Here is a 57671-nt window from a genome sequence, read left to right on the forward strand (position 1 = left end):
GACAGTTATATTCCTGAGCCACAACGGGCCATAGATGGTGCTTTTATCATGCCGGTGGAGGATGTATTTTCAATATCTGGACGCGGCACGGTTGTGACAGGGCGTGTGGAGCGAGGTATAATTAAAGTTGGTGACGAGATTGAGATAGTAGGCTTGAGACCAACATTGAAGACGGTGTGTACCGGTGTGGAGATGTTCAGGAAGCTACTTGATCAAGGGCAAGCCGGAGACAATGTTGGAATATTGCTGCGTGGAACTAAGCGTGAAGAGGTTGAGCGTGGTCAAGTGTTGGCAAAACCTGGGAGCATATTGCCGCATACGAAATTTACAGCTGAGATATATGTTTTAAGTAAAGAAGAAGGCGGGCGGCACACGCCGTTTTTTGCTGGATATCGTCCTCAGTTTTATTTCAGGACAACTGACGTTACGGGGTCGATAGAGCTGCCATCCGGTACCGAGATGGTGATGCCGGGAGATAATATTTCGGTGGCAGTAAATCTTATTGCTCCGATTGCAATGGAAGAAGGATTGCGGTTTGCAATTCGTGAAGGTGGCAGAACCGTTGGGGCAGGTGTTGTAGCTAAAATTATTGAGTAAAATTGTTGCCAATTAAGATAGTGATCTAATTCTGGAATTAGAATACGGATCGGCTAATCTCAGGATTAATATGCAAAATCAAAAAATACGTATTCGTTTAAAAGCGTTTGATTATCGACTTATAGATAAGTCAGCGATGGAAATTGTGGAGACAGCAAAACGTACAGGTGCTGTTGTTAGAGGGCCTGTTCCGCTGCCGACACGAATTGAGCGGTTTGATATACTGCGCTCCCCACACGTGAATAAAACATCGCGTGATCAATTTGAAATTCGGACACATTTACGCTTAATGGATATCTTAGATCCAACGGATAAAACGGTAGATGCTTTAATGAAGCTTGATTTGCCCGCTGGTGTTGACGTGGAAATCAAGCTGTAGTCTTAAAAAATAATGTTGAATTTAATGTTAGTGCAAGCTTTCTAATGAAGATGTCTGCAAAGGAATAGATTAATGAGCATAGGTTTAATCGGTAAAAAAGTAGGAATGACCAGGATTTTTACTGATAATGGAGATAGTTTGCCTGTAACAGTGCTGGATGTATCAAATAATCGAATTTCACAAATTAAAAAATTTGAGACTGATGGTTACGATGCTATTCAAGTGACATATGGCAAACAGCATGCTAATCGGTTGAATAAATCGATCCAGGGACACTTTGCAAATGCTGGAGTAGAGGCCGGGCGTGTTATCAAAGAATTTCGTGTAAGTGCGGAAGAGTTAAATGAAGTTAAGGCAGGGATGAAACTTGGATTAAACATGTTTCAAGTCGGGCAAATTGTAGATGTAACCAGTAAAAGTATAGGTAAAGGGTTTGCTGGAACAATTAAAAGGCATAACTTTTCCTCGAATAGAGCAAGTCATGGAAATTCAAGATCGCATAATGTTCCCGGCTCAATTGGTATGGCGCAGGATCCGGGGCGTGTATTTCCTGGAAAAAAAATGTCAGGAAGACTTGGTGGCGAAAAATGTACAATTCAGAATCTTGAGATTTTGCGTATAGATGCTGATAGAGAGTTAATTCATGTAAAAGGGGCTGTTCCAGGTGCCAAGGAAGCAATCGTAGTATTACGATCAGGTATTAAGAGTAAGCCGGAAAATAAATAAAAAATTCTGTATATTAGAATAAAAAACAAATTGCCAAAGAATAGGGGCTAGCAGTGGAAGCTAAATGTATCGGTTTTGATGGAACAACGAGCAATATATCAATTTCGGAGTTAGTGTTCGGAAGAGATTACAATGAAACGCTAGTCCATCAAATTGTAACAGCATATATGTCGAATGCGAGACAAGGCACTCGAGCCCAGAAAGGTCGATCGGATATAGCAAAGTCTACACATAAGGTTTGGAGACAGAAGGGAACAGGTAGAGCTAGGGTTGGTGCAGCTTCCAATCCATTGTGGCGAGGTGGTGGTAAAATTTTTCCCAGTAGCCCACTGGAGAATTTTGCTCATAAAGTCAATAAAAAAATGTATCGAGCAGGTATATGTACTATTCTTTCCCGCTTATTAAGTGAAAATAGATTACATTTAATTGAAGAATTTTCTGTAGATACTCCAAAAACAAAGGAGTTAATAAGCAAACTAGAAGCGCTAAATTTTAAGAATGCGTTGATTATTACAGATCAGGTTGATGACAACCTTTATTTGTCTTCAAGAAATGTACCAATGGTAAGTGTAATTGATACATCGCACATAGATCCAGTAAGCTTATTAAAGCACAATGATATTCTAATTAGTCGCAAGGCATTAGCGAAAATTGAGGAAATATTAAAATGAAATCTTCTAGCATTGATCATGAAAGAGCTCTGAAAATTATTTTAGCTCCTCAAATTTCGGAAAAAGCAACATTAATCGCGGAAAAAAATAATCAAATTGTTTTTCGTGTGCTACCTAGCGCTGATAAGACTGAGATTAAGGCTGCCGTTGAATATCTGTGGAAATCTCAAAAAATAGAAGTGACAAAAGTGCAGATTTCAAATGTTAAGGGAAAAGAAAAAAGATTTGGCCGCAACATGGGACGGAGGCCAAATTGGAAAAAAGCATATGTTAGCGTCAAAAAAGGTCAGGAAATTAATTTTTCTGAAATAACTAAAGGAGAGGATTAAGTAATGGCTTTAGTAAAAGTTAGACCGACTTCTCCCGGGCGGCGTGCTGTTATTAAAATTACAAATAAAGAATTATACAAAGGCAAGCCTCATTCTGCACTCGTAGAAAGTAAAAAGAATGCTGCAGGTCGCAATAACTCCGGGCGCATCACTCAGCGTCACCAAGGAGGTGGCCACAAAAGAAACTATCGGATGATTGATTTTCGTCGTAATAAAGATGGAATCATCGCTAATGTAGAGAGGATAGAATACGATCCTAATCGTAGCGCTAATATTGCCTTGTTGTGTTATCTCGATGGAGAAAGACGCTACATTATTGCACCTAAGGATATCGAGACTGGCGCCAAACTGCTAAGTGGCGTTAAGGCACCGATCAAGACTGGCAATGCAATGGAACTGCGACATATACCAATTGGGAGTACAGTGCATTGTATAGAGTTGCAGCCAGGCAAAGGAGCGCAATTGGCGCGATCTGCAGGTTCATCAGCTCAATTGCTTGCACGAGAAGGAAGTTATACCCAAATTCGATTACGATCAGGGGAAATTCGTAGAATACATGTAAATTGTAGAGCTACGATTGGTGTTGTAGGAAATGATGAACAAAATTTAAAATCGATTGGAAAAGCTGGTGCGCAGCGATGGCGAGGTATTAGACCAACAGTACGGGGTGTGGCAATGAATCCAATTGATCATCCTCATGGTGGTGGTGAGGGAAAAACGGCAGCAGGTCGACATCCCGTAAGTCCTTGGGGACTGCCTACTAAGGGGTTCCGCACCAGAAGAAATAAGCGTACAGAAAACATGATAGTGCGTCACAGACATTCTAAGAAGGGTTAAGTTTTATGGGGCGATCTGTAAAAAAAGGTCCGTTTGTAGATACGAACCTTTATGACAAAATACAACACGCTAAAGCTGGTAATGACAAGAAGCCAATTAAAACATGGTCTCGTAGATCTACCATACTTCCAGATTTTATTGGTTTAACCATAGCGGTACATAACGGTAGACAACATATACCTATTTATATTACTGAAAATATGGTAGGTCACAAGCTAGGAGAGTTCTCACTTACTCGAACTTTTAAAGGCCATGCAGGTGATAAAAAAACTGCAAGTAAAAAATAGGAATATAAATTATGCAAGCAACAGCAATATTGCCAAGCATTAGATTGTCTGCGCAGAAAGGGCGTTTAGTGGCAGATCAAATACGAGGTTTAAAAGTAGCTAAAGCAATTGAGCTATTGACTTTTAGCCCGAAAAAAGGTGCAGCTATTTTTTTAAAACTTCTAGAGTCAGCCATTGCAAATGCTGAGCATAATGAAGGTGCTGATATTGATGAGCTGCGTATATCTGAAATTATGGTGGATCGTGGAACATTTTTAAAGCGATTAAGTACACGAGCAAAAGGACGTGGCAATCGTATAATGAAACCAACATGTCGTATTTTATTAACAGTTAGCGATTAATAATCACTTAAAGAAAAGCTTGCCGATAGATTATGGGACAAAAAATAAATCCTACGGGATTCCGACTTTCTGTACTAAAGAATTGGTCATCAAAATGGTTTGCACATGGCAAAAATTTTTCAAAATTATTAAATGAAGATATTAAAGTTCGAGAATATCTCAGAAAAAAATTGCTTCATGCTTCTGTCGGTCAGATTGTAATTGAACGCCCATCTAAAAATGCACGTATAACGATATATAGCTCGCGTCCAGGAGTTGTCATAGGCAAAAAAGGGGAAGATATTGAGATTTTAAGGAAAGATCTCGAGAAATTGATTCATATTCCTGTGCATATAAATATTGAAGAAATACGAAAACCTGAAATCGATGCTCAACTAATTGCTGATAATATTGCTCAGCAATTAGAGAAAAGAATTATGTTTAGAAGAGCGATGAAGAGAGCCATACAGAATGCGATGAGATTAGGTGCTCAGGGTATTAAAATTATGAGCTCAGGGCGCTTAAATGGAATCGAAATAGCACGCACCGAATGGTATCGAGAAGGTCGTGTGCCGCTACATACATTGCGCGCAGATCTTGATTATGCTACTTCAGAAGCTAAGACAACATATGGAATTATTGGTATAAAAGTGTGGGTATTTAAGGGGGAGCAGTTAGAAACTAGAAACCGTGATCTAACGTCAAGCAATTCATATCCCTTAGCTACGGATGAAAATAAGAAACGTACGGATAAAATTAACCCAGAAAAAATTGCTTGAAGATAAAGCATATAGTTTTGAATATTAATCTAGTTACAAATACAAGATTTTTTCAATAAATTAAGGATTAATAAATAAAATGCTTCAACCAGCAAGAATGAAATATCGCAAGCAGCATAAGGGGCGAAATACCGGAATTGCTACTAGCGGTAATAAAGTGAGTTTCGGTGAGTATGGATTGAAAGCCATTGGGCGAGGCCGAATAACAGCTAGGCAAATCGAAGCAGCACGTAGAGCAATGACAAGGCATATTAAGCGAGGAGGGAGAATCTGGATTAGGATATTCCCGGATAAGCCAATCTCGCAGAAGCCTGCCGAGGTCAGGATGGGAAAAGGCAAAGGCAATCCTGAATATTATGTATCAGAAATAAGGCCAGGTAAGATGCTATATGAAATGGATGGCGTTGATGAGCAATTAGCAAGAGAAGCATTTAAGCTTGCAGCTGCCAAATTACCAATAAAAACGCAATTTATAGTTCGTCATATCGGAAGTTAAAGCAATGAAAGCAAGCGAGCTTAAGAAAAAAAATGATGAAGAACTGAAAAGTGAATTAATGTCTTTGCTCAGAAGTCATTTTAATTTGAGAATTCGACACGCAACTCAACAACTTGAGAATGTATCTCAGTTGCGAAATGTTCGGCGAGATATTGCTAGGGTCAAAACAGAACTAAATCAAAGAGTAAGAATGTCATGAATATAAGTAAAAAACCTAATACCCTAGTAGGCAAAGTAGTGAGTGATAAAATGAATAAAACTATTACGGTACTAGTTGAACGTAAGATTAAACATCCACTTTATGGCAAAACTATTACACGTTCAAAGAAAATTCATGCTCACGATGAAAATAATCAATTTAGTTTAGGTAATGTAGTGATGATACAAGAAACCCGTCCACTATCTAAAACTAAAGCATGGCGTGCAGTCAAATTATTGAGTGCTACCTAATAAACAAACTGAAAATAAGCTAATATAAATCAGTTTTTGAAAACAAAAAGTTAACTTCTTTTGAAATTAAAAAAGATTTAAATCAATCCAAGAAATAAAACGGATTAATTTATTTATATACATGGATTAAGACAAAATGATTCAGCCTCAGACGATACTGAATGTAGCAGATAACACAGGCGCGCGATCTGTAATGTGCATTAAAGTGCTAGGAGGATCTAAGCGACAATATGCTGGTATCGGCGATATTATTAAAGTAGCTGTAAAAGATGCTGCGCCCCGCGGTAGAGTAAAAAAAGGTGAAGTTTATAATGCGATTGTAGTTCGCACAGCAAAAGGGGTTCGTCGAACAGATGGATCATTAATTAAATTTGATGATAATGCCGCGGTAATATTAAATGCAAAGCTAGAGCCTATTGGTACACGGATTTTTGGCCCAGTTACAAGAGAGCTCAGAACGGCACAGTTCATGAAGATAGTGTCACTTGCACCAGAAGTAATATAAAGACATTTAGGTGTTAATATGAAAAAAATTAAAAAAGGTGATGAGATTATAATCCGATGTGGTAAAGACAAAGGAAAAAGAGGCACTGTGCTGCGGTATGAAACCGATAATTACATCGTGATACAAGGATTAAATAAGATTAAAAAGCATGTAAAACCAAACCCGGCAAAAGGCACTGTTGGGGGTATTACAGAGTTAGAAAAACCTATACATATATCAAATGTGTCAATCTATAATCCTGTAACAAAAAAAGCAGATAGAGTTGGTATTAGATTAAGTGATAATAAAAAATTACGAATATTTAAATCTAACAAAGAAGAGATTAGCATCTAACAAGGATATATAGAGTAAATGGCCAGATTACAGGAATTTTATAATCAAACTGTGAAGCAGCAACTAATGCAGCAATTTAATTATAAATCAATCATGGAAGTCCCACGAATTACCAAAATAACACTCAACATAGGTGTGGGGGAAGCGACATCGGATAAGAAAAAAATTGAAAATGCGATTAGCGACCTTGAAAATATTAGTGGGCAAAAGCCTATTACAACAAAGGCAAGAAAATCGATTGCTACATTTAAAGTGCGAGTTGGTTATCCTATTGGATGTAAAGTTACATTACGTGGCAAAAGGATGTTTGAATTCCTTGATAGATTAATTAGTATTGCGATTCCCAGGATTAGAGATTTTCGTGGAATTACTGGAAAAGGATTTGATGGAAGAGGGAACTATAATATTGGAATTAAGGAGCAGATCATTTTTCCTGAAATTGAGTATGAGAAAATTGACGCATTAAGAGGCATGAATATTACCCTTACGACCACAGCTAAGACTGATTTAGAAGCAAAAGCGTTACTATCAGCTTTTAAATTCCCATTTAAAAATTGAGACTGGAATGGCAAAAAAATCTCTTATTAATAGAAATTTGAAAAGACAAGCAACGGTAAAGAAATACGCGGGCGTCCGAAATTCTTTATTAGAAATTATTGCAAGCAGTCAAGCAAGCTTTGAAGAAAAAGATGAGGCAAGGAAGAAATTGCAAAATTTACCAAGAAACTCTAGCCATACTCGACTTCGTAATAGATGCGAACTGACTGGAAGAGCAAGAGGATATTACCGAAAATTTGGATTAGGACGGAGTAAATTAAGAGAACTCGCTATGAGTGGTCAAATTCCAGGGATCACGAAAGCCAGTTGGTAACTGATTGAATCTATAACGGTAATAGATATTGCAAATAATAACGAATAATTTAACATTAATCCAGGAAGGTTTTAATAGGTAAAAATATGAGTCTAACGGATCCAATAGCTGATATGTTAACCCGCATAAGAAATGGGCAATTATCTCAAAAATCCTCAGTGCTCATGAGTTCGTCTCGATTAAAAAAAGCTATCGCTCAAGTACTTAAAGATGAAGGTTATATTGAAGATTTTCAAATATTCCAAGAAAAAGAAAAGATAAACTTGGAAATCAAGCTAAAATATTATGCTGGCTATCCTGTAATAGAGAAAATATCTAGAGTTAGTCGTCCTGGACTAAGAGTATATAAATCTTGTTCTGAATTACCGAGCGTAATGAATGGATTGGGAATTGCAATTGTATCTACTTCAAAAGGTGTTATGACGGAAGGAAAAGCGCGACTGAATGGAATCGGTGGCGAAGTTTTATGCGTTGTAGCTTAAGGGATTAATTTAATGTCGCGAATTAGTAAAAAACCAATTCAAATACCGAGTAATGTTAATTTTACTATTTCAAATAACGAAATAGTAATTAAAGGTCCGTTAGGCTCTCTTCAGCAGCGACTTTCTGCTGAGCAAGTTACCATAACGAGTGAAAATAATGAGTTATTTGTTAAATCAGCTGATTCAACAAAACAATCACATTCAATGTCGGGAACGATACGGTCTTTAGTTAATAATATGGTAACTGGAGTAACGACTGGTTTTGTGAAACGATTAAATATTGTTGGTGTTGGATATCGTGCACAGGCGAGTGGTAACACATTAAATTTGAGTTTAGGTTTCTCACATCCGATTGCTTACAAAATGCCAAACGGAATTACTGTTGAAACACCTACTCAAACGGAAATTGTGATCAAAGGAATTGATAAACAGCAGGTTGGACAAGTTGCAGCAGAAATACGTTCGTTTAGACTTCCTGAGCCTTACAAGGGCAAGGGAGTACGTTATGCTGACGAAATAATAATCCTTAAAGAAACTAAGAAAAAATAGTAAATAGGAAGCTCATGAAAAACCTTAAGCTATCTCGCATGAGGCGTGCTCGCAAAACGCGAGTTAAAATTGCATTATTAAAAACTTACCGACTCTCAGTACATCGGAGTAATAAGCATATATATGCGCAAATTATAGATGATGAAAATAGTAGAGTATTAGTGAGTGCATCAACGCTTGAGAGTGAAGTTAGAAGTGTAATAACAAATGGCGGAACAGTGCAAGCTGCTGAATTTATTGGAAAAAGATTAGCGGAAAAATCAAAAAGCTTAGGAATTGATACTGTTGCCTTTGACCGAGCTGGCTATAAGTATCATGGGCGAGTCAAAGCATTAGCTGAGGGTGCACGAAACGGCGGAATTAAATTTTGAGATAAGGAATATTAATGGCTAAAGCTTCAAAATCACAAAACATTACCTCGGTAAATGATGAGCAGACTGATGAACTTAAAGAAAAAATGGTCTCAATTAATCGTGTTACTAAAGTTGTGAAAGGTGGACGTATCTTGGCCTTTGCTGCGTTAACAGTAGTAGGAGATGGTAAAGGTAGAATTGGTATGGGTAAAGGTAAATCAAGAGAAGTGCCTGTTGCCGTACAAAAAGCAATGGATGAAGCGCGACGCAAAATGGTTAAAGTTGAATTAAAAAATGGCTCACTTCAACATGCTGTTGTTGGAAGACACGGCGCTGCTAAAGTGTTTATGCAGCCTGCTTCAGAAGGTACTGGTATAATAGCAGGTGGACCAATGAGAGCAATATTTGAAGTTATGGGCATTACTAATATACTTGCTAAGTGCATTGGTTCAACTAATCCTTATAATGTTGTGCGTGCCACGATACAGGGACTCGAATCAATACGCACACCTTCAATGATAGCTTCCAAACGAAATAAAAGCCTTGAAGAAATTATAGGAAGATTAAAATGACAAGCAATGATAATAAAAAATTGTGCGTTAAATTAGTTAAAAGCCTAATAGGTAAAAGAAAATCGCATCGTAGAATAATTGAAGGATTGGGACTTAAACGAATTAATAGTATTGCAATATTACAAGATAGCCCCTCATTGAGAGGTATGATAAATAAAGTCTCATATATGGTTAAGGTTGAGCAATAAATGGATTTAAGTAATATAAAATCAAACAAAGATTCGAGGAAAACAAGAAGAAGAGTAGGTAGAGGAATCGGATCAGGATTAGGTAAAACAGCAGGTAGAGGTCATAAAGGTCAAAAGTCTAGAGCGGGAGGCTTTCATAAAGTTGGTTTTGAAGGCGGGCAAATGCCTTTGCATCGACGCTTACCAAAACGTGGATTTACTTCGCTAGACAATAAACAAGTTAAAGAAATCAAATTATCAATTCTTGCTCAAACTTTTAAAGAGATTAATGGAATTGATGATTTGAAAAATGCTGGTTTAGTATCAAAATCTATACACGCAGTAAAAATATTATTTGATAAAGAAATAAATACAGCAGTGGTAATAAAAGGATTATCTGTTTCAAAAAATGCAAAAAAAGCTATAGTTAATGCTGGTGGAAATATTGATTAGTTAAAGGAATAGTTTTGGCTGCAAATAAATTTAATAAAAATGTGAATAAATACTCGGATTTAAAGCGAAGACTTTGGTTTTTGTTATTCGCGCTAATAGTTTACCGAATTGGTGCTCATGTACCTGTACCCGGAATTGATCCAGTTGTTTTAAAGGATCTTTTCGATACACAGGAAGGCGGCATATTGGGTATGTTTAATATGTTTTCTGGCGGAGCTTTGTCACGTTTTTCAATATTTGCATTAGGCATAATGCCCTATATTTCTGCATCTATTATAATGCAATTGGGAGCAGTAGCTATTCCATATTTAGAATCGCTCAAAAAAGAAGGTGAGTCTGGAAGAAGAAAAATAACGCAGTATACTCGCTACGGTACAGTTGCTCTTGCATTAGTCCAAAGCTATGGAATATCCATGGCATTACAGGCGCAGGCTGGATTAGTAATAGAGCCTGGAATTTTTTTCGTGATAACAACTGTAACTACATTGGTTACAGGTACTGTTTTTTTGATGTGGCTTGGCGAGCAGATTACTGAACGTGGAATTGGAAACGGAATATCACTTATTATTTTTGCGGGAATTGCTGCTGGCTTACCAGCCGCTATTGGAGGTACTCTTGAATTAGTACGTACGGGTGCCATGCATTTTTTAGTAGCTTTAGGCATATTTATTGCGGTGATTGCTGTAACAGGGTTTGTGGTATTTGTTGAGCGTGGTCAAAGAAAAGTTTTAGTAAACTATGCCAAGCGCCAAGTAGGAAAGCAGGTCTTTGGGGGACAAAGTTCACATTTACCTTTAAAATTGAATATGGCTGGTGTAATACCTCCAATATTTGCATCTAGTATTATTTTGTTTCCAGCTACGCTGGCGGGTTGGCTGTCAACTGATGAATCATTGATTTGGTTAAAAGATATAAGTGGAGCTTTATCTCCTGGCCAGCCTATGTATGTCATGTTATATGCAGTGATGATAGTATTCTTTTGTTTCTTTTATACAGCACTTGTTTTTAATCCGAAAGAAACAGCTGACAATCTTAAAAAGAGTGGTGCGTTTATTCCAGGCATACGTCCAGGCGAGCAAACAACGCGATATATTGAAAAAATAATGCTAAGACTTACGCTTGTTGGGTCTATGTATGTGACACTAGTCTGCTTATTGCCAGAATTTTTGATATTGAAATGGAATGTACCTTTTTATTTTGGCGGAACCTCATTACTCATAATAGTTGTTGTAACTATGGATTTTATGGCACAGGTTCAATCTCATGTTATGTCAACCCAATATGAAAGCTTGCTTAAGAAAACTAGCTTCAAAACAAGCCCTTATATTTCAAGATAAGACGCAGTAATAATAATGGCAAAAGAAGAAACAATTCAAATGCAAGGCGAGATACTAGAGACACTGCCAAATGCTACATTTAAAGTTAAATTAGAGAATGGTCATATTGTATTGGGTCATATATCAGGGAAAATGCGCATGAATTATATTCGTATATTACCTGGAGACAAAGTGACTGTTGATTTGACTCCCTATGATTTAACTAAAGCTAGAATTACTTTTAGATCTAAATAAATTTTAAGCTTTTAAATTAAATTAACTTTATTCAAATAAAAAGGAAACTTCAATTGAAAGTACATGCTTCTGTAAAGAGAATATGCAGAAATTGTAAGATAATTAGGCGCCAAAGAGTTGTTAGAGTTGTTTGTATAGATCCAAGACACAAGCAACGGCAAGGTTAATATTTAAGCATTGGCTAATAAATGATATTCAAGGTGAATAAATGGCGCGTATAGCCGGAGTAAATATTCCTAATCATCAGCACGTGAGAATTGCTCTAACAGCAATTTATGGTATCGGCAACACAACTTCACAAAAAATATGTGATGAATTAGGAATTGATGGTTCTATTAAATTAAAAGATATATCAGAAGCTCAATTAGAGCAAATACGTGAAAAAATTTCCAAATATACCGTTGAAGGAGATTTGCGACGTGAGATATCGATGAATATTAAAAGATTAATGGATCTTGGCTGTTATCGCGGATTGCGGCATAGAAGAGGCTTACCTGTAAGAGGACAACGTACGAGAACGAATGCTCGGACAAGAAAGGGGCCTAGAAGATCCGCAAGTGTACGTTAATTATCTATAAATATTGATTCTAAGGTAATAAATTAATGGCAAAGATTCAATCTAGATTGCGAAAAAAAGTCAGGAAAAACATTGTTGAAGGAATCGCGCACATACATGCTTCATTTAATAACACGATTGTTACGATTTCTGATAGACAAGGTAATGCATTATCATGGGCAACTTCAGGAGGCGCTGGATTTAAAGGCTCTCGGAAAAGTACACCTTTCGCTGCACAGATTGCTGCAGAGCAAGCTAGCAAAATTGCACATGAATATGGAATTAAAAATTTAGAAGTACGTATTAAAGGACCTGGGCCAGGCAGAGATTCAGCAGTCAGATCATTAAATGCTGCTGGTTTTAAAATTACGAGTATCTCCGATGTCACCCCTGTACCCCATAATGGATGTCGACCACCAAAAAAACGGCGAATTTGAGAGGAATATTTAGTGGCTAGAAATCTTGAACCAAAATGTCGGCAATGTCGTCGAGAAGGTGAAAAATTATTCTTGAAAGGCGACAAATGCATGTCAAGTAAATGTGGAATTGAAAGGAGAAATTACGCTCCTGGGCAACATGGACAGAAAAAGAGTAGAATTTCTGACTATGGATTGCAATTAAGAGAAAAGCAAAAGGTACGTCGTATTTATGGTTTACTTGAACGGCAATTCCGAATTGTTTACAAAAATGCAGACAGAATGCGAGGTGTAACTGGTGAAAATTTGTTACAGCTGCTAGAGAGTAGATTAGATAACGTGGCGTATCACATGGGGTTCGGGGCTTCTAGATCAGAGTCTAGACAAGTGGTACGACATAATTGCATTTTAGTGAATGGACGTCGAGTTAATATACCGTCCTATCAAGTACTTCCAGGGGACGTTATTGAAGTAGCTGACAAAGCTAAGAATTATCTTAGGATTAAATCATCTCTTGATTCTGCTGAACAGCGTGGATTTCCTGCATGGTTGGATGTTGATGTCAAAGCTATGAAAGGGAAATACAAAATGAAACCGGAAAGATCTGAATTATCATCAACTATTAATGAATCTTTGATAGTCGAATTATACTCAAAATAAAGAATTTTATATCTTTCTAGTTAAGGATTTTTACATGTCGAGTAGCCCGTATCTTATACCCAGAATAATCGAGGTCCAAAATATTACTCCTGTCCAGGCAAGGGTAATAATGGAGCCATTTGAGCGGGGGTATGGTTATACATTGGGTAATGCATTACGTAGAGTATTATTATCCTCAATGCCTGGTTCTGCAGCAACAGAAGTTCGAATAGCTGGGGTAGTGCATGAATATTCCTCGCTTGAAGGCGTACAAGAAGACGTAATTGATATACTTTTGAATTTAAAAAATATTGTATTTAAACAGCATGCCGGTACTAAATCTATATTAACATTAAAAAAGAATATAGATGGGCCGGTTACAGCTGCGGATATTGAAAGCACTCATGATGTTGAGATTGTGAATCCTGATCATGTCATTGCGCATATCGTAAAAGGTGGGATGATTGATATGCAAATTACAATTGAAAAAGGACGCGGTTATGTTCCTGCTACTGTAAGAAGATCTGCAGATGCAAGTAGTCAGGTTGGCAGTATTTTATTAGATGCTTCATTTAGTCCAATAAAGAAGATTAGCTATTCTGTTGAAAATGCGCGCGTCGAGCAACGTACCGATTTAGATAAATTAATAATTGATATTGAAACCAATGGATCCGTGGATCCTGAAGAAGCGATTCGATATGCTGCACGAGTACTGGTTGATCAATTGTCAGTTTTTGCTGAGCTTGAAACTACTCCTCTTCCTAAAGAGCAACCTAAAATTCCACAAATTGATCCGATACTCTTACGCCCAGTTGACGATTTGGAATTGACCGTACGATCAGCAAACTGCTTAAAAGTTGAAAATATTTACTATATCGGGGATTTAATACAGCGTACAGAAGCTGAGTTATTACGAACTCCCAATTTGGGAAGAAAATCCCTTAATGAAATTAAAGAAGTCTTAGCAGCTCGAAATTTATCTTTGGGAATGAAATTGGAAAATTGGCCGCCGGCTAATCTGGAAAATCAAGGAAAGGAAACTGGTCATGCGTCATAAAAATGGTCTTAGAAAATTAAATCGCACCAGTAGTCATAGATTGGCCATGTTTCGGAATATGGCTAATTCGTTATTACGCCATGAAATGATTAAGACTACTTTGCCAAAAGCAAAAGAATTGCGAAGAGTTGTTGAACCACTTATAACAATAGGAAAAGAACCTACTGTTATGAACAAACGAATTGCTTTCAACAGGTTGCGGGATCGTGATACGGTTGTAAAGTTGTTTTCAGATCTGGGCTCTCGTTACAAGCTTCGAAATGGTGGATATCTTAGAATTCTAAAATATGGATTTAGAAAGGGAGATAACGCCCCTATGGCCATCGTTGAGCTCGTGGATCGACCTCATGATGTTGATACATCTGTCTCACAAAAAGATGAATGAGATTAATTGAGCTCTATAATGCTAAATTAGATATTAGCATGTAAAAACTGAGATCAACTGATAATTAGATTATGATAAGGCTACTGTCACTAGTAGCCTTTTTCATGTATATATATTAACCATAAATGATTTCTTAAATAAGAAATAGCTTTGAAAGCTTATATACATTTAGCCAGAGCCAGTCTTAGCATGTCATTTGCACCATATCCTTGAGCAATCGCATGAAACTGATAAAGCAAAGAATTGTTCCGTGATCTTATTCCATTTCCAAATCAAAGATGGCACGAAGGCGAGTCGCAGACAGTATAAATAATACGGCAAGGTGAAGCCGACAAAGTTAGGTTTGATTTAGAAACGGAATTACGAATGGATGAAGCCACAAAAATATCTTTGATGCGCTCATAGATATCGATCTTCAAACTCAGCCCCTACTCAACAAAATCGACAGCAATATTAGATAATCTGCATTATCAGAAAACGAAGCTTCGCTGAAGGGTGCACACAACAGGCTGCTTTGGTGGCATGGATATACGAAAGCACAAACAATCAGAATTAGCTGGCCTAGTGTATCACCCACGATAAGTCGGTTTCCCCACTCTTCATTTTCTTTTCCCCGTTGAAATCCATGGAGATCACCGTATGGCACAGTTTTATCACTTTAACAGTTTTCCATGGCAGGAAACGCCTGGGCAACATACGCCTATGGTCACAGGCTAAGTTAATGTAGAGCCGCATTGGCGATAACGCATTTACTGTGAACCAATTTTTCTGCCGAGAATCTTTACGCTCAAAATGGTGAGCTAGCTCACCCATTCCTCGCCCGATGAGTTGTTTTGGTACTTTGGTTTATAAAATGATTGAGAACAAAGTCGCAGCTATATGACAGATCATTGAATTATTTTACGGCAGATCCTAATTTTGTTAGGCATTGCCCTCTATTTTGTGCTTTAGGAGGTAGAGGCATTGATAAGAGACTATTGACTGATTGCAGCTGGTATTAAGATTTTGCTGTTGAAGCATGCGCCAATTAATTGCTACATTAAGTAAACTTAATTAAGCAGAGCATTTCTACTAATAAGCTAATGCTATTTAATTTAATATAGAATTTTTTTCGAAAAATTATCTCTATATTTTACATCATGTTATGATGTTTAAATGGTGCCCAGAAGAGGACTCGAACCTCCACACCCGAAGGCACATGGACCTGAACCATGCGCGTCTACCAATTCCGCCATCTGGGCAATACTCGTAACCTAGTTTTCAGGAGCAATCCGTGATTTTATAGGAAACAATTGTTTTGTCAATCAAGAAGAAAAGTAAGAAAAATCAGTTACGTAAACATGATCCTTTTCTCGCTCGAGAAAGTGAGCGATATGGCACGCCTTTGCCAAGTCGAGAATTCATATTACAAATACTTGAGGAACAAGGCATCCCTGTAAGCGAAACAAAATTACGGAAACTGCTGGATATAGCTCCAGAAGAAACCGAATTTTTTAATCGACGATTGGCAGCCATGATCCGTGCAGGCCAAATCATGCGCAATCGCAAAGGGGATATTTGTGTCATTGAAAAACTTGAACTGATTAGAGGAACGGTACAAGGACATAGTGATGGCTATGGCTTCTTGATTACAGATAGTGGGGGCCCTGATTTATATCTTGGTCCCAAAGAAATGCACAAGGTATTTAATGGCGATCGTGTCATCGCACGAGAAATTGGTGTGGATCGTCGCGGTCGTAGTGAATGTGAAATCGTTGAAGTGCTGGAACGTGTCAACACACAGTTAATAGGGAGATTTTATACCGAGCATGGTATTTTTTTCGTCATTGCTGAAAACAAGCGTATTAGTCAAGAAATACTGATTCCTCGTGAAGCTACTATGGAGGCTAAGACTGGCCAGGTTGTAATGGTCAAAATTATTCAGCAACCTGATATCCATATCCAGCCTATTGGTCATGTTATTGCAATTCTAGGTGAATACACTTCGCCTGGCATGGAGATCGAAATCGCATTGCGTAAACATGACTTACCCTATGAGTTTTCATCTGAGATAGAGAAAATCTCTGCCAAATTTCCTAAAAAGGTATTAAAAAAAGAACTTACCAAGCGGAAAGATATTCGTCATTTACCTTTTGTTACAATCGATGGCGAAACTGCGCGTGATTTCGATGATGCAGTTTACTGTGAACGTGATGGAAAAGATTATCGATTATATGTAGCCATCGCTGATGTCAGTCATTATGTTCAAGACGCTGATGCTCTAGACAAAGAAGCATGCAAACGAGGCAATTCGGTATATTTTCCACGACGAGTGATCCCGATGTTGCCAGAAGTACTTTCCAATGGTTTGTGTTCGCTGAATCCGCAAACGGACCGTCTTAGTATGGTATGCGAAATACAATTAGCTACGAATGGTGAATATTTAGATTATCAATTTTACCCGGCAGTCATGCACTCACATGCCCGCCTTACGTACACCGAAGTCGCAGCGATGCTGGATAGACCCAAAGATACCAATACCAAGCAATATACCGAACTACTTCCGCACATTCAGTTACTCTATAAGGTATATAGGGGTTTACAGAAAGCACGCAAGAAACGTGGGGCCATTGACTTTGAAACGATTGAAACCCAGATGATCTTTAATGTTCAGGGCAAGATTGAGCAGATACTTCCGCTGCAACGCAATGTAGCGCATCGTCTGATAGAAGAATGCATGCTAGCTGCCAATGTCTGTGCCTCAGATTTTTTGCAGAAACATAGGCAACCGGTGCTGTATCGTGTCCACGAAGGGCCAGCGCCGGAGAAATTAACAGCGCTGCGAGATTTTCTTAAGGAATTTGGCGTGCAACTAGGAGGCGGTAGTGAACCACACGCCAAAGATTTTGCTAAAACATTAACTAAAATCATCAGCAGAGCCGATGCCCAATTATTACAAACTGTTATGTTAAGATCGTTACGACAAGCGATGTACAGTCCTGAAAATATCGGCCATTTCGGATTGGCTTATGAAGCGTACACTCATTTCACTTCACCAATTCGGCGCTACCCTGATTTATTAGTACATCGTGCTATTAAAGCTGTTCTAAATAGCAATAGCTATTCGCCATCGGGTGGCGACTGGCACGAACTTGGTAAGCATTGCTCAATGACAGAGCGTCGCGCTGATGAAGCAACACGTGATGTTGAATCGTGGCTTAAATGCTTCTATATACAGGATAAGATTAATGAATGCTTTGATGGCGTCATCAGTGGTGTCACCGGATTTGGTTTATTTGTTGCACTTGATCAAATTTATGTGGAAGGATTAGTCCATATATCAGAGCTACCCAGCGATTACTTCCATTTTGATAGCACTAAACACATGTTATATGGTGAACGTACTGGGAAAAAATATCGCCTGGGTGATCGTTTACATGTCAAACTTGTAAGGGTTGACTTAGAAACTCGTAAAATAGACTTTGTTCTTGCTTAGAAATCGGAAAAATCGTAGAACACAGATTTTCTGGGTGGGAGCGAGGAATACCAAACGGTTAATGGAAACGTGCTTTAGACTCTCCGCAGACACTAAATAGAAACATACGATTCTTTTAGATAATTGTTTTGATGCAGCTTTTACAATAATTCTACTGAGCTAGCGACGACATGTCTCAGACACGACATATTTTTGGGTTTCATGCGATTATGAGCCGTTTACGGCAAAACCCAGATAGTATCAAAGAAATCTATATCGATTCGGCGCGACATGATCAGCGTGCGCGTGATCTATGCAAACTTGCTGAAATTAAAAATATTGGTTTGGTACTTTGTGACAATACGAGGCTCGCCAGAATAGTGGGCACTACGCGCCATCAAGGTGTAGTGGCCAACATTACGGCTACTCAGAGCTATGTTGCTATTGAAGATGTCTTGGAAGCACTGAGCGAACCTGCTTTATTCTTAATACTGGATGGTATTCAGGATCCTCACAATTTAGGAGCATGCCTGCGCGTTGCTGATGCATTGGGTGCTCATGCTGTCATTGCACCTAAGGATCGCTCGGTAGGACTGACGGCTACAGTGCATAAAGTCGCTAGCGGTGCTGCCGATACTGTTCCTTTTGTTACCGTCACCAATTTGGCTCGAACCTTACGTGAACTCAAGCAACATGACATCTGGACTATTGGCACTACAGCTGATGCAAGCCATAGCCTTGAAACGATCACACTTGATGGTCCTGTGGCCTGGGTATTAGGTGCAGAACATGAGGGTATGCGTCGCTTGACAAAGGAAACCTGTGATCAACTGGTGCGTATTCCAATGGTCGGCAGTGTTGAAAGCCTGAATGTATCAGTCACTGCTGGGATTTGCTTATTCGAAACTTTCCGCCAGCGATCAAAGAAAGTTTGATTAATAGGCTAAGGCAAAAATTTTTAATTTTTCTGAAGAATCTAGGTTTAATTTTGACTGGGAGGTTCATATCCCTTGAAGCGTGTTAAAGGCATTTTGATTTATCCTATTTTCCTCAGTTGAAGTCTCTTAATCGTGCAAGAATCCTGTAGATCAAGGTATTTTGGAAGATTTTTAGCGCCACCAATTGCGTTAGATTTTAAAGAAACAATCAAAATCAGTTGAAAGTGCTGCCATACCTTGCTTCCAGTTTGTTTATGGCAATTGAGGAGCAGTTAATATTTTTAGCTAGAAATCGTTTTGCAGTATGAGATTCCTCGTAATAAATTTCAACAGAGGAATTTAGGTTAATAACTTATCCTAATGGAAAATCTGGGTTTAAGAAAGTTTGTTTATCCCTTTGTTCATCTCATATGTTGTACCGAAGTACGGTGTACTACAGTACGATAGGCAGAGGGTATGTGATTTATCAGAATGAGACCATAGCAAGCAATTTATTTTTGCTTATACGAAATATTTTTTAATATGCGAGAAACAAAAACACAACCTAAAGTTCGATATTAGCTTGTGTTTTTATTGGATATTTTGGTAGGCGCGATTGGACTCGAACCAACGACCCCCACCATGTCAAGGTGATGCTCTAACCAGCTGAGCTACGCGCCTAGGGAATACAGCATTCTAACTGAAACATCGTATGGGTTCAAATATAAGTTAAAAAGAATGATTTCTCTAGAATTTTGAAGTTTATATATCATTTTGATTAGAATAACCAACATGATTAGAAGCAAGGTAACCAAATATTGATTACTTTTAGAGATAAAAAATAAATTTTTTACTACACGTATAATTAGTAACATTTTCCCTCGCTTAAAGTTAGGTTAAATGAAAATCTAACAAGAACTGGTTTATTGGCATGGCAAGAAAATAACTATTATTCTTTGTCATTTTTGAGAAACTCATTACTGAATGTCTGAGGCTAAATGAACGTTAAATTTAATTATGTTGCTCCCAAATGGTTACCAGGCGGTAATGTACAGACCATTTATCCTTATTTTCTAAAGCCATCACCGCAGGTAACTTTGCAGCGTGAGCGCTGGGAGATTGATGATGGTGATTTTGTCGATGTTGATTGGCTTGAAGGTCCTTTGGATAAGCCGCTGGTGGTTATGTTTCATGGACTTGAAGGAAACTCACGCAGTCATTATTCGCTCAGTATTTTGAATCATTTGCGAGAGCAAAACTGGCGTGGCGCGGTCATTCATTTCCGTGGTTGCTCTGGGGAGTCTAATAGACTACCCCGTGCTTATCATGCGGGTGATTCAATGGAAATAGATTGGATGCTACGACGGATAGCGCATCAATGTGAGTTGCAGAAATCAGGTTTGCCACTTTACGTAATCGGCATTTCACTTGGAGGAAATGTTTTATTGAAATGGTTGGGTGAACAAGGTGGTCAAGCAAGCAGATTGATTACAGCTGCTGCTGCAGTTTCAGCTCCACTTGATTTGGCTGCTGCTGGAAAGACGCTTGATTTAGGTTTTAACCAAATCTATACCCGGCATTTTCTGAGCTCTTTAAAACGTAAAGCATTAGAAAAACATAAGCGCTTTCCGGGTTTGCTCGATGAGAAGGCGATTGCTGCAACTAGCTCGCTATATGAATTCGATAATCATGTCACAGCACCCCTGCATGGCTTCCTTAACACGGAGGAGTACTGGAGTAAATCCAGCAGCAAGCCTTGGCTTCAACATATCCAGGTTCCCACTTTTGTTATCAATGCGCGAAATGATCCATTCATGCCGGCTGATGCATTGCCGGCAAGAAGCAAGGTTTCATCTATGGTTTTTCTTGAATTTCCTGAGCAAGGTGGACATGTTGGATTTATGCATGGAACCTTCCCTGGTCAGCTTAGTTGGCTGCCTCAACGGATTACCAGCTTCTTTCAATCAGCGTGAACGTTCGGACTGTTCTCTTTAGTAGATTTGTTTGGATCAAGATAGGAACCTTGCTAAAAAAGCTTTTTCAACATTTCCTTTGAGTGGAATTCTCACCCGGTGACCACTACCTGGAGCAACATGAATAGTCATGCCATCTAAGTTTTGCATCTGCTCCAATTCAATCACTTGGTTGCCGGAAGGGTGAATGATCTCCAAGCGATCACCTATCTCAAAGCGATTCTTAACCAGAATTTCAGCCATGCCACTGATTTGATCGATAGCAGTAACATCACCCACATATTGACTACGGTTTGATTCTGAATGACCGCGCAGATAGTTCTGAGTTTCATGACTGTGATGCCGCTGGTAGAAACCGTCGGTATAGCCACGATTGGCAAGTCCTTCCAATTGACTAAGTAGGGCAGGATCGAAGGGGCGATTAGCTATCGCATCATCTATCGCTTTACGGTAAACTTGGGCTGTGCGCGCAACATAATAGGCTGATTTGGTTCGCCCTTCGATTTTGAGAGAATCTATTCCGATTTTGACGAGTCGCCCGATATGTTCTACTGCGCGTAGATCTTTGGAGTTCATAATATACGTGCCATGCTCATCTTCCATGATAGGCATTAGCTGGCCGGGGCGTTCTCCTTCTTCAATGAGATAAACATGATCTGCAGCAGGATGTCGTTTGACAGTACCCTGAGGGGTAGGTTGTTGCATTAATGCTTGGTTAAAATCGAAGTCAATTTTTTGCAAAGGCTCAATGTCACCAGTAGCATTTTCTTCGGCTGATTTGACTTTATAATCCCATCGACATGAATTGGTGCAGGTACCCTGGTTTGGGTCGCGGTGATTAAAGTAGCCTGATAACAAGCACCGTCCTGAATAGGCCATGCATAAGGCACCGTGAACAAACACTTCCAGTTCCATATCTGGGCAAAGTTGTCGGATCTCGCTAATTTCGTCGAGCGATAGTTCTCTGGATAGGATGACGCGTGTTAATCCGATTTTCTGCCAGAATTTTACCGCAGCGTAATTGACAGTATTGGCTTGAACAGAGAGATGGATAGGAATATCCGGCCATTTTTCTCTGACTAACATAATAAGTCCGGGGTCTGCCATAATCAGCGCATCAGGTTTGAGCTCAATGACGGGCGCCATATCAGCCATATAGGTTTTTACCTTGGCGCTATGAGGCATAAGGTTGCTTGTAACAAAGAATTTTTTGCTGATCGCATGCGCTTCTGTGATGCCGGTACGTAATTGCTCCAGAGAAAACTCATTATTGCGGGCTCGTAAAGAATACCGTGGTTGACCGGCGTAAACTGCATCAGCGCCGTAGGCATAAGCAATATGCATTTTCTCCAGTGAGCCAGCTGGCAGTAAAAGTTCAGGGGTGTTTAGCATAGTGTAAAATGAGCAAGTAATGTTAGATCGATGTCCAGTTTTGTACGCATACAAGACTACGCAGATTAATAGTTGAATAATCCCCAGAAGTAATCCTGAAAGCTAAATAGCTAATTTTAAATTATAGCATTATGCTGGCTGACCCCGCTTTTATCCACCTTCGACTGCATAGCGAGTACTCTGTCGTCGACAGTATAGTTCGCATCGATGAAGTTTTATCAAAAGCAGCATCAGATAATATGCCAGCATTGGCGTTGACGGATCTCGCTAATCTCTTTGGATTGATCAAATTCTATCAAAGCGCCTACAAAAAAGGTATTAAACCCATCATTGGGTGTGATATCTGGATTACTAATGAGACAGATCGTGATAAGCCTACCCGCGTTTTATTGTTATGCCAATCTTATGCTGGTTACTTGTTATTGTGTCGTTTGCTATCGCGGGCTTATCGTGAGAATTTGTACCGTGGCCGGGTTGAATTCCGGAAATCATGGTTTCATGCTGATGAAGGTGGAACAGATGGATTGATTCTGCTGTCAGGTGCCTATCATGGCGAGATCGGATGGCATCTATCACAGAATAATTTAAGTACAGCTGAAACACTGGCTCAAGAATGGGCAAACTTGTTTCCAGGACGATTTTATATCGAATTACAGCGAAGCGGCAACGCGAACGAGGAAAGCTGTGTACGCAATTCTCTGCAGCTGGCTTCCAAATTACAATTACCTGTTGTAGCGACGCATGCAGTGCAATTTTTAGAACCTGAAGATTATAAAGCTCATGAAGCTAGGGTATGCATTGCAGAAGGATATGTGTTAGGCGATCGCCGGCGCCCGCATCATTTTACCGAGCAGCAATATTTTAAAACACAAGCAGAAATGCAGGCTCTTTTTGCGGATATACCATCTGCTCTTGCCAACAGTGTAGAAATTGCCAAGCGCTGCTCACTTGTGCTCGAGCTAGGGGTTAACCGCTTACCCATATTTCCAACACCGGGTACAGTCAGTATTGAACAATACTTACGTGAGCAGGCCGAAGCCGGACTAGAGAAACGCCTGTGTGTTCTGTTTCCAGATGCCGGAGTATATGCTTCGAAGCTGCCAAAGTATCAGGACAGACTGGGTTTCGAAGTCAATACTATCATCCAAATGGGATTTGCAGGCTATTTCTTAATCGTCGCGGATTTTATCAACTGGGCCAAGCAGAACGATGTGCCAGTAGGTCCAGGGCGTGGGTCGGGTGCAGGCTCTCTAGTTGCGTATTCACTTGGGATCACTGATCTTGACCCGATGCGCTATGATTTGTTGTTCGAGCGTTTCCTGAATCCCGAACGGGTATCTATGCCAGATTTTGATATCGACTTCTGTCAGGATAGACGTGAGCGCGTCATTGAATATGTGAAACAGCGCTATGGTGCTGAGAGCGTTTCACAGATTGTTACTTTTGGCACGATGGCAGCAAAAGCAGTCGTGCGAGATGTGGGCCGTGTGCTGGATCTACCGTATAACTTTGTCGATCAATTAGCCAAATTAGTGCCATTCGAGATCGGTATGACGCTAAAAAAAGCACGTGCTGTCGAACCTCAGCTGGAACAGCGTGCACAAGAGGAAGAAGATGTGCGTAATTTGCTGGAACTGGCAGAACGTCTGGAAGGGCTGACTCGTAATGTGGGGATGCATGCAGGCGGTGTGCTGATCGCACCTGGCAAGATTACCGATTTTTGCCCTGTGTATTGCGCCGATTCGGGAGATTCGGTAGTCAGCCAGTTTGATAAGGATGATGTCGAGAAAATTGGTCTGGTAAAGTTTGATTTTCTTGGGCTGCGTACCCTCACTATTCTAGATAGAGCCGTAAACGATATTCGGCAGCGCTATGCTGAAGCAGGTGCACAGGCAGCCGATCGGCAAGCTGGGCAGTCGATACCCTCGCTGAATCAATCTTTTTCTTTAAATCATATTCCTTTAGAGGATGCTGCGACCTATGCGTTGATGAGAAAAGGCAACGCAATCGGAATCTTCCAATTTGAATCACGTGGAATGAAAGATCTGCTGCAAAAAGCGAGGCCTGATCGGTTCGAAGATCTGATCGCGCTGGTAGCACTTTATCGCCCTGGGCCCATGGATTTGATTCCCGAATTTATAGAACGTAAACACGGTAAACGTGTGGAATATCTGGATTCACGTCTGGAACCTATTCTTGGGCCAACGTATGGCGTCATGATTTATCAGGAACAAGTGATGCAAATTGCTCAGGTGATAGGCGGGTATAGCCTCGGGGGCGCTGATTTATTACGGCGTGCGATGGGCAAAAAAAAGGTAGAGGAAATGGCGCAGCAGCGTGATATTTTTGTAGCGGGCGCAATCAGGAATGGTTTGACTGAACAGAATGCGATTACGCTCTTTGATTTGATGGAAAAATTTGCTGGCTACGGTTTCAACAAATCGCATGCTGCAGCTTATGCTTTGATCGCCTTTCAGACGGCTTACCTTAAAACACACTACCCTGCAGAGTTTATGGCTGCATGTTTGTCGGCAGAAATGAATGATACCGATAAGATCAATGTGTTTTACGGAGACTGCCTGGCTAATCGACTAACTATTTTGCCACCAGATATCAATCGATCCGAATATCGTTTTATCCCAATTGACGAAAAAAACATTCGTTATGGCCTGGGGGCAGTGAAGGGCACTGGGGAAGGGGCTATCTCAGCCATTATCGAAGCGCGTAATCAAGGTGGATTGTTTACTGATTTGTTTGATTTCTGTTGTCGGGTTGATCGGCGAGTGATAAATCGCCGTGTTATGGAATCACTCATTCGTGTCGGTGCATTTGATAGTATCGATCCTAACCGGGCAGGTTTATTAGCGTCAGTAGGGATCGCAATCGAATTTGCCGAGCAACGCAGTTTATCAATTCATCAGACTAGCTTATTTGCGGAGATTGAGAATAATTTTCAACATCCAGCTTTAGTCAACGTTCCCCAATGGTCAGAAAAAGAAATACTGCAGAATGAGAAGCTGGGATTAGGGTTTTATTTCAGCGGACATCCTTTTTCTGCCCACGTAAAAGAGCTTAGCCAGTTTGTCCAGACCCGCCTAGACCGGCTTAATCCAAGTCCACGACGAGAACTCCAGCTAATTGCTGGTGTGATTCATTCTATTCGCACGCAAATGACGCGTCGAGGGAAAATGGCCATCATTGTGTTAGACGATGGCCATGCTCAAGTAGAGGTCGTGGTTTATAACGAATTATTTTGTCATCACAGTGATTGGTTAAAAGAAGATAAGCTTCTGATTGCTGAAGTGACTATTAGCAACATTGTTGGAAGCAACGATGAACTTCGTATTGTTGCCGATAAACTTTATAGCCTTGCGAGTGCCCGCTCTTGCTATGCAAAAAAATTAAGGCTCGTAATAAACGGTTCTGCAACATCTGAGATAGCCAGTGTGACTAAGCTCAGTGAATTACTCATGCCCTATCGACAAGATAGCATAGCCAAAAATAAAGGTGCAGAGAACCATCTTTATTCCTACTGCCCTATAACGATCATTTACCGAAATCAATATGCGATCTGCGAAATGGAATTCGGTGATGCTTGGCGTGTTTATCTGGATGACATATTGGTTGAATCACTATTTACCTATCTAAAGTCAGAAAACGTTGTAATCATTTATTGATTAGGCCCATTTTTTAATTGCTCATTGCTCAAATAACGGACTGACTGGATATTCTAATGCTTCCTTGATTGCAACGAGCGAGAGCACAGCCTCACGACCATCAATAATGCGATGATCATAAGAGAGCGCAAGATAATTGATAGGTCGTATAACGATCTGACCATTTTCAACTACAGGGCGCTGTTTGGTCGCGTGAATGCCTAGAATCGCACTTTGCGGTGGATTGATAATTGGCGTGGAAAGCATGGATCCAAAGATACCCCCATTAGTAATAGAAAAGGTACCACCGGTTAATTCTTCAATAGTCAATTTGCCATCTTGCGCTTTTTTTGAGAAATCAGCGATTTGCTTTTCTATCTCTGCCAGTGATAACTGATCAGCGTTACGGATAATCGGTACCACCAATCCACGGGAACTTGCAACAGCGATACCGATATCGTAATAACCATGATAAACAATGTCGTTACCATCTACCGAAGCATTGATAATAGGAAATTTTTTCAGTGCGGCAACAGCCGCTTTGACGAAGAATGAGGTAATCCCGAGTTTAACTCCGTGCTCTTTTTCAAAGGTATCTTTGTAACGCGCACGTAAATCCATAATCGCCTGCATATTGACTTCATTGAATGTCGTCAGAGTTGCAGTTGTCGATTGAGACTGTACCAATCGTTCAGCAATACGCATGCGTAGTCTTGTCATAGGTACGCGTTGCTCAGGCCGAGCACCAGCTGCTGCCATTGCACCTATCTCAGGTATTTCCGTTCTGGCTGGAGAAATAATGACCTTGCTTTTCACATAGGCTAGGATATCTTCTTTGGTGATGCGACCGTCGCGTCCTGTCCCGCTAATAGCATTGATTTCATCCCAGCTGAGATTGTTTTCATCAGCAACCTTTTTAGCTGCTGGCATCAGCTTGGGTGTCACCTGTTCAGCTTCTTTTGTTATTACCTCGGGGGAGACAGGCTCTATTTCAGGGACAGCTACAGCTTCAGCACGAACTTGAGCCTTATGAGTTTCTGTCTCTATCTTAGCGATCACTTCACCAGCCATTACTGTAGCACCATCACCCTTAATGATTTCGGCTAGGATACCATCCCGTGGGGCAGGTAGCTCCATAACTACTTTATCAGTTTCAACATCAACAAGATTTTCACCACGATTAACCAGCTCACCTTGCTGCTTGTGCCAGGAAATCAAAGTGGCTTCAGTAACCGATTCAGATAATTGAGGTACTTTGACTTCGATTAACATAATCTGTTTTCCTTTTTAAATTTTATCCCGGAATGCCGCCTCAACCAGTCCCTGCTGCTGGAATCGGTCCAGCTCCAGATAACCAACAGCAGGTGATGCTGAGGAAGGACGCAAAGCGTAGCTGAGGATCTGGTCAGGTCGCTTATGCCTAAGGATGTAGTGTTGAATACGGTGCCAAGCTCCCTGGTTACCTGGTTCTTCCTGGCACCAGATGATTTCCTTGGCATTATGGTAACGATCTATTTCTGCTTGAAAATCTTCGTGTGGGAAGGGATAGAGTTGTTCGAGCCGAATGATGGCCATGTCTGTAATGTCTTCTTTGCGGCGATAGGCGAGTAATTCATAATATACCTTGCCACTACAGGTAATGATGCGTTTTACCTTATCAGCATTGAGATGTTCCGTTTCGGGGATGACAGCTTGGAATTGACCATGAGCGAGATCTTCTAGTGACGATATCGATTCTTTATGTCGAAGTAAGCTTTTGGGCATCATGATGATTAACGGTTTGCGAATTGGACGGATCAATTGTCGCCGCAACAAATGAAAGGTCTGAGCGGGTGTAGAAGGAACACATACCTGAATATTATATTCCGCGCATAACTGCAAGAATCGCTCTAACCGAGCCGACGAATGTTCAGGTCCTTGTCCCTCATAACCATGTGGCAGCATCATGACTAATCCGCATAAACGTCCCCATTTGGCTTCGCCCGATGTAATAAATTGGTCAATCACAACCTGTGCGACATTAGCAAAGTCACCAAACTGCGCCTCCCAAATAACGAGCCCATTCGGTTGTGCCGTTGCATAGCCATACTCAAAACCTAATACGGCTTCTTCCGAGAGCATTGAATCGATAATAGTCAAATCAGGTTGCTTCGGTGTAATATACCGAAGTGGCACATAGATGCCACTTTCCCATTGCTCTTGTTCAGGATTCTGATCATGTAATACTGCGTGGCGGTGAAAAAAAGTTCCACGTCCGCTATCTTGTCCGGAGAAACGAATTGGATAACCTTCTTTTAATAGTGAAGCATAAGCTAAATTTTCAGCCATTCCCCAATCCAATGGCAGATTTCCTTTCCCCATCTCACGTCGATCAGCAATAATTTTCTCAACCCTCGGGTGTAATTTAAAAGTTGCCGGAATATCTGTGAGACGTTCCGCAAGGAACTTTAATTTATCAATGGGAACTCCTGTTTTTATCGGTTGATTCCATTTGCTGGGGTTGAGAAAAGGCGCCCAATTGATTGCATGAGGTGATTTATAATCATAGAGAATGGTCTTGTTAGGGTTGTGACCTGCATCCATTGCATCATAATAGGCCTTGACCATAACCTCTGCCTCTGCCACAGCAATGACGCCCTCTGCTACCAGCTTATCCATGTAAAGCTTGCGTGTCCCAGAATGTTTATTGATGATGCGGTACATGGAGGGTTGCGTGACCATCGGCTCGTCCTGCTCATTGTGACCTTGCTTACGAAAACAGACTAAATCAATTACGACATCCTTGTGAAACTGCATGCGAAAATCCAATGCAATTTCTGTCACCATGACTACAGCCTCAGGATCGTCGCCATTGACATGAAAAATTGGCGCTTCGATCATTTTTGCCACATCAGTACAGTAAAGGGTGGACCGGCTGTCACGAGGATCTGAGGTGGTAAAGCCGATTTGGTTGTTAATAATGATATGAACGGTACCACCTGTACCATAACCTCTTGTTTGCGACAGGTTTAATGTTTCCATTACCACCCCCTGTCCTGAGAAGGCTGCGTCGCCATGCAGTAGCACGGGAATGACTAACTCTCCCTTTTTATCGTGTAAACGATGTTGGCGGGCGAGGACCGACCCCTCTACCACGGAATCAACGATTTCAAGGTGTGAGGGATTAAACGCGAGTGCAAGATATACAATTCCACCCTGTGTCATAACAGCGGACGAGAATCCCTGGTGATATTTGACATCGCCAGCAGTGAGCGTCTGCACTTTTTTTCCTTCAAATTCTAGAAACAGGTCTGAGGGCATTTTACCTAGTGTGTTGACGAGGACATTAAGTCTGCCTCGATGTGCCATGCCGATCACGATTTCTTTTATGCCTACTTCTCCGGCGTGCTGTAGCAATTTATCCAGTAAAGGAATCAGACTTTCGTTTCCTTCACCGGAGAAACGTTTTTGTCCAACATAACGAGTATGAAGGTATTTTTCCAGACCCTCTGCGGCAGTTAGACGTTCAAGGATATGTCGTTTATAGTCAGCAGTAAGGCTCGGCTGAGAGCGCGGACCCTCCAGGCGGTTCTGTATCCAGCGTTTCTGCTTTAAATCGGTAATGTACATATATTCTGCGCCAATTGTGCCGCAGTATGTTTGCTGCAGTATCTGTAAAATTTCCTTCAATGACGCATGCTCTTGACCTACCAATGAACCGGTATTAAAAACCGTTTCCATATCGGCTTCAGTCAATTCATAAAATGCCGGATCAAGCTCTGGTATATCGAGTACTTGCTGATGGTTAAGCGGATCGAGACGCGCCAGACGCACGCCGAGAAAACGGTACATGTTGATAAGCTGCAGAACAGCTATTTGCTTACGTTCTTTAGCCTCAGCCGAGGTTAATGAAATAGTTACTTGGGGATAGCCAAGACGCTTTTTAGATGGAAGAGTTTGTGCAAGTCTTACAAATGATTCAATAATAGAAGTATGAGGTACATCTCGAGCAGTTATCGTCAAAGTCTGCTGCAATGAATCAAAATAACTACGCCATTCAGGAGATATCGAATCCGGGTTGCTGAGATATTTTTCATAGAGATCTTCGATAAAAGGAGCATTAGTACCAAATAACATTGAATTCTCAAAGAATTGTCTCATCATGACCAGACTCATTTTATTTTAAAAAACGAAAGCACATTAGAATAGATAGTACCTGCGCAACACGATTTATTTGATATGTCGGTCGACCTGTATTCTAGTGATATTAATTTAACTTTATGATTTTTACCTTCTTACCCATATACACATAAAAATTAATTCTAAAACTAAGAGTGATCTTACTATTTGCCAGTTTCTTTCGATGATACGTTTCTTTGTGTAACACCGGTATAGAGCTGACGAGGACGTCCTATTTTTTGATCGGGATCAGCGATCATTTCATTCCATTGAGCTACCCAGCCAACCGTCCGTGCCATTGCGAAAATTGCAGTAAACATGGAAGTCGGTATGCCTAATGCACGTTGTATGATGCCAGAATAAAAATCGACATTAGGGTAAAGTTTTTTAGCGATGAAATAGTCATCCTCCAGAGCGATTCTTTCCAGCTCTAAGGCGAGCTTGAAAAGGCGGTTATTATGGAGCCCCATTTCATCCAATACCTCGTGACAGGTTTCACGCATGAGTTTTGCGCGTGGATCAAAATTTTTGTATACCCGATGACCGAAGCCCATCAGGCGGAAAGGGTCATTCTTGTCTTTCGCGCGTCTGATATATTCATTAATGCGTGAAACATCGCCAATTTCTTCCAGCATGTTAAGACATGCTTCATTTGCACCTCCATGCGCGGGTCCCCATAAACAGGCGATACCTGCAGAAATACAGGCAAACGGATTGGCGCCACTGGAGCCTGCCAGGCGAACCGTAGAAGTTGAGGCATTTTGCTCATGATCGGCGTGAAGAATTAAAATACGATCTAACGCTTTTACGAAGATCGGATTGGGAACATAATTTTCAGCTGGCGTGGCAAACATCATGTACAGAAAGTTTGCAGCATAGCTTAAATCGTTGCGTGGATAAATGAAGGGTTGCCCAATATTGTATTTGTAAGCCATGGCCGCAATCGTGGGCAATTTGGCAATCAGCCGAAAGGCGGATTGCTCACGATGAACCGCATCTGAAATATCCATCGCTTCATGGTAAAAGGCTGACAAGGCACCTACCACCCCCACCATCACTGCCATAGGGTGAGCATCTCTTCGGAACCCACTATAAAATCTGACCAGTTGCTCATGCAGCATGGTATGGCTTTTAATAGCATGAACAAATTGCTTTTTTTGTACGTCAGAGGGTAACTCGCCATTCAGCAGCAAATAACAGACTTCCATGAAATCACATTGTGTAGCTAGCTGTTCAATAGGGTAGCCACGATAGAGAAGGATACCGTTATCGCCATCAATAAATGTGATAGCGGATTTGGTGCTAGCTGTAGAAAGAAAACCAGGATCATAAGTGAACATACCACCCTTGGCATAGAGCGTACGGATATCAATCGTATCCGGCCCCATATTACCCGACATAATCGGGAGCTCAACCGGTTCTCTATTCTCGCCAAGCAGTAGGGTTGCTGTACGTTGTTCAGACATATCTATCTCCCATGGTTTGAGGATCTACACGCTTTAGTATAGCAAGCAGCGTTAGTTTGCTTAACTTTGTTGAAGAAGCTTTAGAACTGACTTCAAGTTCTCGTTTGCTGTTTCCTTTTTGGAGGAAATTATATCCCATAGATCATTATCAGGGAGTGTCAGCAATGTTTCAAACGTTTTTAACTGCGTTTCATCTAATTGCACATAGTATTTATCCAGAAAGCGCTGCAATATAATATCCAACTCCAGCAAACCGCGTCGACAACGCCAACGGAGGCGTTCTCGCTGCTTCATACTGTTCTTTTTACCAACATATTTTTGATTTTACCAATTGCACTCGTTGGATTTAATCCTTTTGGACAAACATCCACACAATTCATAATGGTGTGGCAGCGAAACAGGCGATAAGGATCTTCCAGATAATCCAATCGTTCAGCAGTAGCTTGATCGCGGCTGTCAGCCAGAAAACGGTAAGCTTGCAGCAAGCCAGCAGGACCGATAAATTTATCCGGATTCCACCAGAACGAAGGGCATGCTGTGGAGCAGCATGCACACAAGATACATTCATACATCCCGTCCAATTCGGCTCTTTCTTCTGGTGATTGCAATCGCTCGGTCTCCGGGGGAGGATCATTATTGATCAAATAAGGTTTGATCGAGTGATATTGCTTAAAAAATTGTGTCATATCCACGATTAAATCGCGAATAATCGGCTGGCCAGGCAGAGGGCGGATTTCTATCGGTTCTTTCAGGCTGGCTATCGGAGTGATACAGGCTAATCCATTACGACCATTGATGTTCATTGCATCTGATCCACATACACCTTCCCGGCAGGAGCGACGCAAACTAAGACTGTCATCTTGAGATTTGATTCGAATCAAAGCGTCCAGCAGCATTTTGTCAGTTGGCTCTAGCTCAATATCATAATCCTGCATGTAAGGTTTCTCATCCTTGTCAGGGTTATAGCGGCTAATTGAGAATCGCATGATTGAAGCTCCTCCGTTTCTTAACAGATAATATTCACCGATAAGGATAGCAGGTGCAGGGCGATGGTATCGATGCGGCTTAAAAGATTGATGTATTCAGAGTGATACCTAATTATCAAGTCTGTTCAATCTTCTGGGAGATAAAGGTCTTGATTGCATCCACATCTTTATCCATGACCTCAAAGTGTTGAGGAAGGTCTTCCAGATTTTCAAGTTCCGCAGGCCGTATTGGCTCAAATCCCACAGCTTCCTTGATACTTTCAGCAAATTTTGTGGGTAGCGCGGTTTCCAGGCAAATAAGCGGAATGCCCGGTTCGCGATATTCAAGTCCAACTTTTACTCCATCTGCGGTATGGGTGTCAATCAAAACTTTGTATTCATGATAGAGCTTACGGATTGTATCAATACGTGCGGCGTGATGACTGGTTCCGGAAACGAAGCCAAACTCTTTTGTCTTAACCCACAAAGTGTTACCAAATAGATCGAAAGCATTTCCTTTATCAATGGATTGCCACAATTCCTTAACCCGCATAGCATTGCGGTCTGTCAGATCAAAGATAAATCTCTCAAAGTTAGAAGCCTTGGAGATATCCATTGAGGGGCTGCTCGTGTGGTGTGTTTCGCCAGTGGTGCGCGGCCGGTATAGACCCGTACGGAAGAACTCATCCAATACGTCATTTTCGTTGGTAGCTAGAATGAGTTGTTTGATCGGCAACCCCATCATGCGCGCTACATGACCAGCAAAAATGTTACCAAAATTCCCTGATGGCACAGAAAATGATACTTGTTCATCGTTTGATTGGGTAACTGCAAAATATCCTTTGAAATAATAAACAATCTGTGCAGCTATGCGCGCCCAGTTGATCGAATTGACCGTGCCGATATGGTGTTTTTGCTTGAATGCATGATCATTACTTACCGCTTTGACAATATCCTGGCAGTCATCAAAGACACCGCGAATAGCGATATTGAAAATATTTTCATCTTGTAAGGAAAACATTTGCGCGGTTTGGAAGCGGCTCATTTTGCCAAGCGGTGAAAGCATGAAGACACGGATACCGCGTTTGCCGCGCATGGCATACTCAGCGCTTGAACCGGTATCACCGGAAGTTGCTCCAAGAATATTCAGCTCAGCTTTTGTCTTGTCTAATGTATATTCAAACAGATTCCCCAATAGCTGCATGGCAATATCCTTGAATGCCAAAGTGGGACCATTAGACAGGCACAAGATGTGCAACCCAGGTTCGAGAGTTCTAACCAGCGTAATGTCTGGGCTGCCAAATGCTTCTGCTGTGTAAGTACGCGCTATCAAGTGACGCAAATCATTAGCAGGAATGTCATCCATGAAACGGGAAAGTATTTCAAATGCGAGCGCCTGATAGTCAAGAGAACGCCATGTTTCAAGTTCAGACGGGCTGATTTTTGGATAAACTTCAGGTACAGCGAGCCCGCCATCTGGAGCTAGGCCGCTCAGCAGTATTTCAGTAAAAGTTCTTGGCGACATACCGCCGCGAGTAGAGATATAATGCATAGTATTCTGATTGAATAATGAGAGAGTAGAAGAAATAAACTACTACCCTAGACTAGTTTGAAAAAATACGGCAAGTCAGCTCAAATTGCATCATGCTTATTTGCTTAATTCTTCCAAACGGATACGCACTACCTTTCCTGCCATGGTAGGCAACTTCTCAATTTTATCTATTGCAGCATTAATGTTCTTTTCTATCGTTGTATGGATGAGCATGATGATGTTGACTTTATCCTCTTCCTCAGCATGTTCTTTCTGCACCATAGCGTTGATCGAAATATCTGAATCAGCCAAGATGCGTGTGATATCGGCAAGAACGCCAGGTTTATCCATTGTCTGAAAGCGAAGATAGTAAGCTGTTTCAACCTCTTCCATCGGTACGATCGGGATGTCTGATAATAATTCTGGCAGAAATGCGAGATAAGGCACGCGATGTTCCGGATCGGCAGTGAGCAGACGTGCCACATCGACCAAATCAGCTATGACCGAGCTGGCTGTAGGCTCTGCGCCTGCACCTGCACCATAGTAAAGCGTAGATCCGACGGCGTCGCCTTTGACGACCACCGCATTCATCACGCCTTCCACATTGGCGATCAGTCTTTTAATAGGAATGAGAGTAGGATGCACACGTAGTTCAATACCCTTCACTACACGCTTGGTAATACCGAGTAGCTTGATGCGGTAACCGAGTTCTTCAGCGTAGCGGATATCATCATTACTAAGCTTGGTGATGCCTTCGATATAGACCTTATCGAATCTGACTGGGATACCAAAAGCGATCGCTGCCAAAATGGTTATTTTATGTGCAGCATCAATCCCTTCAATATCGTAGGTAGGGTCAGCTTCAGCGTAGCCAAGTTTTTGTGCGCGAGCTAACACCGTATCGAATGCGAGCCCTTTCTCACGCATCTCCGACAAAATAAAATTACTGGTGCCATTGATAATGCCAGCGATCCATTCTATCCGATTGGCGGCTAATCCCTCACGTAATGCTTTGATAATGGGAATGCCCCCTGCAACTGCTGCCTCAAAGGCAACAACCACGCCTTTTTGCTGAGCGGCTGCAAAAATCTCATTGCCATGCGATGCCAGTAGTGCTTTATTGGCTGTAATCACATGTTTGCTATTGGCAATAGCCTGTAGTATCAGTTCTTTAGCAACCGTTTGTCCGCCAATCAATTCGATAACAATATCAATGTCGGGACGTGAGACGACTTCGAATGCATCAGCGGTTACGATGGTGTCGCGATCGGCCAGGCGACGTGCTTTTTCAATATCACGGTCGGCAATAATACGGATCACAATATTGCGACCGACACGACGGGCAATTTCTTCCTGGTTACGTTTCAGGACGGCATAGGTACCGCCACCGACCGTTCCGATTCCTAATAAACCAACGTTAATGGGCTTCATATTCTGATTTATAAAATTAAACTAAGAATGTTACAAAATAATTAAATTATGGATTTTTCAGAGTTTCTGAGAATATCCAATGAGATTTGCCATGGAATTATACGGCGTGTATCCCATGACGTTTACGATAACGCTCCAGAAAACGTGCAATTCGACCGATTGCTTCCGTCAGATCGTCACTATTGGGTAAAAACACCACCCGGAAATGATCGTGATAGAGCCAATTAAAACCAGTTCCCTGTACTACTAGCACCTTTTCTTCCTGCAACATATCCAGTATGAATTGCTCATCATCTTGAATAGGATAAATTTTTGGGTCCAAGCGCGGAAACAGATATAACGCTGATTGGGGTCGATAGCAGGTTACACCCGGAATATCAGTTAGCAGTTTCCAGGCAAGATCACGTTGCCGCTTGAGTCGCCCAGTAGGCATCGTCAAATCATATATACTCTGATAACCTCCTAATGCAGTCTGGATACCGAATTGCGCGGGTACATTTGCACACAGACGCATAGAAGCCAGCATATTTAAACCCGCAATATAATCCTGCGCACGTTGCTTATCGCCCGATACCACTGCCCAACCAGAGCGAAAACCAGCTGCCCGATAATTCTTTGATAAGCCATTGAATGTTACAAACAAAACATCATCAGCCAGGGAAGCTACCGAAGTGTGTGTTGCTTGATCGTAAAGTATTTTGTCGTAGATCTCATCTGCATAAATGATTAGATGATGCTGACGAGCAATTTCAATAATCTCAAGCAAGAGGTCAACCGGATATAATGCACCTGTTGGGTTATTGGGATTGATGATGACAATTGCGCGCGTACGAGGCGTGATTTTAGCACGAATATCATCCAGATCCGGGAACCAATCAGACTGTTCATCACAAATATAATGGCGTGCAATCCCACCAGCCAACGATACGGCTGCTGTCCACAGGGGATAATCAGGTGCGGGGATGAGCACCTCATCGTTGTTTTCCAGTAGCGCTTGCATGGCAAGCATAATCAGCTCGGAAACGCCATTACCAATATAAATGTCATCCATTTGCACGTTAGGAATGCGTTTTTCCTGTGTGTAATGCATGATGGCTTTGCGTGCAGCAAATAGACCCCTTGAATCACAATAACCCGAGGCGGCGGACAGATTTCGGATGACATCCTGTAATATTTCCTCGGGCGCTTCAAAGCCGAATGAAGCAGGGTTGCCGATATTGAGTTTGATAATGTGATGACCTTCCTCTTCCATTTGTTTGGCCCGGTCGAGGACGGGACCACGAATGTCGTAACAGACGTTAGCAAGCTTGCTGGATTTTGTGATGGGCTGCATGATTAGTGTGAAAAACTACGCTGTAGTGGATAGATATTGAAAAAATAAAGAGAATATAATGTTACCTGACCCATATTTTTTTGCAAAAAAAGTAAAATAAAAAAATCTAAATTAAGTCTAAATTTTTATTGATAGCTATTTGCTGCACAATCGTTCTATAACGCAATAAACTGAAAATAATTTTTAAATACATCCTATTGATAAAGAACAGACTCTTTATTGATAAATAAGCAGGAGGTTTTACATTGAAGCTGCATCTTTCAGAGCATGAAGGATTCAATATTTTTTCCGGGTATGGGGAAGGCTATGTCGCAATTAATCGAGTCCGTTATGAGCATAATTTGATCGTGCTACCAGATCATATTATCGAGAACTGGCAAATCGAAAGTTTAGAGCAGTTAAAAGCAGCCCATTTTGATTGCTTACGACCTTTTCAACCAGAAATTATTTTACTCGGAACGGGAACAACACTGCGCTTTCCTAACCCCCAATTGATGAAAGCGATGATTTCTTCAGGGTTTGGTCTGGAAGTAATGGATACCCATGCAACTTGCCGAACCTATAATGTTTTAGCTGCAGAGGGGCGGCGTGTTGCTGCAGTCTTGATAATCTAATTCTATACTTTCCTCTTGTTAAAGAGATATGCATAGAACGTATCTTGACTAGCGCCCATTTTTAACCAAAAAAGAAAGATCTAATACGTGACGAAAAAGATGAAATAGCCGTTTTATTGCTCGCTAACCTCAATATTTCAGCTGATGAAACCTGCTTAGTTTGAATTAGAGAAAGACCTGCCTTGAAGCTGCCGACTTCGCCATTATGAATAGCATAAAATTCTCCAGTCGTCTGGTTAGGAAGCTTGCTAGAGATATCAATTTTCGCTTCACTGAGCAGAGGACGTAATTTATCAAGAGCCGTGTTCTGTGTGACCCGTCCAATAAACCATGAAGAAATCTGATCGCGGGCTCTGTAATCCAGATCCCCTGGGCTTTGTGTGGCGAGCATAAGCCCTAAGCCTGCCGAGCGCGCACGTCTAAGTAAATTTTCCAGTGGCTCTTTAGTTGCTGGTTTGGATTGGGCTGGAAGATAAAGATCGGCTTCGTCTAACAGGATGACTGCCTGGAGTTTGTCACTGGGAGATCTTTTTGCGTAGTGGTTTATTTCCAGCAAAAACTGCGCGACCCAGAATAATATGTTTTCATCATTACCGAGAAAAGCTGTATTGATGATACTTAGACGAGTTTTGTCTGTATGCTTATCGGGCCAAAGACCTAGCAAATTTTGTGCATTGAGTGATTCTCCGTGCTGCGCAAAAAGATTACCACTTGTCAGGCTCAATGTTTGCAAGTCTCCAACCAGTTTCTTGAATAATTTTGAGTCAAGCTTGCCAATTGCATTAAGTAATAGCGGATCTTCACTATCAATAAAGTCCATCAATGAATCGAGTGATAAAGCCTGATCCAGCTGTAATTCGCTTAGAATTGCAATCGCTTGTCCAAGGATAGCGATACGGGATTTATCTTGCCCAGAATCTTTGTAGCCCATGATTCTGCCTAGTGCAAAAGCGGCATGATTGGCTAGTTGCTGGCGTTCTCCGCTAGGAAGATGCCCCAGTCCAGAAGGTGCGATAGGAATGCTCAAGGCACGTCCCTGACCTTCTATTGTGCCAGGGGTATAGATGGCGATTTCGATCTTAGCGCTGAGCCTATCACGCATCTTGGTGCGCTCAGGATCTGCTATTGGAGTCTGCCAAGTTGCTTCCTGGGCATAACTGCATAAATCCCCTTTTCGATCTAATAGAATTGCAGATACACCTTGTAATAGTAATTGCTCGATGATATTCAAGGCCAATGTAGTTTTGCCGCTACCTGAACCACCAAGAAAAGCGGCATGACGAACCAATTCAGCATGATTGATTTCATAAGGGCGCGACTGATAATCTTGTGTAAAGCCGATTCGTAAGAGTGATGGATTAGCTGGATAAATAACTGACGGCACTAGGTCAGGTGGCGGGGGAGAATCGGCATTCGCTATATTCAAAATCTGTTGCAACGAAGGTAGACTAAGCAATGGTTGCTCAGCGCGCAACCATTGCAAAAATTTAGGGTGGTTTTCATATTCCTGTTGAAATGCTGTCATAGCGACCATGGTGCGCCAATCGGAATCAGCAATCACAATCCTTTGCCCGCCGGCTGCTATGAATTCTCCTAATCGCTTAGCGATCTGTGTTTGCGGGTTGGAAGGAAATTCCGTTGAGCGAAGGGCGATCGGTTTTCGTTTACCCGCTCCCACTTGCAATTGATCAACTTGCTTGGCCAATGACCCCCCTTGCGATGATTTCTGGCATAGCCCAACAGTTAACTGTTGATTTACATTTCCTGCGGAATCGTGGATATTGATATCCAGAAATCCTTGACGCAACAAACACTGAAGTTGGTGTGAGTTGTTCAATTCTTTCGCACAATGTTCAATTGAGCTTGCGAGCAATTGCAGTAACTCGTGCTCATCTCCTGGCACTGGATGTGATTCTACTAAATAATCATTCCATCGTTGTGACATTTCGATTTCAGTGTCGAGGTCGTTACCTTCTGGTTTTACGATATCAATATTAGGAGCTTCAGGAGGCAGCTTGGTTTTAATTGAACGTTCTCGTTGTTCGCGACACCAGTTTAGAATTTGACGACTGCTCATTCCAGTAAGTTTTTCTGGAGTATCTGATGGGAATGGGTGAAGTGGGGTGTTTTCATCGTAAGTAATTGGTTCACTGTCGTATAGATCTTGCAGTCGCGTGGCAATTAATTTTTGTATTTCCTCAGTACTGCGTTTAGTCGTGAGGGTGATTGGATTGGGATTCTTTTCGATTCTGTCGAGCTGAGATGTTGATAGATTTCTTTTGAGTATTTCATAGATATCAGACAAGCAGGCGATTACAACAATGACATTAGGTATTTCTGCCAGTGTAATCATTGCATCCATTGCAAGACGAAATTTTGTATCTGAATCTTCGATTACTTGATGAATACCTTCCAGTTGATCAAGACAAATAACAAACGCACCTGTATCAGTAGCTAATATTAATTTGGCTAGCGCCTCAAGCGTATTCAGCGGATTCCCTTGTATGCGTGGTGGAAGACCACCTAATACTTTACTGTCATATTCTGCTAAAGGTTCGCAACGAAGATATTTAAAAACCCTGGCGTGAATGGAAGCATCGTCACATTGTAAGTAAAGTAGCGCCCGAATCAAATCTAAATCTTGTCCGCGAAACTGCTTAATAATCAGATCGGCAATCTCATAAATCAAATTTGCTAAATCTCCTTGACTCAGCTCATTAGTACGTAGGCATTCGATTTTACTTTTAGGGATAGCATCTTGCTCGATTAGAACATTGGATAGGCGCATGAGTCCACTCAGATCTCCGGACGGCTGATAATAGGGCTTATCGAGAGAGTCGATAGTGCGGTAGAGGGCATAATGTGCGTAGTCAGACACAGAGGAAGTCATTTGCATATATGCAAAATAGCCAAGACCATGTTCATGCACATAATTGCGAAATGTGCGCATCAAATGTGTCTTGCCTGCTCCAGATTCTCCCAGTAATAGCAGAATGCGACCTGAATCCAGGTGTACTGAGGAATTGATCCTACTTAACAGATATTCAAAACATTCTCGACCACTTTGATGAATGCTCTTCACATCATGGGGATCAGGACACCATATTTGATTTTGGAAGGTAATTGAAAGAAAGGTTTCTGGTTTGATAGATGAGCAAAAAATATTGAATCGAGGATCTTTTATACTTTCAGACATTTCCTGGCTCCAGTCGAATAAAATGGAAGATAGCATTCAGATAGTGTGTTTCTGAGGCAGCCACATCATCTTGATTCATGCTATAAACAAGATCAGCGTGACTTAAATTAATCAATCCTTTGTTATTTGCCAGAGTAAGTAGCTGTTTAAATTTATCGAAATCAAGCCCTGACTGCTTCCCATCGATACCCATTTGCTTCCAGACATGAGAGATGAATATTTTATTCTCACCGAACCGGCCAGTTTGGCAACATTTTGCCGATTGCATTACTTGTGCGGCAAATGCTTCTAGATCGATTGGTTTTGGCTGAGAGTCGGGAAGAGGGAGTTCAGTAGTGGCCGCTTTAAGAATAGCGATCCGTATTTCTTCAGGATCTGTACGCCGGGCATTGGTCGCTTTAGCAACGAGCTGCTTAAGTGCAGATTCCCATGGTAATTCACGTCTTGAATCTAGCAGGGTGTTCAGCAGCGATGTCATGAGGTTATTTTGAGTGAATGGTTTTGGGTCTGAAACGGATAGTCGGTTTTTCAGGTGAGTAGTTACTTGAGGGTTTGTTAATTGTTGCCAGAGCAGATAATCTCGGGTTTCAGTCAAGGTTGGGTAAGGCCCTAACGGTAGTTGGTAAGCATGCGCTAACACCTGAGCTCGAAGGCCATCGGCACTGGATATGCGATCGCGATCGCGATCATTTGTAGGAGCCGGTATGCCGAGTGCAAGGGGAAGCAAGTAACAGTTTTTCAGGGTTTGCCAGCGGATCGTCTCAGAGGAAGGCGGCATTTTCAAAATTTGCAAAGCCGATTTCATACCCGATGCGGTGATGCAATATCGAGCCTGACTTATTTTTTGTAACAAATTTTGTTCAACTAGCTTTATTAGCTGATTTGACCATTTATCGATAGAAGGAGGATTCACAAATAACGGATTGAGTGATTTTCTTAATTCGCTGGTAATGAGCCCTTTATCGGGTGAAGCGGTTAGACGGATCAAAATCAACTCATGTAATTGAAGCATAGATTTTGCTATGTTCATTTTAGTCATCCTTATATTCGTCTTCTTTTACGACCAGCTTGTAAGGCAAATCTTATTGTATCGAGAATTTCCTCCAATCTGGCGACTACATCTTCTGCCAAAAAACGGAGTACCAGAATTCCCTGTAATTGTAGTTCGAGATCTTTGCGACGGTCTCTGCGCCATATTTTTGATTCCTGAAAGTGATAATAACCATCGATTTCAACAGCGATTCGTTCTTCAGGTGCGTATAAATCGATCTCCATAGCTTGATTTCCAAATGTAAATGGCATTCTGGTATTGAGCTTGAAAATGCCACAAGTATCCGGTATCAGCTCCAGTACATTAAACAGAAACAGTTCAGCCTGGCTTCTGGCATTTGAATGGTCATTATGTGTTTCAGAGAGTGCTCGAATCAGCGTTTTGGCTTCATCAATTAATTGAATTGATGCGTGGTGCTGTTGCAGGAAACGGTTAATTTCAGATGGTAACTTGATCTCTTGCTCGCCCTCTTGATCTATGGCAACCAGGGCTGTGCGCAGCATCGTTTTGATTCTGGACTCAGCCGTGCAGGAAAAATAATGTGCCAAGGTGCTAGATGATACTGATAAGGCAATTGGAAGTCCCGGAAGGGATTCTGTGAGCTGAATTATAGAGTGAATTGAAGGGGAGATGAGCTGATCGTAGTGAGTGATTTCAATCAGCATGGCAGGAAGAATTTTAAGTGGAAAAAATTCTGTAAATACTGTTATGTCATTTTGTATATCTTGTCTCTTTTGAACATTTAAGATTTTTACTAACTCCGTGGTCAAAAGAGGAGTAATTTCCTGTTTTTGTGCAATCCGGTCAATAAACCAGCGCAATAAAACGTTGCCAACCGTGGAAAGGTTTATAGATAGTTGTTGTTGAAATACATCTAATTCATAACGAGTTTTCCCAACCAGATGGTGAAGGATAGTCTCTGTTGTGCTTTTATTTATTATTGCTAGATATTCTAAAAAATATTTATCTAGTGCTTGTCTTGCAAGCAGTTCTTCTAACCAACATAAAAATAGTGATTGAGTTGTAGTAGGCGACCAAATTATTGTTGTTAATGTATGGTTTGTTATCCATCTCTGCCATATTTTCCGAATGTTGTTAGGATATCCACTTAAAGTAGAAAGTGTTGGAATGCCTTGTTTGCGCCATTGCTGGTGTGTGTGAAGCTGGGAAAGAACAAATTCCATTCGTTTTGTTTGAGCTATATCAAGGTTGAAAACCATTCATTTACCTGTTTTATGGGATAAGCCTATCAGTAAGAAAGTATCATTTCTGTAATCCAGTCATTTAGCTATGTTAGCTTGAGGATCCGATGCGCTTTGCTAAGCATGCTTGGCTGGGATGAGATAATTAGAGTAGTGCGGTCTTGGATTAAAGCATCAAGTGCCTGGTTTACCAAAGGGCAATGAATATCGAATACGGCTGTTGTTTCATCAATAATGACAATCGTCGGGTTTTTAAGTAACACCCGGGCGATCAAGATACGTTGGTGCTGATTTGCCGAGAACTCAACATCTTTTCTGTCGATTCTGGTTTGCAGTCCCTGCGGCATTTCACGAGCAAATTTTGTCACATGGCATGTGCGTGCAACTTTCATGATGCTGGCTTCCATTGCGCAGTGCGTTGTACCATATGCGATATTGGCTGCGATGGTATCGTTGAGAAGCTTGGTGTCAGGTGTTAACCAGGCAATATTGGCACGCAAGTCAGCTAGCTTTATTGTGGCGATATCGATGTCGTCTAGCAATATTCTGCCATTTGTTGGGTGAATGAAACGTGCAATGAGATCGATTAATGTTCTTTCCTGATCTTCGCTGGAACTTGCCAACGCAACGATTTCACCCGGCTGGATCGTCAATGTGAGATTGAAGAGGGGAGGGCAGGTTTGTGAGTAATCATAAGCGCTGACTTCTTCAAACCGTATTTGACCGCGCGCGCTTGCTATCTCAACTTTCCCTGGATCAGATTCATTTTGCTGGGCAAGGAGTGAATCGATATTGTGGATGATGTGTAACCTATTTTGCGAAGATGTCAGTATGTTTAGTAATTGTTTTACTGGAAGAACAAGCATTAGTATTGCTGTGATCAAAGCACCGGCATCTCCGACCGTCATCATGCCAAGAGAGATTTGCTGCTTAAAAAGGAAAAAGAATACCGCTAAAATCGTAGCAATAATTAAGAATGCAAGGGTTTTGCTAAACGTTTTGACAGTTGCTTGCTTTAGGTTAAGACTTCTTTGCTGCTCAATGGAATTGCAAAAATGTTTGCTTTCTTGTAACTGGCTGCCATTGAGCTTGATCGATTTGATGTGTTTGATCGATGTTAAGGATAAGAGAGGGGAGGCCATTGATAGATGAGGTGTTTTCTGATCCAAGTCGCTTGCTTGAGAGATAAATTGCATGATTGAGCCAATAATCAATGCGACTAGAAGTCCCATGACTGAGAATTCCCAATTTAAGAACAGCATCACTGTCAGCAAGCCAATTGCTGTTAATATTTCTTTCCCTAGAATGGTGAGTATCTGAACGATGTCATCAGTAGTCTGCTCGATATCAGAGAAGAGGTTGGCATTGAGCTTATCTGGATCCGCTTCTTCTGGGTAAGAAACAGGTAGCGCCAGGAGTTTCTCAAACAGTAATTTTCGCTGATCCATACTGACTTTCCCGATTATCCAATTGATTGCGTAACTATTAAAAAAGTTTGCGACACCATGTAAAGTTAATAAGCCGAGTATAGTGAGTAGAACAAACTGAAATTCTTCTAATTCATGTTCAATGACTAGAATACTATCGAGTAATTGTTTGATGAGTAATGGTAAGAGGGATGTAGTCACTGCAACGGCAATTAAACTGCTGATAGCGATTGCGACCATCGTTCTGTAGGGAGCAATCCATGCTATAAAGCGGCGGAGCAAATGTTTTTCGATCATGACCAGCTTATCTAAATATCAAGATACAATTGATGCATTTTGCAGCAGGGGAGGTAAAGAAAAAATTAGACACGTCGTTAAGTACAAGAAACATTATGGCCAATTTATATAATCTATTTTAGTCAGGCTTTTGTTCGAATAATTGATAGAAGCATTCAAATTTAACGCAATAAAATGATAAAAATGACTCCAATGCATCCAGTTAATCAGACACAGACTGCCGTTTGCCGAAGAAAGGGTATTATTCTAGCGGGTGGTTCTGGCACACGGCTATATCCTGTTACTCAGGTTATTTCCAAGCAGCTGCTACCGATTTTTGATAAACCAATGATCTATTATCCGCTAAGTACACTGATGCTGGCGGGTATTCGAGATATTCTCATTATTTCTACACCACAGGATACGCCGCTTTTTAGATATCTGCTGGGAAGTGGTGAGCACTGGGGGCTGAATTTATCTTATGCTGTTCAGCCTTCACCAGATGGATTGGCTCAAGCTTTTATTATTGGCGAATCATTTATCGGCAATGATAATTCTGCACTTATTCTGGGGGATAATATTTTTTATGGGCATGATTTCCATTATTTACTCGAGAATGCCATGATGCGTCAAGAAGGTGCGAGTGTTTTTGCCTATCATGTCAATGATCCTGAACGTTATGGTGTGGTTGAGTTTGATCAAAAAGGGCTTGCGGTCGATCTAGAAGAAAAACCCAAGCAGCCAAAATCAAACTATGCTGTAACTGGTTTATATTTCTATGATCAACAGGTAGTTGATTTTGCGAAAGGTCTTAAACCTTCAGCACGTAATGAACTGGAAATTACTGATCTCAATCGGATTTATTTAGTTCAAAATAGGCTCAATGTTGAAATTATGGGTCGTGGCTATGCCTGGCTCGATACGGGTACCTATGATTCTTTGCTGGATGCCAGTAAATTTGTGGCAACGATAGAACACAGACAAGGACTTAAAATAGCCTGTCCAGAAGAAATTGCTTATCGAAAAGGATGGATTGATGCTGCCCAATTGGAAAAGCTGGCTCATCCATTAACTAAAAATGGTTATGGTCAGTACTTGATGCAGATTCTCAAGCATGGTCATATAGACAGTGCGAGTAATGAGGAGAGGTTTGGTTGAATATGAAAGCTACGCAATTAATGATACCTGAGGTATACCTCATTGAACCACGCGTATTCGGTGATGAGCGTGGTTTCTTCTTTGAAAATTATAATCAGCGCCAATTCGACGCTTTAATCGGTAGAAATGTTATGTTTGCCCAAAGCAATCATTCCCGTTCTGTGAAACATGTTTTGCGCGGATTGCATTATCAAATCAAGCAGCCTCAGGGTAAGTTGGTGCGTGTGATTGCAGGTGAAGTGTTTGATGTGGCAGTAGATCTTCGTAAAACTTCTCCCACATTTGGGCGGTGGGTGGGAGAAATTCTTAGTGCGGAAAATAAGAAACAACTCTGGATCCCTGAAGGTTTTGCCCACGGTTTTGTCGTACTTTCAGCATTTGCAGAATTTCTCTATCAAACAACTGATTACTGGGCACCTGAATATGAGCGTTGTATTCTGTGGAATGATCCAGTATTAAATATCCACTGGCCCATTGAGAGTGAACCTGTACTATCGACCAAAGATTCGCAAGGAAAATCTTTTTACGAGGCAGAGGTTTACGACTAATGGGCTGGTCTGACCTTTTGGTCAGGGTAATAGCAGCAATTATTTTAACCTAAAAACCACAATTGACCGCTTGATTGGAGAGTTAAACCGATTACATATAGAGGCATTTTCGAAATTTTCTTATTTACCAGAATGGTGAGACCGCTACGGGGTACATCATATGTCGCTCCAGGGCGCGAATGCGGCGTTGCTCTTCGTTGCAAAGAGCTGTCCTGCGGCCTCATCGCGCCTTACCTCGTATCTGGATCACCACACGCTCCTCCCCGTCCAACTGCGGTTTCTAGGTTTAGTCAATGACTAGATCTAAATCGCTTTATTTCTGCAATGCCTGTGGTGGCCAAACTTTGAAATGGCAGGGCCAGTGCCCGCATTGCCGGGAATGGAACACGCTAGTAGAAACAGTTGCTGAGAAAACGAGATTCACGAGTTTCGATAAAAATGGCTTTCGCTATATTTCTGCAACTGAGGTTAGCCAAGTATGCAATTTAAATGAGGTTGAAACAGAAGAATCTCCGCGTTACTCAACAGGGATAATCGAATTTGATCGCGTATTGGGGGGCGGCTTGGTGCGGGGAGGGGTTGTCCTGCTTGGTGGCGATCCCGGTATTGGTAAATCCACGCTGTTATTGCAGGCATTCTCGGCCATGTCGGCCCGGCACGAGGTATTGTATGTCAGTGGGGAGGAGTCGGCGCAACAAGTTGCACTACGTGCCAAACGTTTGGCGCTTGAGGTGTCAGCAGTCAAACTGTTGACAGAAATTCGGTTGGAAAACATTCAGGCAGTACTTGCTGAATCTCAACCCAAAGTGGCCGTGATTGATTCGATTCAGACAATTTATTCGGATGCGCTGCAATCGGCACCAGGGTCAGTTGCTCAGGTGCGCGAATGTGCTGCTCAGTTGACACGATTAGCTAAGACTCAAGGAATCTGCATGCTTCTAATTGGTCATGTTACCAAGGAGGGTGCACTGGCTGGACCGCGTGTGCTGGAACATATGGTGGATACCGTGCTGTACTTTGAAGGTGATACCCATTCCAGCTTTCGTTTGATTCGGGCATTCAAGAACCGCTTTGGCGCCGTCAACGAATTGGGTGTTTTTGCAATGACCGAGAAAGGTCTGCGTGAAGTGAGCAATCCCTCAGCCTTGTTTCTTTCCCATCATGATAGCCGAGTGCCCGGTGCTTGTGTGATGGTGACACAAGAAGGCTCGCGTCCATTATTGGTAGAGATCCAAGCATTGGTAGATGCTGCGCATGCGCCTAATCCCAGGCGATTAAGTGTGGGATTAGAACAAAATCGACTGGCAATGTTACTGGCGGTATTGCACCGACATGCAGGCATACCTTGCTTTGATCAGGATGTCTTTATCAATGCGGTAGGTGGTGCCAAAATCACAGAGCCTGGTGCAGATTTGGCTGTGGTCCTTGCGATTGTTTCTTCCCTGAAAAACAAACCATTGCCAGAAAAAATAGTGGTGTTCGGTGAAATCGGCTTGGCAGGAGAAGTGCGTCCCGTTCAGCGTGGTCAGGAGCGATTAAAAGAGGCAGCCAAATTGGGTTTCGTTAAAGCGATTATTCCCAGAGCCAATCAGCCCAAACAATCTATCCCTGGCCTTGAAATTATCGCGGTGCAGCGGATCGAAGAAGCAGTGATTCAATTGCGTTGAAGAAGTATTAATCCGATTTTTATAACCAAAACTGAAGATCATGAAGGCCAGATCTTGTATTCTGATAATACTTTTCATTATGGGACTGCTAGCTGCTGCGATCTTGCCGCCCATTCCTCAACCTCTTTCTTATCATGAATTTATTGACCAGCGCTCATTTCTGGGTATCCCTAATTTTTTCAACGTTATTTCTAATCTGATTTTTTTGGTTGTTGGGGTAGCTGGTTTAGTATTCCTGAGACATGTGCTGGTGTTGCCCTCACAAAAAACGTTTACTGCATTATCGGAATGTTGGCCATACGTGATCGTATTTTTAAGCACTATCCTGGCAAGTGTGGGATCAGCTTATTATCATTGGCAACCAGATAACAATACTTTATTTTGGGATAGGTTACCCATAGCAACTGGAATCATGGGCCTATTAGCTGCAACCATGACGGAGCGGATTGGTGTCAAACAAGGCTTACAATGGTTACCAGTATTACTAATAATTGGAGCTGCTAGTGTAATTTACTGGTACTGGAGTGAGTTACAAGGTGTCGGGAGCCTGAATTTTTATATCGTCGTGCAAGTCTACTCGATACTATTGATCGTTTTACTGGCGATTCTGTTTCCATCTCGCTATACGCGAGGACGAGATATTTACGTGGTTATTTCCCTTTATGGTCTGGCTAAGCTGGCAGAAATACTGGATGAGGAGATCTATCATTTCGGTCAGATTATTAGTGGTCACATGGTTAAACATCTTCTCGCGGGTCTTGCCGTTTACTGGATTCTACGTATGCTAAAAAAGCGAAGATTAGCAGAGAGATTTGATCAAGCAGATTAAATAAGGAAAGGTAATTAGAAATGAAAATATCCAAATCTATTGCAAGACTGATGGCAAATAAATAAACAGTATACTACGGCAGTGATCTGCCGTAGTTGTTTGTTCAGTCTTCGCTTTTCACAGATAATTAATTGCTTGATTCAGCATAAATTCCTGAGTTGAGTTGACCTGGGCGTCTAAAGGAGCGTTTCTTGCCATCGTTACCAGTGGAACGCTCGAATTTATGAGGGTGGTTCCTGTTTGAATCTGCGTGATTAAATGAATTTTTTTCATTTGATGCCCAAGAACGATTACGCTTATGAACAACATGAGGAACTTTTTGGGTTTTTCCCTCATTTTGCCCAATTCGTGGCTTGAATTTTGGTTCCATCCCTGGAATGACAGAAGGGGTAATGCGCTGACCCATGAAACGTTCAATTCTCTTCAGGCTGATGCTATCTTTCCCGGAGGCAAAGGAAACAGCAACGCCTGAAGCGCCAGCGCGGCCTGTTCGTCCGATACGATGCACATAGTCTTCAGCAAATTTCGGCAAATCAAAATTAATAACGTGAGTGATATCGGCGATATCAATTCCTCTTGCCGCCACATCAGTTGCAACCAGTATACGAAGTCTGCCATTACGCAGTTTAGTCAACGTGCGCGTGCGTTCACGCTGACTCATGTCGCCGTGGAGTGCTTCAGCCCCATGTCCTTGTGCTGCGAGATCATCAGCTAATTCATCTGCGTCACGTTTGGTTGCAGTAAAAACAATGGCTTGCTTGAGTGATTGATCACGCAATAGATGATCGAGCAGTCTATTCTTGTGAGAGAGATCATCCACGTAATGAAGTCGCTGCTCAATGTTTTCCAGCTTGGTGCGCTGTGAAGCAACTTGGATACGTTTAGGGGACTTCAATAAACGTGCTGCAATTTTGTCTATCGTCGAGTCAAGTGTGGCGGAGAACAATAATGTTTGACGACTTGATGGTGTAGCTGAGGCAATACTTTCGACATCTTGGACAAATCCCATGTCTAGCATACGATCTGCTTCGTCTAATACCAACATTTCCAGGCGGGAGAAATCAATACGTCCCCGCTGAATATGGTCGATTAGACGTCCGGGTGTTGCAACCAAGATATCGACATTTTGAGATAATAATTTGTTTTGCAATACGTAAGACATTCCACCCAAAATACTAACGACTTTGATGCGAGGCAGGTATTTGCCATACTTGCTTGCTGCATCAGAGACTTGCAAGGCTAATTCACGAGTGGGTGTCAATACGAGGATGCGCGGTCCACGACCATGTACTTTTGTAGGTGTAGCGATGCGATGAAGTGCAGGTAACATGAATGCAGCCGTTTTGCCAGTGCCTGTTTGGGCCGAAGCCATGACATCATGACCTTGAATTAATTGTGGAATAGCTTGTTGTTGGATAGGTGTTGGTGTGGTGTAACCTAAATCATTAATTGCTTTGATAATAGCGGGATGTAAATTCAAATCTTCAAAAGACACGTTGTTTTCCTGATGTGTATAAATAAAAAATACGCGAGCAGGGATTGAGACCAGAAACTCGTAGGTAACAAATACCGCTGGCGCAAAAATAAAGCATCGCAGCTAACCAGTGGTATTACGCAATTTCCAGACTACGTAGTGGGAAAATCGGAAGAAGGTCAGAAACGATGGAATCTAAAAAGATAGCTACTATTTGAGTAGACCATGCAGTATACCGGAATTACCAAATATGTCGAGTCTTTTTTTCAATTGCCGAGTCAAAAAAGCTGGCTATCTTAAAGAAAGAACGCTATTTACTTTCGGAACTGGTGCGAAAGCAGATAGCAAGCATTAATATTTGGCTGAAGTTATCGTTACTTTAGCGAATTTACGCTTGCCTACTTGGATAATGATGGTTTCACCTGCTGCTATTTGGATTGCCTTATCGATAATTTTATTACCATTTAGCTTTACACCTCCCTGCTCAATCATCCGCAACGCTTCGCTGCTACTAGATGTCAATCCTGCTTGCTTCAGTAACTGGGCAATAGAAATATTGTTATCGTCAATCTGGAGTAATTTTTCAGGAATGTCATCTGGTATCGCCCCTTTTTTAAAGCGAGTCTCGAAATCGATCAGTGCTTTCTCAGCATCCGCCTTAGTATGGAAGCGGGTAACGATCTCCTGAGCAAACAGTACTTTAATTTCTCGTGGATTTCGACCTTGCTCTACCTCCTGCTTCCACTCATGGATAGTATCTAATGATTCAAATGACAATAACTCAATATAGCGCCACATCAAAGTATCGGAAACTGACATGAGTTTTCCGAAGACATCGGGAGGGCTTTCAGTAATACCAACATAGTTATTCAAAGATTTGGACATTTTGTTGATGCCATCTAATCCTTCCAGCAATGGCATGGTGAGAATGCATTGAGGGAGCTGGCCAAAATGTTTTTGTAATTCGCGTCCCATCAATAAATTGAATTTTTGGTCAGTACCGCCTAATTCGATATCGGCCTTGAGGGCAACTGAGTCATAGCCTTGAATGAGCGGGTAGAGAAACTCATGGAGAGCAATAGGTTGGTTATTACGATAACGTTTGTTGAAGTCGTCTCTTTCCAGCATCCGGGCAACAGTGTGAGTTGCAGAAAGTTTGATTAGATCAGCGGCGTTAAGTTTATCCATCCAGGTGGAGTTAAATACTACTTCGGTCTGGTCCGATCTAAGAATTTTAAAAACCTGACTTGTATAAGATTTTGCATTCTGCGTGACTTCCTCACGTGTTAGCGGAGGGCGTGTTGAATTTTTACCAGTAGGATCGCCGATCATTCCCGTAAAATCACCAATCAGAAATAGGATATGGTGACCCATATCCTGCAATTGGCGTAGCTTATTGAGCAATACCGTATGACCCAGGTGCAAATCAGGCGCAGTAGGGTCAAATCCGGCTTTAACTCTCAAAGGAGTGCCGGCCTTGAGTTTTTGGATTAATTCTTCTTCTACCAACAGTTCATGACAACCGCGTTTGATTTTTTTTAATTGATCGGTAATTGAATTAGGCACAATAAATACAATGGGTTATTTTTGGGATCTTAAGAATTTGCTTATTTTAAGTTTGTTTGCTATGGAATACCAGGCTAGTGATTGCACATTTTTGTGCTAGACTTTACGGCCGGCTCATAACAGGGCTCCAATAGATAGGAGATGTAACATAAGATGCTATATACGTCACCACGCGATAAAATGAGAATTCTAGCGCAAAAGCCATCGGTGTTTACACATAAAAGATTACGGTGGTTAACAATCTTATCCAGTCTGCCCCTATTTGGTATGGTAACTGCATTTGGTATCGCGCCAAATACTTCTTTGCAAGATATCCCGGAACGTAAAATTGTTCGTACTCTTCCACTTCCTGAAATGGCAATTTCTACTGATACTAATAGTGCTTTCTGGCGTCAGGAAAACATTCGTCGTGGGGACACGATTGCTGCGATTCTTTCGCGCTTGGAAATTAATCAGCAGGATAAAGACAATTTCTTACGCGCTGCCAAAGACAGTAAGGCAATGCGGCAACTCAAACCAGGAGAAATTATTCATGCTGAAACAACAGCAGATGGGGAATTGTTAGCGCTACGATATTTTTATGGCAATGGTGAGCAGTTCCTCATAGAGAAGGTTGATGATGCTTATGAAATGAGCGAGCAATCTGCTGAAGTAAACGCGCGTGTCAGTGTTGGGTCTGGAGTTATAGAAAGTTCTTTGTTTGCAGCTACGGATGCTGCTGGATTGCCCACTAGTATTGCGATCCAGATTGCTAATATTTTCGCATCAGATATTGATTTTTACCGCGACTTGCAAAAAGGTGATCGTTTCACGGTTGTTTATGAGACTTTTCATGATAATGGCGAGAATACTCAATATGGGCGTGTTTTAGCGGTTGAATTTATCAACAAGGGTAAATCTTATCGGGCAGTCTATTTCCAAGCCCCCGATGAAGAAGGTGATTACTATACACCTTCCGGTGAGAGTTTACGCAAACCGTTTTTGCGAGCGCCACTAGAATTTTCTCGAATCAGTTCAGGATTCACAAATGCTCGTTTCCATCCGATATTGAAGCAATGGCGAGCTCATAGGGGAATTGATTATGCAGCACCAACTGGTACCCCTGTTATGGCAACGGCAGATGGAATATTAGAGTACAGTGGGTGGAAGAACGGATATGGTAACCTGATCGTATTAAAGCACCGGGAAGAATACAGTACTGCTTATGGTCATTTATCCGCTTTCAAAAAAGGAATACAAAAAACAAGATATATTAAGCAAGGTGAAGTGATCGGATATGTTGGTTCAACCGGAATGGCAACAGGTCCACATCTACATTATGAGCTTCGTATAAATGGTGTTCAGCGCGATCCGTCAAAGATGGTAATGCCTGCTGCACTTCCTATCAGTAAAAGAAATAGAGCTGCATTTCATAGAGATACTAAAGAACTTGTTGCTCGCTTAGATCTGCTTCGTAATGCCAATTTTGCTTCCGCCAACTGATTCCTAGGTTTTATAAATATACTACAGTTTAGCGAGTTAATCCTTTGAGAGAATCTCTTTATATAGGGATCATGTCTGGAACAAGCCTCGATGGAGTGGATGCAGCTTTAGTCGACTTTAATTCTTCGACTCCTTCCTTGATCCAGACTTATTTCTTGGCGTACGACAAATACTTACGGGAGCAGTTGTTGGCGTTAAATCAGGCTGGCTATGATGAGCTTCATCGTGCTGCTTTACTGAGTAATAAACTATCTAGATCATATGCTGATGCGGTAGAAGGTCTTCTTGGCAAAAGTGGGATTAGCTCGCAAAGTATTACTGCTATTGGCTGTCATGGGCAGACAGTGAGACATTGTCCTCAATCTGAAAGTGCTTATAGTATCCAATTAGGTAATGCTGCACTTTTGGCGGAACTTACTGGTATTACTGTAGTTGCAGATTTCCGAAATCGTGATATCGCAGCAGGAGGGCAGGGTGCTCCTTTGGTGCCGGCATTTCATCAAGTTATGTTTGGCCGTCCAGAAAAACATTGTATCATAGTTAATATTGGTGGCATTGCAAACATTACTAGTCTTTCACCTAAGGGGGAGGTTATTGGTTTTGATTGCGGCCCAGGGAATATATTAATGGATGCTTGGTGTTTACAGCACAAAGGAAGCATCTATGATCACAATGGCTCTTGGGCTGAAACTGGATGTATTATTCCAGGATTACTGGAAGCATTGCTAGCATTTTCCTTTTTCTCGCTACCACCACCGAAAAGTACGGGTAGAGAGATGTTTAATAGTGAGTGGTTAAAAAGTTATTTGCATGGAAAAGAATCACCCAAAGATGTGCAAGCAACATTGCTGAGACTTTCGGTTGAAGCAATTGCGCAATCCATAAAGCTTCATTTCCCGGAGGCCGAAGAAATTTATTTGTGTGGAGGGGGTGCACGCAATGGAAAGTTGGTAGCTGAGCTGGAAGCAGCTTTACCTGGGAAAAGCGTGAATCTGACCGATATGTTGGGTATCGATGCAGATTGGATGGAAGCGTTTGCGTTTGCCTGGTTAGCCAAACAAACGATTAGTAAAGTGCCTGGTAATCTTCCCTCTGTTACGGGTGCTCAAGGTCACCGGATTCTTGGGGCAATTTATACTGCCTGAGCCTCGGTGGCTAAACAATTAAATAGAGAAGGAAGAGCCACAGCCGCATGTACTTGCCGCAGAGGGGTTCCGAATAATGAACTGCGCTCCTTGAGGATTCTCCTGGTAATCAATTTCGGCACCAATTAAATATTGGAAACTCATTGAATCAACTAAGAGTTTTACTCCTTCTTTTTCTATAACAAAATCATCTTCATTAATGATTTCATCGAAAGTAAAACCATATTGAAAGCCTGAACATCCTCCCCCACTTACGAAGACTCTTAATTTTAAATTATGGTTTCCTTCTTCTTCTATAAGATGCTTAACTTTGTCTGCTGCATTCTCAGTAAAAAATAAAGGTGACTGCTTTTCGGTATTTGCGTTAGTAATCGTTGCACTCATATCTCTCCACCTATCTATTATTAAATAAAAATCTTGAATAAGTTATATTGTTATTTTGGTATTTTAAAAATCAGCTTATGCCTGAAATTTATTTTATTTAGAAGTATTTCTCTTGGAACAGTTTCTTATTCAATAGGATAAATTAAGTTCAAAATATTGTTTAAGGCAATAATGGAGCATGTTCAATTCCTAATGTTTCCGGAAATCCAAATATGATATTCATGTTTTGTACTGCCTGCCCCGCTGCGCCCTTCACGAGATTATCTGTTACCGAAAGTATTACCGCAATGTCGCCATCCTGGGGGCGATGTACTGCAATTCGACAATAATTAGATCCCCGGACGGAGCGTGTTTCTGGATGATTGCCCGTTGGCAGTACATCGACAAATGGCTCTTTGGCATAACGATCCACATATAAAGTTTGCAAATCAACCTTTTTAGTAAGTTTTGCATAGAGCGTTGCATGTATTCCGCGAATCATGGGTGTAAGGTGAGGCACAAAGGTAAGACCAATCTGTTTCTTAGCTATATTGGATAAGCCCTGTTTTATTTCAGGTAGATGGCGATGCCCTGGCACTGCATAAGACTTGAAGTTATCAGCAGCTTCTGAAAATAAGGTATGGACTTCTGCTTTACGTCCTGCGCCTGATACTCCTGATTTAGCATCAGCAATCAGATGATTCATATCTACTACCCCAGCTTCAATTAAAGGCAAGAAGCCTAATTGTACTGCGGTAGGATAACAACCAGGGTTAGCTATTAGTCGCGCATTTTTTATTTGTTCACGATTTATTTCAGGCAAGCCATATACTGCTTCTGCAACTAATTCCGGATAAGCATGAGGCATTCCATACCACTTTTCCCATTCCGCGACATCTTTGATACGAAAATCTGCAGATAAATCAATAACAAGAACACCAGCGTCGTACAAGGCCTTTGCCTGTTGCATAGCAACTCCATTGGGCGTTGCAAAAAAAACGATATCACATTTATTTAGCTCCGCTTTGCTGGGATCAGTAAATTTAAGTGTTACTTGTTTACGTAAACTGGGAAATAATTCATCAACAGACATGCCAGCTTCCTGGCGCGATGTGATTACTTTTAATTGAACTTTTGGGTGTTGTGCGAGAATGCGTAACAACTCCACCCCTGTGTAGCCTGTTCCGCCTACTATACCGACTTTTATCATAGAGTTCCTGTGCACTAGAGCGTATCTTAATTCTGGTAAAACAAAAAAGCCGCCAATATAGGCGGCTTTTTTATTGAAAAGTTCAACAAATCAACGTTTAGAAAATTGTTTACGCCGCCGTGCTTTTCGTAGACCAACTTTCTTCCGCTCAACCTCACGCGCATCGCGTGTCACAAAACCTGCCTTACTTAAAACCGGTTTAAGGGAAGCGTCATAATCAATTAGAGCCCTGGTTATTCCGTGGCGTACTGCCCCTGCTTGTCCAGATTCTCCGCCACCGCAGATATTGACCATTATATCCAGATTCGTCACGTTACCAGTTAACTCAAGCGGTTGACGAACAATCATGCGACCGGTTTCACGTGAGAAATACTCATCGAGTGGCTTATTATTTATGGTAAATAGACCATTTCCCGGTTTAATAAAGACTCTAGCTACAGCGCTCTTCCTGCGACCGGTCCCGTAATTATAATTTATTGCCATAAATTAAGCCCTGATGTCTAATAGCTTTGGTTGCTGTGCAGTATGAGGATGTGTGTCTCCTGCATACACCTTAAGTTTTTTGAACATGGCATAGCCTAAAGGACCTTTAGGTAACATGCCTTTAACTGCTTTTTCTAAAGGCCTTCCAGGAAAACGTGCATGCATTTTCTTGAAACTAGTTTCGTATATTCCTCCAGGATAGCCACTGTGACGGTAATATTTCTTATCTTCTGCCTTATTACCCGTTACACGTATCTTGTCAACATTAACGACAACGATATAATCTCCTGTATCAATATGAGGAGTATAGATAGGTTTATGTTTTCCACGCAAACGATGTGCTATCGCTGCAGCTAATCTTCCTAAAACTTTATCGGTCGCATCTATAACAAACCAATCATGTGTGATTTCATGTGGTTTAGCTGAAAAGGTTTTCACTGAACTTATCTCGCTTTGTATTTTATTGAGTGTATTCTTCTTATACACAAATCAACAAAGAATATTATGCTAATCAAAAGAAATTGTCAATTTTCAAGTCTCTTCCAGTATAAAATCAGTCTGCAGAGAGCTGGCAGATAATTAGATTTCTAATGGAAAATCTAGCTTTTTCTCGGATTACTTACTATCTGATTGAAGAGTATTGATAGTAACGTAATATTGCATTATTTCTAGAATAAACGTAACATCCTGAGTTTTTTTAGCAAGAATTAAGGAATTATATGGCCAATACTGCGCAAGCCAAGAAGCGGGCAAGACAAACTATCGTGAGGCGAGAGCAAAATTTTAGCTTGCGGTCCAGAATGAGAACTGCGATCAAAAGCGTAAGAAAAGCGATTGAATCCGGAGATAAAAATTTAGCTGAGACTGTGTTTAGGAAATCAACCAGTATTTTGGATTCTATCGCAGATAAAGGGATTATTCATA

General features: G+C 41.4%; 61 protein-coding genes and 2 tRNA genes (1 of these 63 running past the window's edge). 42 read left to right on the top strand and 21 right to left on the bottom strand.

Annotation, left to right across the window (positions count from 1 at the left end):
* The 30 genes from BLV54_RS04175 to rplQ all read left to right on the top strand — a co-directional run.
* A partial coding sequence (locus BLV54_RS04175) for an EF-Tu C-terminal domain-related protein (protein WP_256329117.1) occupies positions 1–597 on the top strand: 597 nt, incomplete at its 5' end.
* 70 nt (positions 598–667) lie between these two features.
* The gene (gene rpsJ, locus BLV54_RS04180; protein ID WP_046851108.1) at positions 668–976 is read left to right on the top strand and encodes a 30S ribosomal protein S10; all 309 of its coding nucleotides are present in this window, start codon (positions 668–670) and stop codon (positions 974–976) included.
* Between the two features lie 72 nt (positions 977–1048).
* Complete coding sequence (rplC, locus tag BLV54_RS04185; protein ID WP_090568216.1) at positions 1049–1702, top strand: 50S ribosomal protein L3; 654 nt, start codon at positions 1049–1051, stop codon at positions 1700–1702.
* A gap of 53 nt (positions 1703–1755) precedes the next feature.
* Positions 1756–2373 (top strand): 50S ribosomal protein L4, encoded by a 618-nt coding sequence (gene rplD, locus BLV54_RS04190; protein ID WP_090568218.1) that lies wholly within the window; start codon positions 1756–1758, stop codon positions 2371–2373.
* Positions 2370–2702, top strand: coding sequence for a 50S ribosomal protein L23 (gene rplW / locus BLV54_RS04195; RefSeq protein ID WP_090568221.1), 333 nt, complete (start codon positions 2370–2372; stop codon positions 2700–2702). The genes rplD and rplW overlap by 4 nt, the downstream gene beginning before the upstream one ends.
* Positions 2703–2705: 3 nt before the next feature.
* On the top strand, positions 2706–3539 hold the full coding sequence (gene rplB, locus BLV54_RS04200) for a 50S ribosomal protein L2 (protein WP_090568224.1): 834 nt from the start codon (positions 2706–2708) through the stop codon (positions 3537–3539).
* A gap of 5 nt (positions 3540–3544) precedes the next feature.
* A complete protein-coding gene (gene rpsS, locus BLV54_RS04205) occupies positions 3545–3826 on the top strand; it encodes a 30S ribosomal protein S19 (RefSeq protein WP_090568226.1) in 282 nt (93 codons plus the stop codon).
* A gap of 11 nt (positions 3827–3837) precedes the next feature.
* Positions 3838–4167 (top strand): 50S ribosomal protein L22, encoded by a 330-nt coding sequence (gene rplV / locus BLV54_RS04210; protein ID WP_090568229.1) that lies wholly within the window; start codon positions 3838–3840, stop codon positions 4165–4167.
* Between the two features lie 32 nt (positions 4168–4199).
* On the top strand, positions 4200–4925 hold the full coding sequence (rpsC, locus tag BLV54_RS04215) for a 30S ribosomal protein S3 (protein ID WP_090568232.1): 726 nt from the start codon (positions 4200–4202) through the stop codon (positions 4923–4925).
* A gap of 79 nt (positions 4926–5004) precedes the next feature.
* Positions 5005–5421, top strand: coding sequence for a 50S ribosomal protein L16 (gene rplP, locus BLV54_RS04220; RefSeq protein WP_090568235.1), 417 nt, complete (start codon positions 5005–5007; stop codon positions 5419–5421).
* 4 nt (positions 5422–5425) lie between these two features.
* On the top strand, positions 5426–5620 hold the full coding sequence (rpmC, locus tag BLV54_RS04225; protein WP_090568237.1) for a 50S ribosomal protein L29: 195 nt from the start codon (positions 5426–5428) through the stop codon (positions 5618–5620).
* The gene (rpsQ, locus tag BLV54_RS04230) at positions 5617–5871 is read left to right on the top strand and encodes a 30S ribosomal protein S17 (RefSeq protein ID WP_090568240.1); all 255 of its coding nucleotides are present in this window, start codon (positions 5617–5619) and stop codon (positions 5869–5871) included. Before rpmC ends, rpsQ begins: the two co-directional genes overlap by 4 nt.
* A 136-nt stretch (positions 5872–6007) precedes the next feature.
* On the top strand, positions 6008–6376 hold the full coding sequence (gene rplN, locus BLV54_RS04235) for a 50S ribosomal protein L14 (RefSeq protein WP_090568242.1): 369 nt from the start codon (positions 6008–6010) through the stop codon (positions 6374–6376).
* Between the two features lie 18 nt (positions 6377–6394).
* Entirely contained in the window at positions 6395–6709 is a 315-nt protein-coding gene (rplX, locus tag BLV54_RS04240) for a 50S ribosomal protein L24 (protein ID WP_090568244.1), read from the top strand.
* 18 nt (positions 6710–6727) lie between these two features.
* Positions 6728–7267, top strand: a complete 540-nt coding sequence (gene rplE, locus BLV54_RS04245; protein ID WP_090568246.1) for a 50S ribosomal protein L5 — start codon at positions 6728–6730, stop codon at positions 7265–7267.
* A 7-nt stretch (positions 7268–7274) separates the two neighbouring features.
* On the top strand, positions 7275–7580 hold the full coding sequence (gene rpsN / locus BLV54_RS04250) for a 30S ribosomal protein S14 (protein ID WP_090568249.1): 306 nt from the start codon (positions 7275–7277) through the stop codon (positions 7578–7580).
* An 86-nt stretch (positions 7581–7666) separates the two neighbouring features.
* The gene (gene rpsH / locus BLV54_RS04255; RefSeq protein WP_090568251.1) at positions 7667–8062 is read left to right on the top strand and encodes a 30S ribosomal protein S8; all 396 of its coding nucleotides are present in this window, start codon (positions 7667–7669) and stop codon (positions 8060–8062) included.
* Between the two features lie 12 nt (positions 8063–8074).
* The gene (gene rplF / locus BLV54_RS04260; RefSeq protein WP_090568254.1) at positions 8075–8611 is read left to right on the top strand and encodes a 50S ribosomal protein L6; all 537 of its coding nucleotides are present in this window, start codon (positions 8075–8077) and stop codon (positions 8609–8611) included.
* Positions 8612–8625: 14 nt separating this feature from the next.
* A complete protein-coding gene (gene rplR, locus BLV54_RS04265) occupies positions 8626–8982 on the top strand; it encodes a 50S ribosomal protein L18 (RefSeq protein WP_090568256.1) in 357 nt (118 codons plus the stop codon).
* A gap of 14 nt (positions 8983–8996) precedes the next feature.
* Positions 8997–9536: a 30S ribosomal protein S5 gene (gene rpsE, locus BLV54_RS04270; protein WP_090568258.1), complete on the top strand. Its 540-nt coding sequence runs from the start codon at positions 8997–8999 to the stop codon at positions 9534–9536.
* Positions 9533–9724, top strand: a complete 192-nt coding sequence (rpmD, locus tag BLV54_RS04275) for a 50S ribosomal protein L30 (RefSeq protein WP_090568261.1) — start codon at positions 9533–9535, stop codon at positions 9722–9724. Before rpsE ends, rpmD begins: the two co-directional genes overlap by 4 nt.
* Positions 9725–10156 carry a 50S ribosomal protein L15 gene (gene rplO / locus BLV54_RS04280; RefSeq protein WP_090568264.1) on the top strand — a complete coding sequence of 144 codons (432 nt, stop codon included), beginning with the start codon at positions 9725–9727 and terminating at the stop codon, positions 10154–10156.
* A 14-nt stretch (positions 10157–10170) separates the two neighbouring features.
* Positions 10171–11493 carry a preprotein translocase subunit SecY gene (secY, locus tag BLV54_RS04285; RefSeq protein ID WP_090568266.1) on the top strand — a complete coding sequence of 441 codons (1323 nt, stop codon included), beginning with the start codon at positions 10171–10173 and terminating at the stop codon, positions 11491–11493.
* A 15-nt stretch (positions 11494–11508) separates the two neighbouring features.
* Positions 11509–11727: a translation initiation factor IF-1 gene (infA, locus tag BLV54_RS04290; RefSeq protein ID WP_074905475.1), complete on the top strand. Its 219-nt coding sequence runs from the start codon at positions 11509–11511 to the stop codon at positions 11725–11727.
* A 53-nt stretch (positions 11728–11780) separates the two neighbouring features.
* Positions 11781–11894: a 50S ribosomal protein L36 gene (gene rpmJ / locus BLV54_RS04295; protein ID WP_090568269.1), complete on the top strand. Its 114-nt coding sequence runs from the start codon at positions 11781–11783 to the stop codon at positions 11892–11894.
* 41 nt (positions 11895–11935) lie between these two features.
* Positions 11936–12295: a 30S ribosomal protein S13 gene (rpsM, locus tag BLV54_RS04300; RefSeq protein ID WP_090568272.1), complete on the top strand. Its 360-nt coding sequence runs from the start codon at positions 11936–11938 to the stop codon at positions 12293–12295.
* Between the two features lie 35 nt (positions 12296–12330).
* On the top strand, positions 12331–12720 hold the full coding sequence (rpsK, locus tag BLV54_RS04305) for a 30S ribosomal protein S11 (protein ID WP_090568274.1): 390 nt from the start codon (positions 12331–12333) through the stop codon (positions 12718–12720).
* Positions 12721–12732: 12 nt separating this feature from the next.
* Positions 12733–13359 (top strand): 30S ribosomal protein S4, encoded by a 627-nt coding sequence (gene rpsD, locus BLV54_RS04310; protein ID WP_090568277.1) that lies wholly within the window; start codon positions 12733–12735, stop codon positions 13357–13359.
* A gap of 34 nt (positions 13360–13393) precedes the next feature.
* Positions 13394–14395 (top strand): DNA-directed RNA polymerase subunit alpha, encoded by a 1002-nt coding sequence (gene rpoA, locus BLV54_RS04315; protein WP_090568280.1) that lies wholly within the window; start codon positions 13394–13396, stop codon positions 14393–14395.
* Positions 14385–14780 (top strand): 50S ribosomal protein L17, encoded by a 396-nt coding sequence (gene rplQ / locus BLV54_RS04320; protein WP_090568282.1) that lies wholly within the window; start codon positions 14385–14387, stop codon positions 14778–14780. Before rpoA ends, rplQ begins: the two co-directional genes overlap by 11 nt.
* Positions 14781–15936: 1156 nt before the next feature.
* Here the strand turns inward: rplQ and BLV54_RS04325 are convergent.
* Positions 15937–16021: transfer RNA gene (locus BLV54_RS04325), tRNA-Leu, on the bottom strand.
* A gap of 56 nt (positions 16022–16077) precedes the next feature.
* Between BLV54_RS04325 and rnr the strand changes: the two genes are divergently transcribed.
* On the top strand, positions 16078–18255 hold the full coding sequence (gene rnr / locus BLV54_RS04330; protein ID WP_090568285.1) for a ribonuclease R: 2178 nt from the start codon (positions 16078–16080) through the stop codon (positions 18253–18255).
* Positions 18256–18425: 170 nt separating this feature from the next.
* Positions 18426–19169: a 23S rRNA (guanosine(2251)-2'-O)-methyltransferase RlmB gene (rlmB, locus tag BLV54_RS04335; RefSeq protein WP_090568288.1), complete on the top strand. Its 744-nt coding sequence runs from the start codon at positions 18426–18428 to the stop codon at positions 19167–19169.
* 586 nt (positions 19170–19755) lie between these two features.
* On the opposite strand, the gene BLV54_RS04340 is transcribed toward rlmB, so the two are convergent.
* A tRNA-Val gene (locus BLV54_RS04340) sits at positions 19756–19832 on the bottom strand.
* Between the two features lie 317 nt (positions 19833–20149).
* On the opposite strand from BLV54_RS04340, the gene BLV54_RS04345 reads away from it, so the two are divergent.
* Positions 20150–21124 carry a hydrolase gene (locus tag BLV54_RS04345; protein WP_090568291.1) on the top strand — a complete coding sequence of 325 codons (975 nt, stop codon included), beginning with the start codon at positions 20150–20152 and terminating at the stop codon, positions 21122–21124.
* A gap of 36 nt (positions 21125–21160) precedes the next feature.
* Here BLV54_RS04345 and yegQ read toward each other — a convergent pair whose 3' ends face one another.
* Entirely contained in the window at positions 21161–22516 is a 1356-nt protein-coding gene (gene yegQ / locus BLV54_RS04350) for a prephenate-dependent tRNA uridine(34) hydroxylase TrhP (protein ID WP_090568294.1), read from the bottom strand.
* A 131-nt stretch (positions 22517–22647) separates the two neighbouring features.
* Between yegQ and dnaE the strand changes: the two genes are divergently transcribed.
* Positions 22648–26193: a DNA polymerase III subunit alpha gene (dnaE, locus tag BLV54_RS04355; protein ID WP_090568297.1), complete on the top strand. Its 3546-nt coding sequence runs from the start codon at positions 22648–22650 to the stop codon at positions 26191–26193.
* 21 nt (positions 26194–26214) lie between these two features.
* On the opposite strand, the gene odhB is transcribed toward dnaE, so the two are convergent.
* The 8 genes from odhB to BLV54_RS04395 form a co-directional block, all read right to left on the bottom strand.
* Positions 26215–27444, bottom strand: a complete 1230-nt coding sequence (gene odhB / locus BLV54_RS04360; protein WP_090568300.1) for a 2-oxoglutarate dehydrogenase complex dihydrolipoyllysine-residue succinyltransferase — start codon at positions 27442–27444, stop codon at positions 26215–26217.
* Positions 27445–27459: 15 nt separating this feature from the next.
* Positions 27460–30315, bottom strand: coding sequence for a 2-oxoglutarate dehydrogenase E1 component (locus BLV54_RS04365; RefSeq protein WP_090568303.1), 2856 nt, complete (start codon positions 30313–30315; stop codon positions 27460–27462).
* A 179-nt stretch (positions 30316–30494) separates the two neighbouring features.
* On the bottom strand, positions 30495–31796 hold the full coding sequence (gltA, locus tag BLV54_RS04370; RefSeq protein ID WP_090568306.1) for a citrate synthase: 1302 nt from the start codon (positions 31794–31796) through the stop codon (positions 30495–30497).
* A 60-nt stretch (positions 31797–31856) separates the two neighbouring features.
* Positions 31857–32090 carry an FAD assembly factor SdhE gene (locus BLV54_RS04375; protein ID WP_090568308.1) on the bottom strand — a complete coding sequence of 78 codons (234 nt, stop codon included), beginning with the start codon at positions 32088–32090 and terminating at the stop codon, positions 31857–31859.
* Entirely contained in the window at positions 32087–32782 is a 696-nt protein-coding gene (locus tag BLV54_RS04380; RefSeq protein WP_090568311.1) for a succinate dehydrogenase iron-sulfur subunit, read from the bottom strand. Before BLV54_RS04380 ends, BLV54_RS04375 begins: the two co-directional genes overlap by 4 nt.
* A 115-nt stretch (positions 32783–32897) precedes the next feature.
* Positions 32898–34313 carry a threonine synthase gene (thrC, locus tag BLV54_RS04385; protein WP_090568313.1) on the bottom strand — a complete coding sequence of 472 codons (1416 nt, stop codon included), beginning with the start codon at positions 34311–34313 and terminating at the stop codon, positions 32898–32900.
* Between the two features lie 96 nt (positions 34314–34409).
* The gene (locus tag BLV54_RS04390) at positions 34410–35723 is read right to left on the bottom strand and encodes a homoserine dehydrogenase (RefSeq protein ID WP_090568316.1); all 1314 of its coding nucleotides are present in this window, start codon (positions 35721–35723) and stop codon (positions 34410–34412) included.
* Between the two features lie 97 nt (positions 35724–35820).
* Positions 35821–37056, bottom strand: coding sequence for a pyridoxal phosphate-dependent aminotransferase (locus tag BLV54_RS04395; protein ID WP_090568318.1), 1236 nt, complete (start codon positions 37054–37056; stop codon positions 35821–35823).
* Between the two features lie 245 nt (positions 37057–37301).
* Here BLV54_RS04395 and BLV54_RS04400 point away from each other — a divergent pair, with 245 nt between their 5' ends.
* Positions 37302–37670 (top strand): Mth938-like domain-containing protein, encoded by a 369-nt coding sequence (locus tag BLV54_RS04400; RefSeq protein ID WP_090568321.1) that lies wholly within the window; start codon positions 37302–37304, stop codon positions 37668–37670.
* Positions 37671–37731: 61 nt separating this feature from the next.
* Here BLV54_RS04400 and BLV54_RS04405 read toward each other — a convergent pair whose 3' ends face one another.
* The 4 genes from BLV54_RS04405 to BLV54_RS04420 form a co-directional block, all read right to left on the bottom strand.
* Complete coding sequence (locus BLV54_RS04405) at positions 37732–40866, bottom strand: helicase HerA domain-containing protein (protein ID WP_090568326.1); 3135 nt, start codon at positions 40864–40866, stop codon at positions 37732–37734.
* A complete protein-coding gene (locus tag BLV54_RS04410) occupies positions 40859–41896 on the bottom strand; it encodes a hypothetical protein (protein WP_143032418.1) in 1038 nt (345 codons plus the stop codon). Before BLV54_RS04410 ends, BLV54_RS04405 begins: the two co-directional genes overlap by 8 nt.
* Before the next feature lie 11 nt (positions 41897–41907).
* Complete coding sequence (locus BLV54_RS04415) at positions 41908–43137, bottom strand: endonuclease domain-containing protein (protein WP_090568333.1); 1230 nt, start codon at positions 43135–43137, stop codon at positions 41908–41910.
* A gap of 68 nt (positions 43138–43205) precedes the next feature.
* Positions 43206–44843 (bottom strand): ABC transporter ATP-binding protein, encoded by a 1638-nt coding sequence (locus BLV54_RS04420; RefSeq protein WP_090568337.1) that lies wholly within the window; start codon positions 44841–44843, stop codon positions 43206–43208.
* A gap of 183 nt (positions 44844–45026) precedes the next feature.
* On the opposite strand from BLV54_RS04420, the gene rfbA reads away from it, so the two are divergent.
* The 4 genes from rfbA to BLV54_RS04440 all read left to right on the top strand — a co-directional run bounded on the left by rfbA (position 45027) and on the right by BLV54_RS04440 (position 49024).
* Positions 45027–45980, top strand: coding sequence for a glucose-1-phosphate thymidylyltransferase RfbA (gene rfbA / locus BLV54_RS04425; RefSeq protein ID WP_256329120.1), 954 nt, complete (start codon positions 45027–45029; stop codon positions 45978–45980).
* Positions 45981–45982: 2 nt separating this feature from the next.
* The gene (gene rfbC, locus BLV54_RS04430; RefSeq protein ID WP_090568339.1) at positions 45983–46528 is read left to right on the top strand and encodes a dTDP-4-dehydrorhamnose 3,5-epimerase; all 546 of its coding nucleotides are present in this window, start codon (positions 45983–45985) and stop codon (positions 46526–46528) included.
* Positions 46529–46821: 293 nt separating this feature from the next.
* Positions 46822–48195, top strand: a complete 1374-nt coding sequence (radA, locus tag BLV54_RS04435; protein WP_090568343.1) for a DNA repair protein RadA — start codon at positions 46822–46824, stop codon at positions 48193–48195.
* A 79-nt stretch (positions 48196–48274) separates the two neighbouring features.
* Complete coding sequence (locus tag BLV54_RS04440) at positions 48275–49024, top strand: alkaline phytoceramidase (RefSeq protein WP_090568346.1); 750 nt, start codon at positions 48275–48277, stop codon at positions 49022–49024.
* Positions 49025–49151: 127 nt separating this feature from the next.
* Here the strand turns inward: BLV54_RS04440 and BLV54_RS04445 are convergent, their stop codons facing one another.
* Together BLV54_RS04445 and tyrS are read right to left on the bottom strand one after the other, a co-directional pair.
* The gene (locus BLV54_RS04445) at positions 49152–50519 is read right to left on the bottom strand and encodes a DEAD/DEAH box helicase (RefSeq protein WP_090568349.1); all 1368 of its coding nucleotides are present in this window, start codon (positions 50517–50519) and stop codon (positions 49152–49154) included.
* A gap of 330 nt (positions 50520–50849) precedes the next feature.
* Positions 50850–52064: a tyrosine--tRNA ligase gene (tyrS, locus tag BLV54_RS04450; RefSeq protein WP_090568352.1), complete on the bottom strand. Its 1215-nt coding sequence runs from the start codon at positions 52062–52064 to the stop codon at positions 50850–50852.
* 267 nt (positions 52065–52331) lie between these two features.
* Here tyrS and BLV54_RS04455 point away from each other — a divergent pair, with 267 nt between their 5' ends.
* Positions 52332–53546, top strand: a complete 1215-nt coding sequence (locus BLV54_RS04455; RefSeq protein ID WP_371113271.1) for a peptidoglycan DD-metalloendopeptidase family protein — start codon at positions 52332–52334, stop codon at positions 53544–53546.
* Positions 53547–53590: 44 nt separating this feature from the next.
* Positions 53591–54691, top strand: a complete 1101-nt coding sequence (locus BLV54_RS04460) for an anhydro-N-acetylmuramic acid kinase (RefSeq protein WP_090568358.1) — start codon at positions 53591–53593, stop codon at positions 54689–54691.
* Positions 54692–54709: 18 nt separating this feature from the next.
* Here BLV54_RS04460 and erpA read toward each other — a convergent pair whose 3' ends face one another.
* The 4 genes from erpA to rplM form a co-directional block, all read right to left on the bottom strand.
* Complete coding sequence (gene erpA, locus BLV54_RS04465; protein ID WP_090568360.1) at positions 54710–55075, bottom strand: iron-sulfur cluster insertion protein ErpA; 366 nt, start codon at positions 55073–55075, stop codon at positions 54710–54712.
* 160 nt (positions 55076–55235) lie between these two features.
* The gene (gene argC, locus BLV54_RS04470) at positions 55236–56264 is read right to left on the bottom strand and encodes an N-acetyl-gamma-glutamyl-phosphate reductase (protein WP_090568362.1); all 1029 of its coding nucleotides are present in this window, start codon (positions 56262–56264) and stop codon (positions 55236–55238) included.
* Positions 56265–56354: 90 nt separating this feature from the next.
* On the bottom strand, positions 56355–56747 hold the full coding sequence (gene rpsI / locus BLV54_RS04475; protein ID WP_090568365.1) for a 30S ribosomal protein S9: 393 nt from the start codon (positions 56745–56747) through the stop codon (positions 56355–56357).
* Between the two features lie 3 nt (positions 56748–56750).
* On the bottom strand, positions 56751–57185 hold the full coding sequence (rplM, locus tag BLV54_RS04480) for a 50S ribosomal protein L13 (protein WP_090568368.1): 435 nt from the start codon (positions 57183–57185) through the stop codon (positions 56751–56753).
* Positions 57186–57466: 281 nt separating this feature from the next.
* Between rplM and rpsT the strand changes: the two genes are divergently transcribed.
* Positions 57467–57671 carry the 5' portion of a 30S ribosomal protein S20 gene (rpsT, locus tag BLV54_RS04485; protein ID WP_090568371.1) on the top strand. Its footprint extends 59 nt past the window's final position, so only the first 205 of its 264 coding nucleotides appear in the window; the start codon lies at positions 57467–57469; the stop codon falls past the right edge of the window.

The organism is Nitrosomonas sp. Nm33 (assembly GCF_900107265.1).
GTDB lineage: Bacteria > Pseudomonadota > Gammaproteobacteria > Burkholderiales > Nitrosomonadaceae > Nitrosomonas.

Bases quoted from the DNA above. Each gene is read 5' to 3' on its own strand.
- rpsJ (WP_046851108.1), top strand. From the start codon at position 668: ATGCAAAATCAAAAAATACGTATTCGTTTAAAAGCGTTTGATTATCGA.
- rplC (WP_090568216.1), top strand. From the start codon at position 1,049: ATGAGCATAGGTTTAATCGGTAAAAAAGTAGGAATGACCAGGATTTTT.
- rplW (WP_090568221.1), top strand. From the start codon at position 2,370: ATGAAATCTTCTAGCATTGATCATGAAAGAGCTCTGAAAATTATTTTA.
- rplB (WP_090568224.1), top strand. From the start codon at position 2,706: ATGGCTTTAGTAAAAGTTAGACCGACTTCTCCCGGGCGGCGTGCTGTT.
- rpsS (WP_090568226.1), top strand. From the start codon at position 3,545: ATGGGGCGATCTGTAAAAAAAGGTCCGTTTGTAGATACGAACCTTTAT.
- rplV (WP_090568229.1), top strand. From the start codon at position 3,838: ATGCAAGCAACAGCAATATTGCCAAGCATTAGATTGTCTGCGCAGAAA.
- rpsC (WP_090568232.1), top strand. From the start codon at position 4,200: ATGGGACAAAAAATAAATCCTACGGGATTCCGACTTTCTGTACTAAAG.
- rplP (WP_090568235.1), top strand. From the start codon at position 5,005: ATGCTTCAACCAGCAAGAATGAAATATCGCAAGCAGCATAAGGGGCGA.
- rpmC (WP_090568237.1), top strand. From the start codon at position 5,426: ATGAAAGCAAGCGAGCTTAAGAAAAAAAATGATGAAGAACTGAAAAGT.
- rpsQ (WP_090568240.1), top strand. From the start codon at position 5,617: ATGAATATAAGTAAAAAACCTAATACCCTAGTAGGCAAAGTAGTGAGT.
- rplN (WP_090568242.1), top strand. From the start codon at position 6,008: ATGATTCAGCCTCAGACGATACTGAATGTAGCAGATAACACAGGCGCG.
- rplX (WP_090568244.1), top strand. From the start codon at position 6,395: ATGAAAAAAATTAAAAAAGGTGATGAGATTATAATCCGATGTGGTAAA.
- rplE (WP_090568246.1), top strand. From the start codon at position 6,728: ATGGCCAGATTACAGGAATTTTATAATCAAACTGTGAAGCAGCAACTA.
- rpsN (WP_090568249.1), top strand. From the start codon at position 7,275: ATGGCAAAAAAATCTCTTATTAATAGAAATTTGAAAAGACAAGCAACG.
- rpsH (WP_090568251.1), top strand. From the start codon at position 7,667: ATGAGTCTAACGGATCCAATAGCTGATATGTTAACCCGCATAAGAAAT.
- rplF (WP_090568254.1), top strand. From the start codon at position 8,075: ATGTCGCGAATTAGTAAAAAACCAATTCAAATACCGAGTAATGTTAAT.
- rplR (WP_090568256.1), top strand. From the start codon at position 8,626: ATGAAAAACCTTAAGCTATCTCGCATGAGGCGTGCTCGCAAAACGCGA.
- rpsE (WP_090568258.1), top strand. From the start codon at position 8,997: ATGGCTAAAGCTTCAAAATCACAAAACATTACCTCGGTAAATGATGAG.
- rpmD (WP_090568261.1), top strand. From the start codon at position 9,533: ATGACAAGCAATGATAATAAAAAATTGTGCGTTAAATTAGTTAAAAGC.
- rplO (WP_090568264.1), top strand. From the start codon at position 9,725: ATGGATTTAAGTAATATAAAATCAAACAAAGATTCGAGGAAAACAAGA.
- infA (WP_074905475.1), top strand. From the start codon at position 11,509: ATGGCAAAAGAAGAAACAATTCAAATGCAAGGCGAGATACTAGAGACA.
- rpsM (WP_090568272.1), top strand. From the start codon at position 11,936: ATGGCGCGTATAGCCGGAGTAAATATTCCTAATCATCAGCACGTGAGA.
- rpsK (WP_090568274.1), top strand. From the start codon at position 12,331: ATGGCAAAGATTCAATCTAGATTGCGAAAAAAAGTCAGGAAAAACATT.
- rpoA (WP_090568280.1), top strand. From the start codon at position 13,394: ATGTCGAGTAGCCCGTATCTTATACCCAGAATAATCGAGGTCCAAAAT.
- rplQ (WP_090568282.1), top strand. From the start codon at position 14,385: ATGCGTCATAAAAATGGTCTTAGAAAATTAAATCGCACCAGTAGTCAT.
- rlmB (WP_090568288.1), top strand. From the start codon at position 18,426: ATGTCTCAGACACGACATATTTTTGGGTTTCATGCGATTATGAGCCGT.
- BLV54_RS04345 (WP_090568291.1), top strand. From the start codon at position 20,150: ATGAACGTTAAATTTAATTATGTTGCTCCCAAATGGTTACCAGGCGGT.
- yegQ (WP_090568294.1), bottom strand. From the start codon at position 22,516: ATGCTAAACACCCCTGAACTTTTACTGCCAGCTGGCTCACTGGAGAAA.
- dnaE (WP_090568297.1), top strand. From the start codon at position 22,648: ATGCTGGCTGACCCCGCTTTTATCCACCTTCGACTGCATAGCGAGTAC.
- odhB (WP_090568300.1), bottom strand. From the start codon at position 27,444: ATGTTAATCGAAGTCAAAGTACCTCAATTATCTGAATCGGTTACTGAA.
- BLV54_RS04365 (WP_090568303.1), bottom strand. From the start codon at position 30,315: ATGATGAGACAATTCTTTGAGAATTCAATGTTATTTGGTACTAATGCT.
- gltA (WP_090568306.1), bottom strand. From the start codon at position 31,796: ATGTCTGAACAACGTACAGCAACCCTACTGCTTGGCGAGAATAGAGAA.
- BLV54_RS04375 (WP_090568308.1), bottom strand. From the start codon at position 32,090: ATGAAGCAGCGAGAACGCCTCCGTTGGCGTTGTCGACGCGGTTTGCTG.
- BLV54_RS04380 (WP_090568311.1), bottom strand. From the start codon at position 32,782: ATGCGATTCTCAATTAGCCGCTATAACCCTGACAAGGATGAGAAACCT.
- thrC (WP_090568313.1), bottom strand. From the start codon at position 34,313: ATGCATTATATCTCTACTCGCGGCGGTATGTCGCCAAGAACTTTTACT.
- BLV54_RS04390 (WP_090568316.1), bottom strand. From the start codon at position 35,723: ATGAAGCCCATTAACGTTGGTTTATTAGGAATCGGAACGGTCGGTGGC.
- BLV54_RS04395 (WP_090568318.1), bottom strand. From the start codon at position 37,056: ATGCAGCCCATCACAAAATCCAGCAAGCTTGCTAACGTCTGTTACGAC.
- BLV54_RS04405 (WP_090568326.1), bottom strand. From the start codon at position 40,866: ATGTCTGAAAGTATAAAAGATCCTCGATTCAATATTTTTTGCTCATCT.
- BLV54_RS04410 (WP_143032418.1), bottom strand. From the start codon at position 41,896: ATGAACATAGCAAAATCTATGCTTCAATTACATGAGTTGATTTTGATC.
- BLV54_RS04415 (WP_090568333.1), bottom strand. From the start codon at position 43,137: ATGGTTTTCAACCTTGATATAGCTCAAACAAAACGAATGGAATTTGTT.
- BLV54_RS04420 (WP_090568337.1), bottom strand. From the start codon at position 44,843: ATGATCGAAAAACATTTGCTCCGCCGCTTTATAGCATGGATTGCTCCC.
- rfbA (WP_256329120.1), top strand. From the start codon at position 45,027: ATGACTCCAATGCATCCAGTTAATCAGACACAGACTGCCGTTTGCCGA.
- rfbC (WP_090568339.1), top strand. From the start codon at position 45,983: ATGAAAGCTACGCAATTAATGATACCTGAGGTATACCTCATTGAACCA.
- radA (WP_090568343.1), top strand. From the start codon at position 46,822: ATGACTAGATCTAAATCGCTTTATTTCTGCAATGCCTGTGGTGGCCAA.
- BLV54_RS04440 (WP_090568346.1), top strand. From the start codon at position 48,275: ATGGGACTGCTAGCTGCTGCGATCTTGCCGCCCATTCCTCAACCTCTT.
- BLV54_RS04455 (WP_371113271.1), top strand. From the start codon at position 52,332: ATGGTAACTGCATTTGGTATCGCGCCAAATACTTCTTTGCAAGATATC.
- erpA (WP_090568360.1), bottom strand. From the start codon at position 55,075: ATGAGTGCAACGATTACTAACGCAAATACCGAAAAGCAGTCACCTTTA.
- argC (WP_090568362.1), bottom strand. From the start codon at position 56,264: ATGATAAAAGTCGGTATAGTAGGCGGAACAGGCTACACAGGGGTGGAG.
- rpsI (WP_090568365.1), bottom strand. From the start codon at position 56,747: ATGGCAATAAATTATAATTACGGGACCGGTCGCAGGAAGAGCGCTGTA.